Origin of the sequence: Klebsiella michiganensis (assembly GCF_002925905.1) — a bacterium.
Lineage (GTDB): Bacteria > Pseudomonadota > Gammaproteobacteria > Enterobacterales > Enterobacteriaceae > Klebsiella > Klebsiella michiganensis.
Genome location: NZ_PRDB01000021.1, coordinates 57,672 through 106,602, shown reverse-complemented (window position 1 = coordinate 106,602; position 48,931 = coordinate 57,672). Strand labels below are relative to the sequence as shown.

Genomic DNA, 48,931 nt, shown 5'->3' with positions numbered 1-48,931 from the left:
ACCGCCGGATCGCCGCCCCAGGCGTTAAACCACACCGTCTGGCCGCGGGCTTCTTGTTGTAGGGATTGCCAGCCGGCGCTGGCGGCCAGCGGGGAGAGCAACAGCAAAGCGAAGACCAGCACACTGCGCATAACCACTCCTTATGGTTTTGAATCGGTTGGGATCCGGCACAATCCCTGGGCGGGGATCGCCATGGCCGAATTAAAGCGCGCCGACAGGTTTTGTAAACCGATCAGCGCCGTGAGTTCGGTGAGCGCGCGGGCGTCAAACTGGCCTGCCAGCCTGTCGCGCAGCGCATCGTCGACCACCGGCGGCGTCATGCTGGCCGCCTCGGCATACTCCAGCGCCAGCCGCTCGCGGTCGCTGAATAGCGCGCTGTCCCGCCATTCGGCGACCGCCAGCAGCTTAGCGCTGCCGCCGCTGCGTTCCGCCAGCTTCATATTGGTGATATCAATGCAAAACTCGCACAGGCACAGCTGCGCGACGCGGGCGCTGACCAGCGATCTCAGCACCGGATCGAGGGGCGAACGCTTGCGTTCCAGATAGCCGACGAACATCGACACCAGGTAAAACACCAGCGGAATACGGCCCCACCAGCGGATAGGGCTGAGCACCTCGCCGTAGTGGCGACGATGCAGCCAGGCCTGCGGGCGAAGAATCAGCGGAATGGACTTCAGAGGGGGTAAGCTCATCGTGAACGCCTCTTTTGTTGTTCAAGATAGAGCGCTTTCGCGACGACCACCACAATCGCCAGCGCAAACAGGATCGATAAACCGGTCATCAGCCAGAATGTGCCGCCGGTCAGCAGGCTGCCGGTCCACGAATAGACTATCGTCGCGGGCAGCTGGCCTAGACCGGTGGCCAGCATAAAGTGGCGAAAGCGCATTGACGTCAGCCCGGCGGCGTAGCTCACCGGGTCGAAGGGAACGAAAGGGAGCAGACGGCAGATTAATATGGTGTGTTTGCCGTAGCGGGTAAAAAAGCCATCCGTACTCTGCAGTACGCTCTTGCCGGTGAGCTTTTCCACCGCGTCGCGGCCGAGCGCTCTGGCGATAAAAAAGCACAGCGCCGCGCCGGCCATCGCGCTCACCCACGACAGCGCGCCGCCCCAGAAGGCGCCGAACAGGGAAGCGTTAGCGAAGGTGATCAGGAAGGCGGGAAGCGGGGCGATAATCGCCTGCAAAATCATCAGGGCGAAGGAGACCAGCGCCGCCTGCGGGCCCCAGGAGTCGATAAAGCGTTCAATAGCCTGCTGATCGAGCGTGGCAAAAGCGGCGAGGCTGCGCTGCATAAACTCATTGACGCCGGGTATCAGCCACCATGCCAGCAGAAGCGCAAACAGCGTCATGCCGATGGCTATCCGGTAGCGCGCGTTGCTATTTTTCATCGTGAGCCTGTATCCGTGATGTCTCGATTCGCCGATAGCGGGCATATCTTTTCGCCGCCTGAATCAGGACAAATAAGGCCAGCCCCGCGAGGGTCAGCTTCAGTATAAACAGGGGGGTGATACCCTCGCGGATAAGCTCGCTGGCCATCAGCGTATAGATAAATATGCCGGGCAAGGTGGTGAGGGCGGAAATAAAGGTAAACGTCCAGAATGGAATCGCCGTCAGGCCATAGGCGTAGTTCTGTACATTATAGGGAAACAGCGGGATGAGCCGGGTCAGAATTAAAAAATCGGTGCCGCTACGGGCGATGCCTTTTTCAATGGCCTGAAAAATCGCCGTCTGCCCGACGTATTTAAGCAGCAGCTCGCGGCCCAGCCAGCGGGCGAACAGAAACGACGCGGAGGAGGCGAGCGTCGCCGCCAGCAGCGATAGCAAGGTTCCCGCCAGCGGACCGAAAATCACCCCGCCGGCAATCACTAAAAGAGTGCCCGGTAGCAAAAAAAGGGTGGCGACGATAAACAGCAGAATATAGAGCGTATAGCCGAAGGCGCCGCTCTGGCGGATCATTTCGCGCAGACGATCAAAATGGGTAACCAGCCCGGCAAAACCCGATTGCTGAATAATACAGGCGACAATGCTCAATATCACCACAACAAAAAGCAGCTTATATTCTGCTTTATGACGGCTTCTTTTGCATTGGGTTCTCCTGTATGGCGCGGGCGGTCTGAAGTGCGCGCGAAAGTATAATAGTTTGCCGCCGTTCACAATCTCTGACGGCGGCTTTTTTGATATGGCTCAGGCTCTCCGGACGGGAGAGCCTGACGGAGGGAATATTTAGACTTTAAAGGTCGCCCATACCGGCGCGTGGTCGGACGGCTTTTCCATTGCGCGAATTTCGTAGTCGATGCCGGTTTCGATGCAGCGCTGCGCCAGCGGGGTGCTTGCCAGCAGCAGATCGATACGCAGCCCGCGGTTATCGTCAAAGCCCTTAGAGCGATAGTCGAACCACGAGAAGTGTTCGTTATCCTGCGGATTCGCATGGCGGTAAGTATCCACCAGGCCCCAGCTCAGCAGGCGCTCCATCCATTCGCGCTCTTCCGGCAGGAAGGAACACTTGCCGGTACGCAGCCAGCGCTTGCGGTTCTCTTCACCGATGCCGATATCGAGATCGGTCGGGCTGATATTCATGTCGCCCATGATCAGTACCGGATTCTCTTTATTCAGTTCGGTATCAAGGTAGTTTTGCAGGTTCTGATAAAACGCCGCCTTCGCCGGGAATTTGGTTTCATGATCGCGACTTTCGCCCTGCGGGAAATAGCCGTTAATCACCGTCACGTTGCCAAACGGGGAAGGGATTTCCGCCATGATGATGCGGCGCTGGGCCTCTTCACCATCGTTTGGGAAACCGCGACGCACGGAGATCGGCGTCTCTTTGGTCAGCAGCGCGACGCCGTAATGGCCTTTCTGCCCGTGATAAAAGACGTTATAGCCCAGCTTTGCCACCTCTTCGAGAGGAAACATATCGTCGTGAACTTTGGTTTCCTGTAGGCCGATGACGTCGGGCTGGTGTTTATCGATGATGGCGGCCAGCTGATGCGGGCGGGCACGCAGGCCGTTGATATTAAAAGAGACAAATTTCATAGTCGCTGCCACTGTGCAAGGTGAATAGTGCAGGGATGGTAGCAGAAATTCGCCGGGCTGGCTGCGCAAAGGCGCTTTATTCTGCCGATTGCAGCGGTTGGTAGCCTGTTTGCACAAACTGTGCACCATTCTGGAACGCGCTGCGCCAAAAAAGGGCGATTATTGCCGATAAATTTCGTCAAGGATCACAATTACAGAATTATATCTTACTCCTGCATAATCTTTCTTTTTATTCCACTGCAAAAGCCTCTTTTAGTATTTTTATTCACTTTTTATGCATTTTATGTGAATAGCGGTCTTTCGTAACTTATTGATATTTCGTTGACGACCTCGATTTATGCATTTTTACCTCTGGCTGGCACGCACCGTGCAATCTACATTTACAGCGTAATAACCATATTCATTAACATTATTTAAACTTTTTATTTACCGGAAGAGGTCGATATGTCTCAGTCAATTACGCGTAGCAACTTTGATGAATGGATGATGCCTGTATACGCGCCAGCGGCTTTTATTCCGGTACGCGGCGAGGGGTCACGCCTGTGGGATCAGCAGGGAAAAGAGTATATCGATTTTGCCGGCGGCATTGCGGTGAACGCCCTCGGTCACGCTCATCCTCGGCTGGTTAAAGCGCTGACCGCGCAGGCGGAAAAGTTCTGGCATACCGGTAACGGCTATACCAATGAGCCGGTATTGCGTCTGGCTAAGCAGCTGATTGACGCCACTTTTGCCGACCGGGTCTTTTTCTGTAACTCCGGGGCCGAAGCCAACGAAGCGGCGCTAAAACTGGCGCGCAAATATGCCCACGATCGTTTCGGCAGTGAGAAAAGCGGCATCGTGGCGTTCAAGAATGCCTTCCACGGCCGCACGCTGTTTACCGTTTCCGCTGGCGGCCAGCCGGCCTATTCGCAGGATTTTGCGCCGCTGCCGCCGCAGATTCAGCACGCCATCTATAACGACCTCGACTCGGCAAAGGCGCTGATCGACGACAATACCTGCGCGGTGATCGTTGAACCGATGCAGGGTGAAGGCGGCGTCGTGCCTGCGGATGCGGACTTCCTGCGCGGCCTGCGTGAACTGTGCGATGCGCACAACGCGCTGCTGATTTTCGACGAAGTCCAGACCGGCGTCGGCCGTACCGGGGAGCTGTACGCCTATATGCACTACGGCGTGACGCCGGACGTGCTTTCCACCGCGAAAGCGCTGGGCGGCGGTTTCCCGATCGGCGCGCTGCTGGCATCGGAGCGCTGCGCCAGCGTGATGACCGTCGGCACCCACGGCACGACCTACGGCGGCAACCCGCTGGCCTGCGCGGTGGCGGGAGAAGTGTTTGCCATCGTCAACACCCGCGAAGTGCTCAGCGGCGTTAAGCAGCGCCATCAATGGTTCTGCGAACGGCTCAACGCGATTAACGCGCGTTACGGCCTGTTTAAAGAGATTCGCGGCCTGGGGCTGCTTATCGGCTGCGTGCTGAAGGATGAATATGCCGGCAAGGCGAAGACCATCAGTAATGAGGCGGCGGAAGAGGGGCTGATGATGCTGATCGCCGGCGCCAACGTGGTGCGTTTCGCTCCGGCGCTGATTATCAGCGAAGAAGAGATCAACGCCGGGCTGGATCGCTTCGAACTGGCCTGCAAACGCTTTCTCGCGGGGGTCTCATCATGATGGTGATCCGTCCTGTAGAAAAAGGCGATCTGCCGGGGCTAATGACCCTGGCGGGCGAGACCGGCGGCGGCCTGACGTCGCTGCCGGCCGATGAAGCCACGCTGGCCGCGCGCATTGAACGTTCGCAGATGACCTGGCGCGGCGAGCTGCCGAAAAGCGAGCAGGGTTATGTGTTCGTTCTTGAGGACTGCGCCAGCGGCGCGGTAGCGGGAATTTGCGCCATTGAGGTGGCCGTGGGGCTTAACGACCCCTGGTACAACTATCGCGTCGGTACCCAGGTGCACGCATCGAAAGAGCTTAACGTCTACAACGCCCTGCCGACGCTGTTTCTCAGTAACGACCATACCGGCAGCAGCGAACTGTGTACGCTGTTCCTGGATCCAAAATGGCGTAAAGAGGGCAACGGCTATCTGCTGTCGAAATCGCGTTTTCTGTTTATGGCCGCCTTTCGCGAACGCTTCAACGATAAGGTCGTGGCGGAAATGCGCGGCGTCATTGACGAACACGGCTACTCGCCGTTCTGGGAGAGTCTCGGGAAACGCTTCTTCGCGATGGAGTTCTCCCGCGCCGACTACCTGTGCGGCACCGGGCAGAAGGCGTTCATCGCCGCGCTGATGCCGAAGCACCCGCTGTATATCGACTTTTTAAGCGACGAAGCGCGAGCGGTCATCGGCGAGGTCCATCCGCAAACCGCGCCGGCACGCGCGGTGCTGGAGAAAGAGGGATTTCGCTATCTCAACTACGTCGATATCTTCGACGGCGGCCCGACGCTGGAGTGCGAAATTGACCGGGTGCGGGCCATTCGCAAAAGCCGGCTGGTCACCGTCGTCGAAGGCCAGCCCGCGCCGGGCGAGTGGCCGGCCTGTCTGGTTGCTAATGAGCAGTACCAGCAGTTTCGCGCCATGCTCGTTCACGCCGACCCGGAGAGCGACCGCCTGGTGCTAAGCGCGCGCGAGCTGGATGCCCTGAAATGCCACCCCGGCGACCAGATTCGCCTGGTTCGTCTGTGCCCTGAGGAGAAAAAATCATGAGTTTATGGATTAACGGCGACTGGCAAAGCGGTCGCGGCCCGGCCCGTAGTAAACATAACCCGGTAAGCCAGGCGCTGCTGTGGCAGGGCAACGATGCCGATGCCGGGCAGGTGGCGCTGGCGGTCACCGCGGCGCGCGCGGCGTTTCCCGCGTGGGCGCGTCAGCCGTTTGCCGCCCGGAAAGCGATAGCGGAAAAGTTTGCTTCGTTACTGGAAGCGAACAAAGGTGAATTAACCAGGATTATCGCCCAGGAGACCGGCAAACCGCGCTGGGAAGCGGCAACGGAAATTACCGCGATGATCAACAAAATCGCCATTTCGGTGAACGCGTATCATAGCCGTACGGGGGAAGCGCAGACCGCGATGGCGGACGGAGAGGCGACGCTTCGCCATCGGCCGCACGGCGTGCTGGCGGTCTTTGGCCCCTACAATTTTCCCGGACATTTGCCTAACGGGCATATCGTTCCGGCGCTGCTGGCGGGAAATACCGTGGTATTCAAACCCAGCGAGCTGACGCCTCAAAGCGGAGAGGCGGTGGTGAAGCTATGGGCCGAAGCCGGCCTGCCGCCGGGCGTGCTTAACCTGCTCCAGGGCGGGCGGGAAACCGGCGAAGCGCTGAGCGGCCAGGCGGACATCGACGGCCTGCTATTTACCGGCAGCTCTGCGACGGGTTTTCAACTTCATCGCCAGCTTGCCGGGCAGCCGGAAAAAATTCTCGCTCTTGAGATGGGCGGCAACAACCCGCTGATCGTCGATGACCCACAGGATATCGACGCCGCGGTCCATCTGACCATTCAGTCGGCGTTTATTACTGCCGGACAGCGCTGTACCTGCGCGCGCCGGCTGCTGGTAAAACGCGGCGAGGCCGGCGATGCGTTTCTTCAGCGGCTTGTGACGGTGTCACAAACGCTGATTCCCGACGCGTGGGACGCTGAACCTCAGCCGTTCCTCGGCGGGTTAATTTCAGCGCAGGCCGCGCAAAAGGTACATCAGGCCTGGCTGGCCCACGTGGCCAGCGGCGGAAAAACCCTGTTGGAGCCGCGCCTGCTGCAGGCCGGAACCTCGCTGCTGACGCCGGGTATTATCGAGATGAGCGCGGTGGCGCAGGTGGCCGACGAAGAGGTCTTCGGGCCGCTGCTCTGCGTCTGGCGCTATGACCATTTCGATGAGGCGATTGCCCTCGCTAACGCGACCCGTTTCGGGCTTTCCTGCGGGCTGATCTCCGCCGAACGCGACAAATTCGACCAGCTGCTGCTGGAGGCGCGGGCCGGGATCGTTAACTGGAACAAACCCTTAACCGGCGCCGCCAGCACCGCGCCGTTCGGCGGTACCGGCGCTTCCGGTAACCACCGGCCGGGGGCGTGGTACGCCGCAGACTATTGCGCCTGGCCGATGGCCAGTCTCGAATCACCGGAGCTGGCGCTGCCGGCAACCCTCAGCCCCGGGCTGAATTTCCGTAAGGAGACATCACAATGAAAGCCCGGGAAGTGAACTTTGACGGGCTGCCGGGCCTGACCCACCACTATGCGGGTTTATCTTTCGGCAACGAAGCCTCGACGAAGCACCGCTATCGGGTGTCGAACCCGCAGCTGGCGGCAAAGCAGGGGCTGAAAAAAATGAAAGCGCTGGCGGATGCGGGCTATCCGCAGGCGCTGATCCCGCCGCAGGAGCGGCCAAACATTCCGCTGTTGCGGCAGATCGGTTTTAGCGGTAGCGATGAGCAGGTGCTGGAAAAGGCGGCGCGCCAGGCGCCGGAACTGCTCTCGGCGGTCAGCTCCGCGTCATCGATGTGGGTGGCTAACGCCGCCACGGTCTCCCCCTCGGCCGATTCGCTGGATGGCCGGGTGCATCTGACCGTCGCCAACCTGAACGATAAATTCCATCGCGCCAGCGAAGCGCCGACCACCGAAGCGCTGCTGCGGGCGATTTTCCCCGATGAGCAGCGGTTTGCCGTACACGGCGCGCTGCCCCAGGTATCGCTGTTCGGCGATGAAGGGGCGGCAAACCACAACCGCCTCGGCGGCGACTACGGCGCGCCCGGCGTGCAGCTGTTTATTTACGGCCGCCAGCAGGGGGGCGAAGATAATCCGCTGCGCTACCCGGCGCGGCAGACGCTCGAGGCCAGCCAGGCCGTCGCCCGCCTGAATCAGGTCAATCCCCGGCAGGTGATTTTCGCCCGACAAAATCCGGCGGTGATTGATAAGGGCGTGTTTCATAACGATGTGATTGCGGTAAGCAATCAGCAGGTGCTGTTTTGCCACGAGCAGGCGTTTGTTGACCAGCCGCATCTCCTGCAGCAGCTGGCGCAGCAGGTCTCCGGCTTTACGCCGCTGGTGGTGCCGGCGAGTCAGGTTTCGGTGGAAGAGGCGGTGGCGACCTATCTGTTCAACAGCCAGCTGCTAAGCAAAGAAGAAGGCGGGATGCGGCTGATTTTGCCGCTGGAAGCGCAGGAACACCCGGGCGTCTGGCGCTACCTGAACCGGCTGGTGGAGGGCGATAACCCCATCGATGAGCTACAGGTTTACGATCTGCGCGAAAGCATGGCCAACGGCGGCGGCCCTGCCTGCCTGAGGCTGCGGGTGGTGCTGACGGAGGACGAGCGACAGGCGGTGAATCCGGCGGTCATGATGAACGATACGCTGTTCGCCACCCTTAATGACTGGGTAGAGCGCTACTATCGCGATCGCCTGACCCAGGTCGATCTCGCGGACCCGCAGCTGCTGCGCGAAGGCCGCGAGGCGCTCGACCGCTTAACGCAAATCCTGCGCCTGGGCTCAGTGTATCCGTTTCAGCAATAAGGAGGCGTCGTGGACGACTTTCTGGCACTTACTCTGGCGGGGCGTCTGCCCCACCATTTCCATGGTCAAACCGCGCATTTCCGCTGGCACTGGATTGACTGCGGTATTCTGCAGCTCATTCCTCATGAACCCTGCGATCGGTCATTGGTTTTGTCATCCGGGCTTCACGGCAATGAAACCGCGCCGGTCGAAATCACCGATTTACTGCTGCGGCAGCTGTTTCGTGGGGAAATACCGCTCCGCTGGCGGCTGCTGGCGATCTTTGGTAACCCTCCGGCGCTGCGGGCCAACAAGCGCTATATGCACAGCGATATCAACCGGATGTTCGGCGAGCGATGGCGCGCTTTTAGCGCCAGCGATGAAACCGTTCGCGCCCGGCAGCTGGAGCATGCGCTGGCGCGATTTTATGCCGGGACGCCCGGCGAGCGCTGGCACCTGGATTTACATACCGCCATACGCGGTTCGCTGCATACCCGCTTTGGTGTCCTGCCGGCGCGGGATACGCCGTGGGATGAAGCGTTTTTGCGCTGGTTAGGGGCGGCAGGGCTGGAGGCGCTGGTGTTTCATCAGCAGCCTGGCGGGACTTTTACCCATTTCAGCTGCGAACGCTTCGGCGCGCGCTCCTGCACGCTGGAGCTCGGCAAGGCGCTACCTTTTGGCGAAAACGATCTGCGCTTGTTCGCGGCGACTCAACGCGCGCTGTCGCTGCTGCTGGCGGGAGAAGTGGCGGCGGAAGAGGCGCACGCGCCGCTGCGCTACAGGGTGGTACAGCAAATTACCCGCAGCAGCGACAGTTTCCGGCTGCATATGTCGGCGCAGACGCTGAACTTTACGCCGTTTGCCGCCGGGACGCTGCTTGCTGAGGATGGCGATACCCGCTACATAGTGGAAAGGGAGCAAGAGTACGTTTTGTTTCCCAACCCCAGCGTCGCCTTCGGCCAGCGCGCCGGGCTCATGCTGGAGCGCTTCCGGTGAATCCGTCGCCCGTCCGGGCGGCGGCATTTATTTCAGCGTTTATTTTTCCGCAGCCATCTTATTTTTTCGTGCTCTGTCCATTGATTGCAGATTATTCCTGGTTAAATGCTTTGTTTTTAATCTCCGCTGATTTATAATCTTCATAATTTCCCATTAAAACAGTTGCTTATTTATTTTTTATTGCATTTGTCCCCTCATTTTCCTTATTTTCTCCATAATTGGCGAGAAAATGTTTTTTACACTTTCAATGTTTTACGCTTGCTCTGATTAATTGACGATAAACGTCGTAAAGTTAATCTCGTCAACACGGCAACGCGCCGTAAGAATAACGCAAAGTAAGGATTGAACTATGAAGAAGATTACTGCACTGTTTGTTGCCTCTACTCTGGCTCTGGGCGCGGCTAACCTGGCCCACGCGGCTGACGCTACTGCAACCCCAACCGATAACGCGCCGATGATGCATCATAAGCGCGGACCTGCGGGCCCACATGAAATGATGTTTAAAGGGCTGAACCTGACCGATGCGCAGAAAACGCAAATCCGCGACATTATGAAGAGCCAGCGCGACAACATGAAGCGTCCGTCCCTGGATGAGCGCCGCGCGATGCATGAGCTGGTAGCCAGCGATACCTTCGATAAGGCAAAAGCGGAAGCGCAGATTGATAAGATGGAAGCCCAGCATAAAGAGATGGCGCTGGCTCGTCTGGAAACCCAGAATAAGATTTACAACATTCTGACGCCGGAACAGAAAAAGCAGTTCAATGCCAATTTTGAGAAGCATCTGACAGATCGTAAAGCGCCGGAAGGTAAAATGCCTGCACCTGCTGAATAACTCAGCGCGCTGACTTAAGACCGCCGGTCTTGCCCAATAACGCCAACAGGCTTTGGGCAGGACCGGCGGTTTTTCTTTATCTGTAGCGACAAGCTGATTTACCCGGCAGGGACGAATGTGCCAGTATGAGTGCCATCGCCACGGACTCTGGTGTCCTGGTCTAAAGCCTACTCTGCTCATGGATCTTGCATATGGAAATGTATATCGGCCTCGCCGTCCTCGTTGTCGTCCTCATCTGGGTCGTGATGACCTATAACCGCTTTATCTCCCTGCGACGTTTCAAGGACGAAGCCTGGAGCGGCATTGCCGTACAGCTTAAGCGCCGCCACGACCTGGCGCCGAATCTACTGAGCCTGGTGAAACGCTATGCGCAGCATGAAAAAGAACTGCTGGAAGAGATCTCCCGCCAGCGCGGCGAACTGGTCGGTAGCACCCGACAGATCGCCGACAGCGAACGCCAGTACTCTGGTACGCTAGGGCGCGTTTTCGCGCTTGGCGAAGCGTACCCGGAACTTAAAGCCAGCGAAAACTACCTTGCCTTACAGCAATCTCTCAGCGAAATAGAAGAGCAGCTGCAGATGGCTCGCCGCTACTTCAACGGTACGGTGCGCGATTTCAATATCCTGGTCGAGTCTTTCCCCAGCCTGCTGCTGGCGCGACTGTTTAATTTTCAAACGGAAGTTTTCTTCGAGCTGGACTCACCAGAAGAAGCTAAATCACCGCGAATGGCGTGATTAAATGGCGAATTTACTTTTTCGGGGGCTGCGCACCCTCGTCCTGCTGCTGCTTCTGAACATCAGCGCGGCTTTTGCCGCCGGCGACATGATCATCATCAAGGATGCTTCCCAGCTTCCCGTTGGCGCTATTCCAGCGTATGAACATATCCTCTCTTTCGATGCCCGGGCGCGCTTTAACCCGGACGGTAGCATGGAGATGCGGGAAAATATCAAAGTACTTTCTCTGGGCAGGCAGATTCGGCGGGGGATTTTCCGTACGCTGCCCCTGACCTGGAACCGCCAGGACGGCAAGATCTTTCGCGTGTATTACGCGATCGAGTCGGTGTCGCGCGATGGCGTGCCTGAGCCGTTTAGCCTTGATGAAGCAGAAAAAAAACTGACGGTACGCATTGGCAGCGGCGAACGGGTCCTGAAACCAGGGATCTATAACTACGAGATTCGCTATCAAATCAGCAACCATTTCAGCCGCTTCCCCGAATGGGATGAGCTTTACTGGAACGTGACGGGCAATGACTGGGCGTGGCCTATCAGCAAGGCCAGCTTTCGTCTTGAACTGCCGGACGCCGCCGGAAATCTCAACGCCGACGCTAAGAACGCCAGAGTGCGATCGCTTGATGTTTATACCGGCGTCGCAGGGGCGAAAGAACACAACGCGCAGGTGCTTCCTGACGGTAGCGTACGCACCCTGCGGCCTCTGGCGCGGGGGGAGGGGCTGACCGTTGTCTATACCTGGCCTCGGTCGATCCTTGCCGACGCTCCGGCGCCGGAGGCCGCTTTGCCGCTGGTGCATCTCCTTATCCCCACCCTAAAAACCTGCGTGGTCTGGCTACCTCTGCTGCTGATGGCCGCTTATTACCTGATGTGGTGGCGAAAAAACGTCACCAAAGCCGGGCTAAAAATGCCGCCGGTCGTTGCGCTTTATTCGCCGCCTCCCGGCATGTCTCCTGGCTACCTGCGTTTTATCACCCGGCGTAAATATGATGATGTGGCTTTTAGTAGCGATTTATTAGCGCTGGTGGCTAAACGCGGAATGGCGGTCAGCGGGGACAGTCAACACACCCCTAACCCGTGGCTTGCGAACGCCGGCGTAAAACAGCGGCTGACCCGTTTGCCCGTCGAGGGAAACCGGCAATTAAACTATGATGACAGGCAGCTATTAAGTACGCTCTTTAAAGGTAAACAAAAAAATATCGATCTCAGCAAGGCCCATCAGCGATCGATGCAGACAGCGCGTGCAGAGCAGGAAAAGCGTTGTGAAGCGCAGCGGGATAAATTATTTCGCAAATGGGGGCAGCCGCTGCGGCGCTGCATCTACATTGCGCTGTTGGTGCCGGTGGCCTGCGGTCTTTGGGTTAATACGGAGGCCGCGCTGCTGACGATACCGGCCGCGGTTTTTATGCTGATTGGCGGAGCGATGCTCGCCTGTTTGCTGCGCTTTATATGCCGCCCGCGGGAAATGTGGCGTGCCTGGGGGCCGGTGCCGCTCTTTTTTTGGGCGATCTTCGGCCCCTTCGCGACGCTGGGAGGCGGGATTTTTCTCTTTGGTATACTGCCCATCACCCAGCTTCCGTCAGGATACATTGGCGCGCTTATTGCCGCGCTGGTGCTGTGCGTTTTCGTTGCCTGGAAAACGCCTCGCTATACGCAGCGCGGGCTTGATGAACTGGCTATCGCGAAAGGATTGATGCGCTATCTTGGCACCGCCGAAAAGCATCGTTATCAGATTATCTATCCGCCCGAGCAGATGATTTCCCATTTTGAAGCGCTGCTGCCGGTTGCCCTGGCGCTTGGCGTAGGGAAAACATGGGCAAATACCTTTGCCCACTACCTGAGTAGTACAGGCGCCGTGTCGCATGCGTTTGCCGGCGCCGACTGGGGAAGCGTCCACCACTTCAGCGAAGCCTGCCGAACCGCCTCTATGTCAACGCCGGATAGCGGTTCAGGGAGCGGTTCATCATCAGGTTCAGGTTACAGCGGCTCCGGTTCCTCCGGAGGCGGTTCATCCGGAGGCGGCTCGGGCGGCGGCGGCGGGGGCGGCTGGTAATTGCCCCGATAGCGCATCGGGGCTGACATTCGCCTCACAGAGGATGGAGCTTATAGCGGCCGCTGAGCAGCGGCTTACACAATATTTTATAACCGTCATGGTCAAATTTGGCCGACAGGCGCGTGAGTGATGACGCCTGCGACAGAGACTCTACCGCGCCAAGCCAAAGCCAGTTTTGAATAATGTGGTATTGGGTCATATCCTCGCTGCTCTCTTCCAGCGCGATCGCCCCGGCCCAGGGCCAGCATACCAGCTGCATCTTTTGCATATTGTTGACCAGACGCTGCTGGTGTGCTTCAACGCTCTCTTTTCCGCAACAGGCGCCCGCGCAGCGGCCGAGCGCCGAACGAAAGCAGGCCCGCCCGCGGTTGAGCGGCTCAAGGCCCATTAATCCGTAGCACAGGCGATGCTCGTCGGCAATTTTTTGCAGCGCCTGCAGCGCCGCGCGGCGGTTGGCAAAAAGACCATAGAGATCGCTTTGCAGGGAAAAATCCAGCTCGCTGGCGTACACCACCTGCGGACGGGCGTCAGCCAGGCGTAATGAACATAGCTGCCGGTTTTGCCGCAGACGCTTATTGAATAGCGGCTGCTGTTCTTTAATGAGCTGTGCCTCTAATAAGAGTGCGCCCAGCTCTCCCGCCGTTCGTTGCCAGGTAATGCGCCGGGACTGGCGCAGCATCGCTGCTTCGTCGGGCGTGCGCAGATGCGACAACACCCGGCTGCGGATATTCACGCTTTTCCCGATATAGAGCGGTAGGGTATCGCTTTCGCCGTGGAACAGATACACCCCCGGCTGCCTGGGCAAAGCCTCAAGCCACGGTCGCAGATGTTCGGGATACTCATAAATTGCCGCCGCTTCAAATTCGAGACGCGGGGCGGATTGCCTTCTTGCCACTTTTGCTCCTGGTGCTGGTTATTTATCCAGTATAGCAGTCGAAGGAAGAGGCGAAAAGGATAAAAAATCGCCCCGAACCGGGTCGGGGCGGAGGGGGAGAGGCGAATTACTTTTTCCAGAAGTCGTCGAAGACCGTAATCGGCGGTCGGCGTTTATGCTCGGTTTTCAAATACCAGCCTTCAATCGTTTTCGCAATTTTCTCATCCAGCGCTTTGCCTTCCAGATAATCATCGATATTTTCGTAGGTCACGCCCAGCGCCACTTCGTCCGGCAGGGAGGGGCGGTCGTCCTCAAGATCGGCGGTCGGCAGCTTTTTATACAGATGCTCCGGGCAGCCTAGCTGGGCCAGCAGCTGTTTGCCCTGGCGTTTGTTAAGGCGAAAGATAGGGTTAATATCCGTACCGCCATCACCGTATTTGGTGAAGAATCCGGTAATGGCTTCCGCCGCATGGTCGGTACCCACCACGACGCCGTGGGTCATTCCGGCGATGCTGTACTGCGCCTTCATGCGTTCGCGGGCTTTTTCGTTACCGCGAACAAAGTCGCTAAGTTCAATCCCGGCCTCGCGCAGCGCCTGTTCGCTGGCCAGCACGGCGCCTTTGATATTGACCGTTAATACGCGATCCGGCTGAATAAAAGCGATAGCGTCCTGGCAGTCCTGCTCATCCGCCTGCACGCCGTAGGGCAGGCGCACGGCAATAAACTGCAGGCTGCTGTCACCGGTTTCGGCACGCAGTTCGTTGATGGCTAACTGACACAATTTACCGGTTAGCGTTGAATCCTGGCCGCCGCTGATGCCGAGGACCAGTGATTTAATAAAAGGGTATCTCTGAAGATAGGCCTTCAAAAAGTCTACGCTGCGGCGTATCTCGGCTTCGACATCGATCTGGGGTTTTGCGCCCAGCGCCTGAATAATCTCTTGTTGTAGCGTCATTGCGCCCTCCGGGAAGTGAATCTGTTTGCCAATCAGCAGTGGTTTAACCTACCTCTTTGCCGGTAAAACGACAAGGATCACAATTTTGAGTGAAGCAAAAGCAGGCAACCTCAACAAGAGGGGATTTATTATTGGAAAGCTCTTAATTTCGCTTCATTTCCACCTTCGGCTTGAAAAATAACGATATTTATTCCAGGCTTATTAACACGCCAAAAAAAAGAGGATGGTATATGAACAAGCATTTTGCAGGATTTCTGGGCGCAGCAGCAGTATTGACCCTGCTGGCAGGGTGTACGGCCTACGACCGTACGAAAGATCAGTTTACTCAACCCGTGGTTAAAGACGTTAAGAAAGGCATGACCCGCGCGCAGGTTGCGCAAATTGCCGGTAAGCCTTCATCAGAAGTCACCATGATCCACGCGCGCGGTACCTGCCAGACATATATCCTGGGTCAACGCGATGGTAAAATTGAAACCTACTTCGTTGCGCTGGATGAAACCGGCCGCGTGATGAATTCTGGTTATCAGACCTGTGCCGAGTATGATACCGACCCGCGCAACAGTAAGTAACGCCCCGCCATAGTGCTGATTCCTACGAAAGCCCGACCATTGGTCGGGTTTTTTTATGAGTTCTGATGCTTATTTAATTGCGCGAATTATTTGAGGGAAATGTGAAGGCAGTCAAAACGCGAGGTCAATGAGAGACAATTCTGTTCAAGGAGGAATTATCCTGCTGTCGATCGATGCCGTATACTCAATGCATAAACAATACTAATTCAAAGAAACATCTCTTACCGCCTCTCAGGCATCAATGATGCAGAGAGGACCGGGTCACACAAATTGAGGAAGCGTTCATGGAAAAGAAACATATCTACCTGTTCTGTTCTGCTGGGATGTCGACATCACTGCTGGTATCGAAAATGCGTGCCCAGGCCGAGAAGTATGAAGTGCCGGTGATTATTGAAGCATTTCCGGAGACCTTAGCCGGTGAAAAAGGACCTGATGCGGATGTCGTATTATTAGGCCCACAAATTTCCTATATGCTGCCGGACATTCAGCGTTTACTGCCAAATAAACCCGTAGAAGTCATTGATTCTGTTCTGTACGGTAAGATCGATGGTTTAGGTGTTCTGAAAGCGGCCGTTGCGGCCATTAAGAAAGCTGCTGCACAATAATTTTATTTTAAAACTCGACATATTTCGGATAGCAGCGGTTAGAATTTCGTGAGGGTGTGTTTTAGCTGCTCGCTGTCCGAAATACCCAGAGTTTATTTTCCCGTCAAAGAGTAATTTCATCTATCATTGCCGCAGTGACTATATTGCGGCCTTAAAGGGTATTTATTATGAGTAAAGTGATTGACTCGCTTGAAAAGGTACTCCTGCCTTTTGCCGTCAAAATAGGAAGGCAGCCCCACGTCAATGCAATTAAAAACGGCTTTATTAAGTTAATGCCATTGACGCTAGCCGGGGCGATGTTTGTTTTAATTAACAACGTATTTTTGAGCTTTGGCGACGGCTCATTCTTTTATTCAATGGGCATCCGTCTGGATGCGTCTACAATAGAAACGCTTAACGGTTTTAAAGCTATCGGCGGTAACGTTTATAACGGTACGCTTGGCATTATGTCGCTCATGGCGCCTTTCTTTATTGGCTCCGCTTTAGCTGAGGAGCGGAGAGTAGACCCGATGGCCGCCGGTTTACTGGCCGTTGCGGCATTTATGACCGTCACGCCTTATAGCGTCGGTGAAGCCTACGCCGTGGGTGCGAACTGGTTAGGCGGCGCCAATATCATTTCTGGTATTGTCATCGGGCTGGTCGTTGCCGAGATGTTCACCTTTATCGTGCATCGCAACTGGGTGATTACGCTGCCGTCCAGCGTGCCGGCTTCGGTTTCCCGTTCATTCTCTGCGGTCATCCCGGCCTTTATCATCCTCTCGATTATGGGGATTATCTCCTGGGCGTTGACCCACTGGGGGACTAACTTCCACCAGATCATCATGGACACTATCTCCACGCCGCTGGCTTCAATGGGCGCCGTCGTAGGCTGGGCATACGTCATTTTCACCTCGCTGCTGTGGTTCTTCGGCGTACACGGGTCGCTGGCGCTGTCAGCGCTGGATAGCGGAATCATGACGCCGTGGGCGCTGGAAAACATTGCAACCTACCAGCAGTACGGTTCCGTCGAGGCCGCGCTGGCCGCGGGTAAGAGCTTCCATATGTGGGCCAAGCCGATGCTGGATTCCTACATCTTCCTTGGCGGTACCGGCGCGACTCTGGGCTTAATCATCGCCATCTTTATCGCTTCACGTCGTGAGGATCATCGTCAGGTGGCGAAACTGGCGCTGCCGTCAGGCATCTTCCAGATTAACGAGCCAATCCTGTTCGGTCTGCCGATCATTATGAACCCGGTGATGTTTATCCCCTTCATTCTGATTCAGCCTCTGCTGGCGGCTATCACCATGACGGCTTATACCCTGGGCATCATCCCGCCGATTACCAATATCGCGCCGTGGACCATGCCGACCGGTTTAGGCGCCTTCTTTAACACCAACGGTAGCGTAGCCGCTCTGCTGCTGGCCCTGTTCAACCTTGCCGTGTCCACCCTGGTCTACCTGCCGTTTGTGGTGATTTCCAACAAAGCGCAGGGCGTCATTGAGCAGGAAGAGAGCGAAGAAGATATCGCTAACGCACTGAAATTCTAACATTGAGCGGTACGGGAGATTTCCCGTACCGTCCTGGAAATAAGGGAGTCATTATGTTTGATCTGGATAACATCGCAGCAGAAGAGACCGCGGTAAACGACCTCGAAGAGGTGGTGATGGGGCTGATTATCAACTCCGGTCAAGCGCGCAGCCTGGCTTATGCCGCGCTGAAGCAGGCAAAGCAGGGAGATTTCGAGGCGGCGAAAACGATGATGGAACAGTCGCGCATGGCGCTGAGCGAAGCGCACCTTGTGCAGACGCAGCTGATTGAGAGCGATGAGGGTGAAGGCAAAATGAAGGTGAGCCTGGTGCTGGTTCATGCGCAGGATCATCTGATGACCTCAATGCTGGCTCGTGAGCTGGTTGCCGAATTGATTGAGCTGCACGAGAAGGTACAATAGGTCATCGACACGATGAGGCAGCCAAAGATGATGACCACTGAAATCAGTACCGCCCGGGAGCAACAACTCTTTAACGGCAAGAACTTTCATGTGGTCATCTATAACAAAACGGAGAGCGTAAGCGGGCTTCACCAGCATGATTACTACGAGTACACCATCGTTTTAACCGGGCGCTATTATCAGGTTATTAATGGCAAGCGGGTGCTGCTGGAGCGCGGGGATTTTGTCTTCATCCCAATGGGGTCGCATCACCAGAGTTTTTATGAATTTGGTGCGACGCGCATTCTTAACGTTGGCATCAGCAAAAGTTTCTTTGAGAAACACTATCTGCCGCTGCTGCCGTTTGGTCTGGTCGCCTCACAGGTCTATGCCGTTAAAAGTACTTTTCTCAGTTATATTGAGTCGGTTATTGCATCACTGAATTTTCGCGAAACTGAATTCGACGAATTTATCGAGCTGGTGTCTTTTTACACCCTGAATCGTTTGCGGCATTATCGTGAAGAACCTACGGAAGACGTTATTCCGCAATGGTTAAAAAATACCGTTGAGGGTATGCACGATAAGCTTAAATTTGGCGAGGGGGCGCTGGAAAATATGGTCGAGCTTTCCGGGAAAACTCAGGAATACTTAACCCGGGCCACCCAGCGTTATTATGCCAAAACGCCGATGCAGATGATTAACGATATTCGCATCAACTTCGCCAAAAAACAGCTGGAGATAACCAACTACTCGGTGACCGATATCGCCTATGAGTCGGGGTACAGTAGCCCAAGTCTGTTTATTAAAACATTCAAGAAGCTGACTTCTTTTACCCCCAGCAGCTATCGGAAACACCTCACCAGTATTAATTAACCGGGCGCGGAATAGTCCGCGCGGTCTAAATATTCAAATTAACTGTCCGTATTTAAACGGAGAGCGGGTGCCGCATACGCGCTATCCGCAAGGGAGAAAAAGATGAGCCAGAAATTGAAGGTAGTGACTATCGGCGGCGGCAGCAGCTATACCCCGGAATTACTGGAAGGATTCCTGAAGCGTTATCATGAACTGCCGATTAGCGAACTGTGGCTGGTGGACGTCGCGGAAGGGCAGGAAAAGCTCGATATTATCCATGCGCTGTGCCAGCGCATGGTGGAAAAAGCCGGCGTCCCGATGAAAGTCTACAAGACCCTCGATCGCCGCGCGGCGCTGGAAGGCGCAGATTTCGTCACCACCCAGCTGCGCGTCGGCCAGCTTAAGGCGCGCGAAAAGGATGAGCGTATTCCGCTGAGCCACGGCTATTTAGGCCAGGAAACCAACGGCGCGGGTGGACTGTTTAAAGGTCTGCGCACCATTCCGGTCATTTTTGACATTGTGAAAGATGTGCAGGAAGTCTGTCCGAACGCCTGGGTGATTAACTTTACCAACCCGGCGGGCATGGTGACCGAAGCGGTTTATCGTCATACCGGCTTTAAGCGCTTTATCGGCGTATGCAATATTCCTATCGGTATGAAGATGTTTATCACCGATGTGCTGAAGCTGAGCCCGAGCGATGAGCTCAATATCGATCTGTTTGGTCTGAATCATCTGGTGTTCGTGCGGGATGTGCTGGTCAACGGCGTTTCGCGCTTTGACGAGCTGCTTGATGGCGTGGCGTCGGGTCGATTGAGCGCAAACTCGGTGAAAAATATCTTTGATTTGCCGTTTAGCGAAGGACTGCTCCGTTCGCTGCGCCTGATCCCTTGTTCCTATCTGCTCTACTACTTTAAGCCAAAAGAGATGCTGGCGATTGAAATGGGCGAGTACTACAAAGGCGGCGCCCGCGCGCAGGTGGTGCAGAAGGTTGAGAAACAGCTGTTTGAGCTGTACAAAGATCCGGATCTGAACGTTAAACCAAAAGAGCTGGAACAGCGCGGCGGGGCGTATTACTCCGACGCGGCCTGTGAAGTGATTAACGCCATTTACAATGATAAGCAGGCCGAACATTACGTGAACGTGCCGCACCATGGCCACGTGGATAACATCCCGGCCGACTGGGCGGTCGAGATGACCTGTACGCTGGGTCGCGACGGTGCGAAACCGACGCCGCGCATCACGCATTTCGACGAAAAAGTGCTGGGGCTGATTTACACCATTAAAGGCTTTGAAGTCGCGGCCAGCGAAGCGGCAATCAGCGGTAAACTGGATGACGTGCTGCTGGCGCTTAACCTGAGCCCGCTGATCCACTCCGATCGTGACGCCGAACAGCTGGCGCGTGAGATGATCCTTGCGCACGAGCAGTGGCTGCCAAACTTTGCGGCGACTATCGAAAAACTGAAACAGTAACGGGAGCGGCTTATGGAACGCGTGTTAATCGTCAATGCCGATGATTTTGGCCTCAGCAAAGGGCAAAACTACGGCATTATCGAAGCCTGCAAGAACGGTCTGGTCACCTCCACGACGGCGCTGGTCAACGGCGCGGCGATCGGCCACGCTGCCCAGCTTAGCCGCTGCGTCCCTGAGCTGGCGGTGGGGATGCACTTTGTCCTGACGCTGGGCGAACCGCTGTCGGCGATGCCGGGCTTAACCCGCGAAGGTCGTCTCGGTAAGTGGATTTGGCAGATGGCGGAAGAGGATAGCCTGCCGCTGGATGAGATCGCGCACGAGCTGGAGTGCCAGTACCGGCGCTTTGTCGAGCTGTTTGGCCATGAGCCGACGCATATCGACAGCCATCACCATGTGCATATGATTGCGCAGATTTACCCCATCGTCGCGGCCTTTGCGCGCGAAAAGGGGGTGGCGCTGCGGATCGATCGGCAGCTGGCGACGCTGTCAGGTTTAGCGCAGGATGCGGCGCGCAGCAGCGACGGCTTTACCAGCGAGTTTTACGGGGAAGGGGTTTCGGAAGCGCTGTTTCTGCAAACCCTGGATGCCTCTATCCAGCGTGATGAGCGATCGCTGGAGGTGATGTGCCACCCGGCGTTCGTTGATAACACGATTATGGGTAGCGCCTATTGCTACCCGCGCCTGACCGAACTGGACGTGCTCACCGCCGAGTCGCTGAAGTATGCGATTGCCGAGCGCGGCTACCGGCTCGGCACCTATCGCGATGTGTAAGTAAAGAGAAGTGAGAAGCCCGGCAGAAATGCCGGGCTTTTTTTACGCCGGGATCGCGGAGATTTTGGCGCTTCTCGACCACACCCGATGCGCCGCCATCAGGGTAATCAGCGCATCCACCGACGCATTATCGATGGCGTCCGTCTCAACGATGCCTTCTTCCCCCTGACTGGCAACCTGCAGCGGCGCTTTGCACTGCCGGGCATCGCCTGCCAGCAGAATCGGCTTCAGGTGTTTATAGGCTTCCAGCAGGTAGTAGTGGAAATCACCATTGTTGCTCAGGCTTTGCAGATCGCCGCCGGGAACAATGACCGCGTCCACGGTAAGCGATGGCGACCCGGCAAAGGTCCCGGCCACCGACAGCTCGGTGCCGTCATCGGCCTGCACTTTCCCCATTCGGGAATAGAGTAATTTGGCATGCACCCCGTGCGCTTTGAGCGCCTTGAGCAGCGTCAGGAGCTCTTTGGCGACCGGACGATCGTTAAGCAGTACCGCTACCACCCGGCCTTTTACGTCACCGCTGGGAATAGCGTACAGGCTTAACGTAGGATCCTTTTTCAGACCGTTAACATCCGGCGGCGGCGTGATGCTGCGCTGTTCGTCGGTGAGCTCAATACCCAGATTTTTACCCACCGCCTGAGCCAGCTGCAGGTCGATATGCGCCAGCTGATCGACCACCCGCTCGCGGATCCACTCCCTGACGACCTTGCTCAGCTCGAAGCTGAATCCGTCGATAATATGCTGCTGCTCAATAGGCGTCTGGCTACGCCAGAACAGCAGGGGCTGCGAGTAATATTCGCCAAACGACGGACTGCGCTGGCGAATTTTTTCCCCGTCAACCCGCTCGGCACAGGATTCAAAGCCGCCGCGTTTCGCGGCCGGCGGCGTCTCCCGCGGCCAGTTATCGTTGATGGAGTTAGGTTCATAGTTTGCCGGGTTGGTATCAATATCCATCCGGTGCATGCCGTCGCGCTGGAAATTATGGTACGGGCAGGTGGGTTTATTGATCGGGATTTCATGGAAATTCGGCCCGCCGAGGCGGCTGATCTGCGTATCGGTATAGGAGAAGAGTCGGCCCTGCAGCAGCGGATCGTTGCTGAAGTCTATCCCCGGAACGATATGCCCTGGATGGAAGGCCGCCTGTTCGTTTTCGGCAAAGAAGTTGTCCGGGTTGCGATTGAGGACCATCTTACCGACGCGCTGCACCGGGACCAGCGCTTCCGGAATCAGCTTGGTGGGATCCAGCAGATCGAAATCAAAAGCAAACTCGTCCTCTTCCGGGATCAGCTGTAAGCCCAGCTCGTACTCAGGATAATCGCCGGCTTCAATCGCTTCCCATAAATCACGGCGGTGGAAATCGGGATCGCGACCGGTCAGCTTTTGCGACTCGTCCCATACCAGGGAGGCTTTGCCCGCGACCGGCTTCCAGTGAAAACGTACGAAGGTGGCTTTACCTTCCGCGTTAATCAGGCGGAAGGTGTGGATGCCGAACCCTTCCATCGTGCGGTAGCTGCGGGGCAGTCCGCGGTCGGACATCGCCCACATCACATTATGCAGCGTTTCGGGCTGCAGTGAGACGTAATCCCAGAACGTGTCGTGCGCGCTTTGCCCCTGCGGGACGGCCCAGTGCGGCTCGGGTTTGACCGCGTGGACGAAATCAGGGAACTTGATCGCGTCCTGAATAAAAAAGATCGGCGTGTTGTTGCCGACCAGGTCAAAGATGCCCTCGTCGGTATAAAACTTGGTGGCAAAGCCGCGGATGTCGCGCACCGTATCGGCGGAGCCTGCGCCGCCCTGAACGGTGGAAAACCGGACGAAGACCGGCGTTTTTTTCTGCGGATCGCAGAGGAAAGCCGCTTTGGTGATATCGCTTAAATCGCTGTACGCCTGGAAATAGCCGTGCGCAGCGGAGCCGCGGGCATGGACGATCCTCTCAGGAATGCGCTCGTGGTCAAAATGGGTGATTTTTTCGCGCAGGATAAAATCTTCCAGCAGCGTGGGGCCGCGTTTGCCCGCGCGCAGCGAGTTCTGGTCGTCTGCGATGCGTACGCCCTGATTGGTGGTGAGCGCAAAATCCTCGCCGCCTTTACGCTGTTTTTCAAGGGCATCGAGCTTTTCGCTGTGCGTATCCGGGGCTTTCATACTGCCCGGGGCGGTCGGCTCTTCACCTGGGGCGGTGGGATGCGGCGTGGGCCGCCAGTTCTGATCTTCGGGGGCTAAGGCATCCAGACCTGGTTTTGCTTCCCGGTCGTCGTGAACCGGTGATTGATGGGGTTGCGGGTTATGGTGTTTATCAGACATTGCTCGCTCCTGCTTTCATTGCTGAAAATGGTCGTTGCTAAACCAAAACCCTTCTAATTGTAGAACATCATTTCAAGAATATATTTTTATAAGAGTTTTACTACTAAAGGGCCGCAAGCTGGGGGCGACGAAAGGGGGCTTTTTCGGCTATGATAGGGGTTTCTGTTTCCCGCTGTGTTTAGTGAATCTATTTGTGATGAAACCACTTCGCCAACAAAATCGTCAGGTCATTAGCTACGTGCCGCGAGTCGAGCCTGCGCCGCCGGAACACGCCGTCAAAATGGATGGTTTTCGCGACGTCTGGGTTTTGCGGGGTAAATATGTTGCTTTTGTGCTAATAGACGAACATTTTCGTCGCTCCCCTCCGTTTAACGTGCCGGAAGCGGCGCAGCGCTGGGCGACGCAAATGAGGCAGGAAGGTGAAATCGACGCCTGAATGTGCCGGGCACAATAAAAAAACCGCTGAAAATCAGCGGTTTTTTGTTTTTAATAACCTGAAGTGCGGGCCCGCTTAGCGGTGCGCGAGCTCCGCGTCTTCTTCGCTATCGAGAATAGCTTTATCGGTTTGACGCAGCCACTGGCTGGTCAGGGTACCGGCGGTCATGGAACCGCTTACGTTCAGCGCGGTACGGCCCATATCAATCAGCGGCTCAACCGAGATCAGCAGCGCCACCAGCGTGACCGGCAGGCCCATCGCCGGCAGGACGATCAGGGCGGCAAAGGTCGCGCCGCCGCCCACGCCAGCGACCCCGGCGGAACTGACGGTCACGATGCCCACCAGCGTCGCAATCCACAGCGGATCGAGCGGGTTAATACCGACGGTAGGGGCGACCATCACGGCGAGCATCGCCGGATAGAGGCCCGCGCAGCCGTTCTGCCCGATCGTGGCGCCGAACGATGCGGAGAAGCTGGCGATAGACTCCGGCACGCCCAGGCGACGCGTTTGCGCTTCCACGTTCAGCGGAATAGACGCCGCGCTGGAGCGGCTGGTAAAGGCGAAGGTCAATACCGGCCAGACTTTACGGAAGTACTTCAGAGGACTCACGCCGTTGACCGCAAGCAGCAGACCGTGCACCACGAACATGATGCCCAGACCAATATAGGAGGCGATAACGAAGCTGCCGAGCTTGATGATGTCCTGCAGGTTAGAGCCCGCGACTACCTTGGTCATCAGCGCCAGCACGCCGTACGGCGTTAACTGCATCACCAGGCGCACCAGCTTCATTACCCAACTCTGCAGCGTGTCGATGGCGGTGAGTACGCGCTGGCCTTTGGCGACGTCATCTTTCAGCAATTTCAGCGCCGCGACGCCGAGGAACGCGGCGAAGATAACCACGCTGATAATCGACGTTGGGTTCGCGCCGGTCAGATCGGCAAACGGGTTTTTCGGTACGAAAGAGAGGATCAGCTGCGGGACGCTCAGGTCCGCGACTTTACCGGCGTAATTGCTCTGAATGGCGTTGAGGCGGGCGGTCTCCGCGCTGCCCTGAACCAGCCCTTCGGCGGTCAGGCCAAACATATTAGTGACCAGCACCCCGACCAGCGCCGCAATCAGCGTGGTGAACAGCAGGGTTCCAATACTGAGGAAGCTGATTTTACCCAGCTGCGAGGCATTATGCAGACGGGCGACCGCGCTCAGAATGGAGGCGAAAACCAGCGGCATGACGATCATTTGCAGCAGTTGAACATAGCCGTTACCGACGATATTGAACCACTGGATAGAATCCTTCAGCACCGGGCTGTCGGAACCATAGATAAGCTGTAGCGCCAGGCCGAAGACAACGCCGATCGCCAGACCGACCAGCACTTTTTTAGCGAGGCTCCACTGTTTATGGCGGGTTTGGGCCAGCGCCAACAGTAAAACCGCGAACACGACTACGTTCGCTATTAATGGAAAGTTCATCCCCGTTCTCCTGATATCTTTTATTACCGGGCTGGTCAATAACCAGCTCTTATGACGGCAAGGGTAGCAGAAGGCGTTATTCGTTACTTATATTCAAATGGAATTGATTATAACCAATTGAATAATTCGCTGGTTTATCGTCCAGCCTGGTGGCTAATTAAGCGATTAAAGGTGGTTTGCAAAGAATTAATCATGTCCGATGACCAGCGAATGGCGCTGTTTTCGGCAACGTTTTGCGGCATCCATACGGCATAGATAAACAGCGCCATACACAGCGCGCGCTCCAGCTGGTTACCCTTGCGCGGTGCAAGCAGGGGCAGGCGAAAACGCCAGCGGCAGGGCCAGAGCAGCGGAACGCCTGCCGGGGTGAGCATGTCGGCGAGAATATGGCTAAGGTAGCCAAGAACCAGGCCCTGAACCGCATCTGCCGGCACTATCCAGCTTTCCGGTACTTTCAATGAGAAAATCGCGACCGCGCCAAAGACTACCAGCAGGCTATGGGTGAAGCCGCGATGGCCAAAGGCGCGCGCTATCGGTTTTGATATCCAGCTTAATCGCTGACCGAGAAACGACTTAGGGTGATCGATATCCGGCAGCAGACAGGTCAGGATGGCGGAAGGAACGATGTGCCACCAGTCGCCCTGAGCCAGCACGGGGGTCAATTCCGCGTTTTTCGCAAATACCGCACAGGCGATAGAGAAGAGGAGGTGGCCTTCCGCCGTCATGATAAACACCCTAAACTGTCAATTCATACAGTATAGGGTTTTTATACAGTGTGCGGAAGAGGTGACGGTGTAACTCTTTGTCACAAAAACATCAGCGTGCCAGCCAGCCGCCATCTACCGCCAGCGTAAAGCCGCTAATGTAATCCGCCGCCCGGGAGGCGAGAAAAACGACCGGCCCCTGCAGGTCATCCGGCACGCCCCAGCGCCCGGCCGGAATACGATCGAGAATCGCTTTGCTGCGCTCGGCGTCTTCACGCAACTGCTGAGTATTGTTGGTAGCCATGTATCCCGGGGCAATGGCGTTAACGTTGATGCGATGCCCCGCCCATTCGTTGGCCATCAGGCGGGTAATGCCCAGTACGCCGCTTTTTGACGCGGTGTAGGAGGGTACCCGAATCCCCCCCTGAAAGGAGAGCATTGAGGCAATATTAACAATTTTCCCGCCGTCGCCCTGCGCGATGAACTGCCTGGCGACCGCCTGTGAAAGAAAGAACACCGACTTCAGATTCAGGTTAATCACCTCGTCCCAGTCTTTTTCGCTAAAGGAGAGCGCATCGGCGCGGCGGATGGTTCCCGCATTGTTGACCAGAATATCTACCCGGCCCATGGCGGCCACGGCCCGATCGACAATGGTTTCAATCTCATCCTGCCGGCTCAAATCGGCCTGAATAGCGGTAAAGCGTCGGCCCAGCGCCTGAACCTTCTCTGCGGTTTCATGGGGGATCCGGCGATTCACGCCGACGATATCGCACCCGGCCTGCGCAAGGCCCAACGTCATTCCCTGGCCCAGCCCGGTATCACAACCCGTCACGATAGCGACCTTGCCCGTAAGGTCAAAGGCGTTCAGTACCATATGCACCTCTGTATGCTGATTTCACGCGTTAAATAACGCCGTTGAGACAAGCATAGAGGGCGGGAGAAGAAAAAACAAATAAAAATGAAACGCTGTTTTAATTTTGTGATGATGAGACGGTGCCGCTATCTCATCATCAGCGGCAGGATTAACCGAGCAGGTCGCTCAGGGTGAGGGATTCAAGGGTGGCAAGCTTCACGTCCGCCAGCACGAAGCGCGGATCGCGGCTGTTTTCCGCTTCCGGTACGACGATAGATCGCATTCGGGCCGCTTTGCTGGCAATCATGCCGTTAACCGAGTCTTCCAGCGCCACGCAGTGCATCGGGCTGACGCCGAGTCTGGCGGCGCAGTCCAGATAGACCTGCGGGTGCGGTTTGCTGAACGGCAGCCCTTCGGCGGAAGCGAGGGCGTCAAATTGATCGCGCAGTTCAAACATGGTGAGGACTTTTTCCAGCATCCGCAGCGGCGAAGCCGACGCCAGGCCGATTTTCAACCCCTGGGCTTTGCACATCGCCACCGCTTCCCGCGCACCGGGGAGGAGCGGACGCGCTTCTTCCACCAGCTGGATGGCGCGGTTGATGATCCGCGCGGTGACTTCGGCACGATCCGGGCCTTTCCACGGCTGCTGGGCAAACCACAGATCGACGACTAAATCGATGCGCAGCCCCAGGATATCGGGCATTTCATGGCGGCGGCTGATATCCACCCCGAGGCTTGCCATCACCTCCAGCTCCGCTTTATCCCACAGCGGCTCAGAATCAATCAGTAAACCATCCATATCAAAAATCGCGGCGTGAATCTGGCGCCTGGCTGACATAAGTCCCTCTCCTGTAGCGTAAGTAGATAACGAATCGGCACTCATGGTATATCATACCGCGCATTATTGGGCGAAATTCGCCGACGAAGGTAGACTTAGGGTAGACAGGCGTCTTAACAAGGGGAACCCATGACGTATCAACAAGCTGGACGCGTTGCAGTACTTAAACGTATTTTGGGGTGGGTGGTATTTATCCCGGCGGTTATCTCGACGCTGATCTCCGTGCTGAAGTTTATGTACGAGCACAGTGAGAAAAAACCGGGCATTGACGCGGTGATGATGGACTTTGCTCATGTGATGATTGAGATGATGCGTTTCAATACGCCGTTCCTGAATTTCTTCTGGTACAACTCGCCGCTGCCGGACTTTAAGCACGGTATGAATATCGGCTTCTGGGTTATCTATATTCTGGTGTTCGTCGGCATGGCGCTACAGGCCTCCGGAGCGCGGATGGGGCGCCAGGCGAAGTTTCTGCGCGAGGGCGTTGAGGATCAGCTGATTCTGGAGCAGGCGAAAGGGGCCGAAGGGCTGACGCGCGAACAAATCTCTGAACGCGTTGTGGTGCCGCGCCATACCATCCTGGTGCAGTATTTTCCGCTATACGTCCTGCCGGTAATTATTATTGTGCTGGGCTACTTCTTCTTCTCTTTACTCGGCTTTCTGTAAAATACCGGCCCGGAAGCGCCGGGCCGGCAGAATCACTGGGTGGGAAGGGCGCGCGGTTTACCCTCATTATCTACCGCAACGTAGATAAACAGCGCTTCGGTTGCTTTGTAGCGCTGGCCGATGGGTTCAGACGACACCTTCTTGACCCACACTTCCATATTGATGGTTATCGACGTATTGCCGCGCTTCACGCAGCTGGCGTAGCAGCACACCACGTCGCCGACCGCGACCGGGCGTAAAAAAGTCATGCCGTCGACGCGCACGGTCACGACGCGACCGTGGGCAATCTCTTTGGCCATAATCGCCCCGCCAATATCCATCTGCGACATCAGCCAGCCGCCGAAAATATCGCCGTTAGCGTTGGTGTCCGCCGGCATCGCCAGGGTGCGTAATACCAATTCGCCCTTCGGCGTAAGATCTGTTGTTGTCATTCTATACTCTGTACTAGTCAAAGATGATCAGGCGGATGCTACTATGAAAATGACGCTGAGAGAATAGGGAATACGCCCGCGATAGCGGGCGTGAGGGGTTAGAAGGAGATCGTGACGCCAGCGTAATAGGCGCGACCCGGTTCGTTATAGGTCGAAGCCCCTTCGTTTTCACGATAAATTTGCTTATCGAACAGGTTACTGATCCCGGCGTTCAGGCGCAGGTCTTTCATTAGCTGATAGTTGCCGCCGATACCAACCACGGAATAGGAGCCCACTTCATTGGTGGCCAGTACGCCGTTTTCAGTACGAATTTCCGCATATTCCCGCGGTTTCTGCCGACCGTACAAAGTCCAGTTGACGTTCGCCGAAAACTTGCTGGTCACCTGCCAGTCGAGCAGGGTATTGATGGTGTATTTCGGAATAACGGACAGCGGGTTTCCGGTATCTTTGTTTTCCGATTTGATCATATAAGTGGCGTTGGTGTGCCAGCTGAGCGTATCGGCAATGACCGGAACCAGCAGCGTGCCTTCAAGGCCTTCGACGACCGCTTTCCCGCCGTTCTCCCACTGCAGGATATTCGCTCCGGTCGCGGTATTACCCAGAATCTCGGTGCCGGAGACGATCTTGTTTTTGTAGTCGTTGCGGAACCAGGTGACGCCGGCGTTGTAACCGTTCAGGTTAAACTCAAGGCCGATCTCCTTGTTGATGCTGATTTCCGGATCGAGGTCCGGGTTACCCAACAGATAGCAGTTGCCATCGGCAATACTTATCGGGCAGCCGTTACCCCGCGTAGAAAGCAGATAGCCTTCGCTCGACTGATACAGGTTCGGCGCTTTAAATACCCGGGCGATGCCCGCTTTGACCTTAAACATATCCCCCAGATCCTGCGCCAGGTTCAGGCTCGGGCTCCAGTTGCTGCCGAAGTCGTTATGATAGTCGAAGCGTAGACCCGGGATAATATTGGTGCCCGGCATCGCTTCAATATTGTCTTCCAGATAGATACCGGTCAGGGTGGCGCTGTTTTTAGGGCTGCGTTGTGAAGGATCGCCAGAAATCCCGGGGAGAGCATCCGTGGTGGTGGTGGCCTGCATGGATGCCGGATCGTTTAGCTCATCGCGATTCCATTCCATGCCCAAAGTCAGGGTCTGTTCAGCGAGCCAGTTGAAGGGGATATTAACCTCAGCGGTTGAGCGCCACGACTCCAGGCGGCTGGTGTCATAGACATCGCTATTGATCATCCCTTCAACGCGGCCGGTGGTGCCCTCCTGCAGGCGGGTATTGTTGGTTTTTTCGTAGTAGACGCCCGCCTTCGACTGGCCCCAGTCCCAGATCCCGTTGTAGGTCAGGCCCCAGGTCTGCCGATATAGCCGGTTGGTTTCCTGACCGTACAGCGTATCCACCAGGCCATTTGGGCTCATATTGCTGTTGCTGTACTGCGTATCGCCGGCATAAATATTGCCCTGGCGGCTATAGGCGTAGCTAAAATCCAGGATCTGCTGCGGCGTAACTTTCCACGACAGCAGGGCGTTAATATCTTTGTTGCGTACCCCTTCGCGGCCCGCCGCGTAAGAGCCATTTTGCGCGCGGTTAATATCCCAGGCATCGGGCTCCGTTTTGTTGATGTTGCCGTACAAACGCATGGTCAGGGCATCTCCCGCCAGCGGTCCGTTGAGGCTGAAGTTAGCCCGGTTGGTGGCGCCTTCTTTATTATTTTCCGGCTGATTGGTATACAGCGAAAGCGAGCCGTGCCAGTCGTTGGTGGGGCGTTTGGTGATGATATTGACAACGCCGCCCGCGGCGCCTGAGCCGTAGCGCGCTGCGGCAGGGCCGCGCAGAACTTCAATGCGTTCCACCATTTCCGGCGGTACCCAGTTGCTGTCGCCGCGGGTATCGCGCTCGCCGCGCCAGCTATAGCGCACTGAATTGCGGGAGGTGACGGGCACGCCGTCGATAAGAATCAGCGTGTTTTCCGGTCCCATTCCGCGAATGTCGATCTGACGGTTGTTGCCGCGGCTGCCGCTGGCGCTGTTGCCGGTCAGGTTGACGCCGGGCATTTTACGGATGATTTCTGAGAGATCGTTAACCGGGGGATCTTTAGCAATATCTTCCGCAGTGATGATCGAGACGCCCGGCTGCTGCTTCAGCGCCTCTTCGGCGGTGCCATGAACCACCATGGTCTCCGTATCCTGTTCCACCTCTTCGGCGAAGACCCCTGGGCTGAGTAAGCCTGCAATGGCCAGGGCCAGGGGCGTTGCTATGTGATTTTTCTGCGTTCTCATTATAAATATCCATATCAAATCATGAAAAATTGAGATCGAGAATATCAATGATAATCATTATCGTTTCAATAAAGCGACGCTAATCTCCATTAAATCCTCACAATTGCCGCAACTTTCCGGCATGTGGTAGATATCATGAAGAAACCGGCGAGCCTGAACCCTCCGGTTTCCGGGCGCGTTCGTCAGGAGGTGGGGGTTTCGTTGTCGGTTTTTTGACGGCGTGTTTGCGATTGGTACCACGCCGGGAGCTCAGCCAGTCTGATGCCGGTCGGGACATAGCTTTGTTTCAGGCAGGCTATGCGCTGGGAACGATAAATACCGGTATAGCCCGAGACCAGCCATGCCACCACGCAGGCCAGCGCCGCGTAAACACCGATTTCCGCGCCAAATAGCTCAATCGCCATCAGCGTCGAGGCGATGGGGGTATTCGCCGCGCCGGCAAAGACGGCGACAAAACCTATCCCGGCCAGAAAACCTGGCGGCATATGCAGCAGCGGCGCCAGCGCATTGCCCAGCGTCGCGCCGACGTAAAACAGCGGGGTGACTTCGCCACCTTTAAATCCGCTTCCTAAAGAGACAACGGTGAAGATCAGTTTGCCGAAGCAGTCCCACGGCGCCAGCGGATGCTGGAAAGCGTCTACTATCACCGGTATGCCCAGGCCAATATAGCGCTCTCCGTGCAGCAGCCAGACGGCGCCGGCAATCGCCAGTCCGCCAATAAACGGCCGCAGCGGCGCGTAGTGAATCCGTTTTTTCATCAAGGCGCCGACCGCATGCGTGCTGTCGGCGAAAATGCGCGCCGCGAGGCCAAAGCAGCAGCCGGCGATAATGATGGCCAGCAGCGTCCAGAGCGTCAGCGTGGGAAAGCCGGTAATAAAGTAGTGCGTATGCTGCACGCCCCACATGATGCCGACCCGATCGGCGATAATCGCGGCAAACAGACAGGGAAGAATGGCGCTGTAGTCCATCCGTCCGATAGCCAGGACCTCGAGCCCGAATAGCGCTCCGGCGAGCGGGGTACCGAAAACCGAAGAGAAACCGGCGCTGATCCCGGCCATCAGTATCATTCGCCGGGCATCGTCGTTAAGGCGGAAAAGGGCCGTAAAACGGTCGGCAATCGAGGCACCCATCTGCACTGCCGTGCCTTCACGACCGACGGAGGCGCCAAACAGATGAGAAACAACGGTGCCGAAAAAGACCAGCGGCGCCATGCGCAAGGGAATGACGCGCTGAGGGTCGTGAATCTCTTCCAGAATCAGGTTATTGCCGGCCTCCACGCGGGTGCCGTAGCGCAGGTAGATCCAGCCGACGGCAAAACCGGCCAACGGCAGGAGCCCGATAAGCCAGCGGTGAGCTTCACGCGTTGCCGTGGCCCACTGCAGTGAGAAAAGAAAAAACGCCGATGCCGTACCCGCCAGCACCGCGATGATAAAGGCGAGGAGCAGCCATTTTCCGAGGAAGAAAAGCAGAGAGAGTGATGAAAAGCGGTTTGCACGCATCGTCAGTTCCTTAGAAGATTAACCTTCCCGGACGCGGTGCCTGCAATTCAGATATGCCTGCCCATTCCCGGTCCGGGAATAAAAAGCAGGCATCATTAGCCACATGGCGGTTCAAGGAGGAATGCCATCTCCTGTGAGAAATAGCTTACATTACGAATCGTTTCAGCTGAAGCGATTTATGCGGAGAGGGGAAAAGCGAAGAACTCGGCACGCCGTCCGGCGTGCCGTGGGAAAGCCAGCTTAGTGGTTGTCGTCCTGCGGCATATGGCGATAGATATACACGCCGCTCAGCAGGGTGAATACCAGCGTCAGGGCGGTCAAACCAAAGACCTTGAAGTTGACCCAGATATTCTGCGGCAGCCAGAAAGCGATATAGATATTCGCCAGTCCGCAAAGGATGAAAAACACCGCCCAGGCCAGATTCAGACGCGACCACACCTGCTGCGGCAGCGTCAGCTCTTTACCCAGCATGCGCTGGATCAGCGGCTTCTTCATCACCCACTGGCTAAACAGCAGCGCGCTGGCAAACAGCACGTAGATAACCGTCACCTTCCATTTAATAAACTCATCGTTATGGAAGAAGATGGTTAAGCCGCCAAATACGGCCACCAGCACAAAGGTAATCAGCGCCATTTTCTCGACTTTACGATAGCGCACCCAGCTGTAAATCAGCACGATGGCGGTAGCGATAATCAGCGCGGTCGTCGCGGCGTAGATATCATAAAGCTTGTAGAATGCGAAGAAGACTACCAGCGGTAAAAAATCCAGAAACTGCTTCATACATCGATTCCGTCGTTCAGGTTGGGGCAGGGAGCACCCGCCCCGGATTAGGTTAGTTACGAATGAGCATATACAAGCGAAATAAATAGATCAGCAACAATGCGGAGATAAGATTGCTGAGGGTATTTATTACCACCGCGCCAACGTTTGGCGTCAGGACCGCGAAGCTGGAGGCAAACAGCAGCAGCAGCGTTTTCGCCAGCAGCCAGCCGATAATGGCCGGCGCCACCAGACGTACGTTGGCCCAGGCCAGACGCATACTGCTACGCATGGCGCTGAAAATCCCCATTTTATCCTGCACCAGCATAACCGGTGCGAAAGAGAGCACGATAGCCAGCAGGACGCCCGGCACCACCACCAGCATCATTCCCATCTGCACGATAAACGTCGTCAGCAGGATCAGCAGCAGCAGCTTTGGCAGCACCGGCGCAGAAGCGCCGATCGCACGCAGGGCGCTGACTCGCTGGCCGGCGGAGACCATCTGAATCATGAGCAGAACGCCGCCGGCAAGAATGGCGTTACCTACCAGCCCTGAGAAGGTGGAGGCCGCAGACGCGCGCAGCAGGATTTGCTGCTGCTCCGGCGTCATGCTCTGGACCAGTTCGAACAGCCCGCCGCTACCCGCCAGGCTATCGCCCTGGCTCAGTATTGACAGCTGCTCTTCACTGGGTGAAAAGGCATGGCCAAGTACTACCGTAATGAACGCGCATAGCAGCGCAATCAGCAGGATAGTAACGAACTGATTGCGGAAAAAGTTCCCGGTGTCACGGTAGACGGACTTCGCCGTGATAGACATGCATTCTCCTTGAGTATTGCAGGTGTTAACTAGCCGGCGATTGTACCGCAAATCGCGGCTGGGTAGCAGTCTCTGCTCCTGCACGCTAAGTATATCTTTGTAAATAGAAGAGGAAATCAGCGACGCGCTGCCTTGAGTGTCATAAAGCAAGAAATTTGATACGACACGCTTCTCACTGATTGTATTGAGAAAGTGAAAATTAATCTGGATCAATAAATGTTAAATTTGCCCACTTAATGTGATCTATGTTGGATCAAACATACTTCAATGTAGGTATATTCTGGCGCTGAATAACCATAATGAGGAAGTGGGTATGAAAAAGTTAGCAGCGGCGGTTGTTATTCTGAGCAGTCTTTCCGGCAGCAGCGTCTGGGCGCATGAAGCCGGTGAATTTTTTATTCGCGCGGGTTCGGCAACGGTCAGACCGACCGAAGGCGCGGGCGGCACGTTAGGCAGCCTGGGGGGCTTTAACGTCAGCAATAATACGCAACTGGGTTTGACGTTCACCTATATGGCAACGGATAACATCGGCGTTGAACTGCTGGCCGCCACGCCGTTCCGCCATAAAGTCGGGACCGCGGCAACCGGCAATATTGCGACCGTTCACCATTTACCGCCGACGCTCATGGCGCAGTGGTATTTTGGCGACTCCAGCAGCAAGCTGCGTCCATACATTGGCGCGGGTATCAACTACACGACCTTCTTCGATGAGAGCGTGAACGATACGGGTAAAAAGACCGGCATATCCGATCTGAGCCTGAAAGACTCCTGGGGGGCGGCAGGACAGGTGGGGATGGACTATCTGATTAACCGCGACTGGCTGATTAACATGTCGGTGTGGTACATGGATATCGACACCACCGCCAACTATAAGCTGGCGGGCGCGCAGCAGCACGACAGTATCCGTCTGGATCCGTGGGTGTTTATGTTCTCTGCCGGATACCGGTTCTAAAGTCTCAGGTAAAGCTGGTCGCAATGACCAGCTTTATTGCACGTCCCGACGCGAAGTCCGCTGCCGCGATTGCCGATGCGTCATTTGCCGCAAGCACTCCGCGGAACGTCCGCGTCAACCGCTACTCATTACCCCATTTATTCAGGAATTCCGCGATATCATCGATGCGCTGCCGATCGATGCCCGCTTGTATGGCCATCTCTCCCTGCGCCTCCTCGCTGATTTCTTCGTTATTCATCAGCCGCGTAATCAGCAGTTGAAAATAGCGCGCCAGGGGCTCACGTTCTGACTCGCTGACGGGCTCGGCGGACTCCGTCGAATACTCATCCGCAATGTCGTAATATTTCAGTGGTACTTCCTCGTGCATAAATCGCTCCCGGTTGACGTTGTGCCTGTATTTTCTGGCTTGAATAATATCACCCCTGCCTGGCTTTAGCTCAGGAACGCCCAGAAAAACGTATGACTAGCCCACGCCATGCGCAACGGGTCCAGAAACTCTCCATTCTCGGGGTGTAATAGTGTAAATAGCGAAAATTGACTGCCATGAACCCGTCTGCAGGCCATTAATACGCATAGACTTATCACCACGGCACGCGACATCCGCGATAATCCAGATACTCTAATCCGGGACGATTTTGTTTTTCCAGCAGCACGTTCACCAGCGAGGGGATGGTCTCCGCCATGGTGAGCGGGGCGTTCTCGCCGCCAAGGGCCGTGCGGATCCATCCCGGCGCCATGACCACCATCGGATGCGATACGCTGGCAGGGCGGGCGGCAAAGCTGCGCATAAACATATTCAGCGCGGCTTTGCTCCCGCGATACAGCTCGCGCTGCCCGCCGGTATTATTGCTCAAACTGCCTTGTCCTGAAGACATAACGCCAATCAGCCCCTGCGGCAACACCAGCGCCTGCAGATTTTCTATGACCCGCATCGGCGCGAGCGCGTTAGTCAGCATGACGTGAATAAACTCTTCCGTCGCGATCTCGCCGATGGTTTGTGTGGGATCGCGGTTGGTGGTGCCCGCGTTGACGAACAGCATATCCAGCGCGCTATCGGCAAGCGCATTGCGCAGCGCCGCGATCCCGTCGCTATCACAAATATCCAGCGCCTCAATGCGCACCCGTCCAGGATAAGCCTCGGCCAGGTGGTGCAGCGGCGTCGTTTGTGAGAGATCGCGTACGGTGCCGATGACCTGCCAGCCATGCAGCAGAAACTGTTCAGCCATGGCGTGCCCAAGCCCGCGTGACGCGCCTGCGATCAATACTGTTTTAGGGGAAGTGACCATGGGCATAACTCCTGAGCAAATACATGATGGGGTAAATATAGGCTGGTGCTGTAGCAGGCGGAAGGCGCAGCATTTGCAATAATAAAGTGCATCAGACGCCTTATCCTGGAGTGGAGAAAAGATGACCGATCCTGATTTCAATTTACTGGCGGCGCTGGATGTACTGTTGAGCGAGAAAAGCGTTGCCGGGGCGGCTAAACGGCTTAAGCTCAGCGCTTCGGCGATGAGCCGCACGCTGACGCGCCTACGGCAGGCCACCGGCGACCCGCTACTGGTCAGAGCCGGGCGAAACATGGTGCTGACTCCGCACGCAGAAAGTCTGCAGGCGCGGGCAAAAAACGTTGTCTCCGAGATGCGCGCGGTGCTCAACGCTTCGCCTGCGCCGCTGAGTTTATCGACCCTCGAGAAGCGATTTACTTTGCGTACCAATGAGGGATTTATAGACGCTTTTGGCCCGGCGCTGGTGAACGCCGCCGCGCGGGAAGCACCGGGCGTGATGCTGGAGTTTGTCGCTAAGCCGGAGAAAGATGCCCGATTTTTACGCGAGGGGCGGGTGGACCTGGAAATTGGCGTACTGAAAAATATGGGGCCGGAGATCCGCCTGCAGGCGCTGTTTCGCGATCGTTTTGTCGTCGCGCTGGCCAAAAACCATCCGCTGGCCGCCTTTGCCGACATGTCGCGGGAACAATTTGTTTCCGTGGGGCACGTCATTACCTCCCGTCGCGGGTTGATACGCGGGCCGGTTGATGACGCGCTGGCGGCGTGTGGCATGCGCCGCAGGATTGCCGCGGTGGTGCCTGGTTTTTCCGCCGCGCTGGCCGTGGCCCGGGATTCTCAGCTCATCGCCGTTGTCCCGGCCTCCTGCCTGCAGAGCGCGGCGGGAAAAGCGATGGTCGCTTTTCCTCTCCCGGTGAGTACGCCGGAGATAACGGTGTCACAAATGTGGCATCCTCGCCACGAGCATGAATTGGCACATCGCTGGCTAAGGCAGCTGGTGCGCAGAGTGTGTCGACAACCATAAAAAAAGCCCGCACAAGTGCGGGCAAAAATACTGGAAGCAATGTGAGCAATGTCGTACCGAATACCTGAGCTGTTTGCTCAACTATTCAGTAATGAGAAAGATAATATTTCTCATTTAAGATATCAACCCCAACTTTTGTGCAGAAGCGATTTTTTTAATCGACGACAAAGACGGTGCGTTTCTGGCTGTCGTCCTGCGGCCACGCCGTGGCGACCTCGCGAAGCGGCCGGGGAGTCGTGGCGATAGTCAATCCGCCGGCGACGGCGGCCTGCAGCATCTCCCCGGTGGCGGCCAGCAGCTGGGGCACAGAAAGGCTGCCAATTCCGCTGCCCATCAGCTGCAGCGGCGAGGAGCGTAGCACCGCGCCATTGAGAGAGATATCGGCGGCGGAAAGGGAACCGACCTGAATAAAACGTACCGGCGCATTTCCTGGGCTGTGTTTTGCCAGCGCTGGCAGCAAAAGTTCGGCGCTACGTCCCCACAGATAATCGACGACGACATCAATCTGCTGCGCCGCCAGCCCGGCAAACTGCGTCCGTAAGTCCGCCTCATCCTGACTTAAGTTAACGGTTTCATCAGCGCCGAGGGCGGCCAGCTTCTCCACGTTTCGCCCGCAGGCGATCACTTTTCTGGCGCCGAGAAAACGGGCGATTTGTACCGCCAGCTGCCCGGCGCTGCCGGTGGCGCCGTTGATCAGTACCGTTTCCCCGGCTTTCATCCCGGCGCGTTTGACCAGCGCCGCCCAGGCCGACATCCCCGGATTAGCCATTGCCGCGGCGGTGATATCGTCCAGCGCATCCGGCAGCGGCAGACAGTGGTTTAAGGCGACGGGAGCCCGTTGCGCCATGCTGCCCCAGGGCGCGACGGGGAAGGCGAAATAGACGCGCTCTCCGCCGGGTAAGATACCGGTGCCGTCAATACCCGGGACAAAAGGCAGGCGGCCATCGAAACTATAATGCTTACCGGAGGCCCTGCCTTTCACTACATGACTGATGGCGGCTGCCCGAACCTCGACTAACGCCTGATGCTCACCGGGCTGCGGATCGCGAAAATCGGACCACACCGGCCCCTGCTGCAGGTCAAAAACCACGGCTGCTTTCATCGTCTTCTCCCCCTGTGGGATAGTTATGTGTAAAATGCACGTATCTGATAACAGCACTATACCCGGTTAACCAATATATGCAAGATGCACATAATAATTACGACATCAGCGGCTTTCACGGCGCGCTGCTCGATATCATCAGCGTGATGAACCAGCCGATGCGCGACGAGCAGATACTGCAGGCGGCTGGGGTCCAGCTCGATCGGATCCTCTTCCCGCTGCTGGTGGCAATAGGGCGCAGGGGACCCGTTGGGGTCGTTGAACTGGCGGATAGCCTCGGTCGCGATTACACCACCGTCAGCAGGCAGGTGAAGAAGCTGGAAGCGCAGCAGCTGGTACTCAAGCAGCCCAATGCAAAAGATCGCCGGATTAGCGAGGTGACGCTCAGCGAAGCGGGGCAGGCGATGATCGATCGTATCGCGGGAGCAAGAACGCGGCTGATGAATGAGGTGCTGGCCGGATGGACGCAAGAAGAGGTGATGGCGCTGTTTCGCCTGACGCGTAAATACGCCGACAGCTTACAGCTGAAATAACCGCCCGGCCCGGGGCCGGACGGCAGGCACGTTAAGCCGCTTTAGTGGCGGCTTTCAGGCTTCGGGCGAAAGCCTTGAGTTCCGCCAGCATGGCCTGCGGGTCGTTCACGTTCCGCTCGATGATTTTGACGATGGCGGAGCCGGAAATCGCGCCGGCCGCGCCGGCCTCAATCGCGGAGGTAACCTGCTCCGGCGCCGAGATGCCAAAGCCCTGCAGCGGCGGTGCGGCGTGGTACTCGGCCAGCTTTTCAATCAGATGATGCAGCGGCAGCGCGGCGCGGTTTTCCGCGCCGGTCACGCCCGCCCGCGACAGCAGGTAGGTATAACCGCGACCGTAAGAGGCTATCTGGCGCAGCAGATCGTCATCGGCATTGGGCGGGCAGATGAAAATCGGCGCGATATTGTGGCGCAGCGCGGCCTGGCGGAACGGCGCGGACTCTTCCACGGGGACATCGGCAACCAGCACGGAATCGACGCCCGCGCGTTCGCACGCGGCGTAGAATTCATCGATGCCGGGGCTGAACACCAGGTTGGCGTACATCAGCAGGCCGATAGGAATGGTAGGGTGTTTCTGGCGAATCGCCGTCAGCATTTCGAAGCACTGCGCGGGGGTCACCCCGGCGGCAAAAGCGCGCAGGGTGGCGTCCTGAATGGTCGGGCCATCCGCCAGCGGGTCGGAGAAAGGAATACCCAGCTCCAGCGCGTCGGCACCGGCTTCAATCAGCGTATCGATAATTTTCAGCGACTGTTCCGGATTCGGATCGCCGAGGGTGACGAAGGGAACAAACGCGCCTTCCCGGCGATCTTTCAGTTGTGCAAACAGCGTCTCATAACGTTCCATCAGATTTCCCCTCGCGCTTTTAAAATATCATGTACGGTGAAGATGTCTTTATCGCCGCGGCCGGAGAGGTTAACCACCAGCAGCTGCTCTTTTTCCGGGTTTTCACGCATCATTTTCAGCGCGTGCGCCAGGGCGTGGGAGGATTCCAGCGCCGGGATAATCCCTTCATGGCGTGATAGCTCTTTAAAGGCCTCCAGCGCTTCGTCATCGGTAATCGACACGTAATCGGCGCGGCCAATGCTGTTTAAATAAGCATGCTGCGGGCCCACTGACGGGAAATCCAGCCCTGCGGAGATGGAGTAGGACTCCTCTATCTGGCCTTCTTCGGTTTGCATCATCGGCGATTTCATACCGAAGTAGATGCCCACACGACCGTGCTTAAGCGGCGCGCCGTGCTCGCCGGACTCAATACCGTGACCTGCCGGCTCCACGCCAATCAGGCCAACAGCGGTTTCGTCGATAAAATCGGCGAACATGCCGATGGCGTTCGATCCGCCGCCGACGCAGGCGATAACCGCATCCGGCAGGCGACCTTCTTTCTCGAGGATCTGCGCTTTGGTCTCTTCGCCAATCATGCGCTGGAATTCACGCACGATGGTCGGGAACGGGTGCGGACCCGCGGCGGTGCCGAGCATATAGTGGGCTTTTTCGTAGCTGCCGGACCAGTCGCGCAGGGCCTCGTTGCAGGCATCTTTCAGCGTAGAAGAGCCGCTATGAACCGGGATCACTTCCGCTCCCATCAGGCGCATGCGGAAAACGTTCGGCGACTGGCGTTCGATATCCTTCGCGCCCATGTAGATGCGGCACTTCAGGCCGAGCAGGGCGCTGGCGAGGGCTGAGGCCACGCCGTGCTGACCGGCGCCGGTTTCGGCGATAATTTCCGTTTTGCCCATCCGTTTCGCCAGCAGAGCCTGGCCGAGCACCTGGTTAGTTTTATGCGCGCCGCCGTGCAGCAGGTCTTCACGTTTCAGATACAGCGTCGTGCGGGTGCCTTCAGTGAGGTTGCGGCATTTGGTCAGCGCCGTCGGACGACCGGCGTAGTTTTTCAGCAGGTCGGTAAATTCGGCCTGGAATGCCGGATCTTTTTGCGCGCTGACGAACGCGTCTTCCAGCTGGCGCAGGGCGGGCATCAGGATCTGCGGAACGTACATTCCGCCGAATTCGCCAAAGTAGGGGTTCAGTAAAGTACTCATTATTGCTCCTTAATATGCGCGCAGCGTTTGAAACACAGAGGACAGCTTGTCGGCATCTTTAATACCCGGCTGCGACTCTACGCCTGAATTAAAATCGAGTCCGGCACAGCCGCTTTTGGCGGCTTCTACGCAGTTATCGGCGCCGAGGCCGCCTGCCAGCATGACGTTATGCAGGTCCTGACCCTGCAGCAGGGACCAGTCGAAACGCTGGCCGGTGCCGCCCTGACCGTTGTCGAGAACGTATTTATCGACATGGCGCAGATCGCGCGGCGGTAGCGTTTCACCTACGCTGAGGGCTTTCCAGATTTGCACCTTCGGTGGAAGTTCGGCGCGCAGGGTATCAATATAGGTCTGGTCTTCGCTGCCGTGCAGCTGTACGGCGGCTAAGTCGAGGTTTTCCGCCCGGGCGATCACTTCCGCCACCGGGGTATTGCGGAATACGCCGACATAGCTCAGAGGCGCGCTGGCGATCACCGCTTGCGCCTGCGCCTCGTTCACCGCGCGCGGCGACGTCGGGACAAAAATCAGGCCGCCGTAGACCGCGCCGGATTCATACGCCACCTGGGCATCCTGGGGGCGGGTCAGGCCGCAGACCTTATTCTCGCCGAGCAGCACGCGCTTCACGGCGGCGTTCAGATCGGCGTGCTCCATCAGCGCTGAGCCAATCAGGAAACCGTTGGCGAAGTGGCTCAGTTCGCGCACTTCCGCGTAGGTATGGATGCCGGACTCGCTGATCACCGTGACATCGTGACCGAGCTTAGGCGCCAGGGTACGGGTACGGTTGAGATCAATCGACATATCGCGCAGATCGCGGTTGTTGATGCCGACCACTTTCGCCTTCAGCGCAATCGCGCGCTCCAGCTCCTCTTCATTACTCACTTCGGTCAGCACGCCCATGTTCAGGCTGTGCGCGACGGCGGAGAGCTGGCGATACTGCTCATCATCCAGCACTGAAAGCATCAGCAGACAGGCGTCGGCCTGGTAGTAGCGCGCCAGGTAAATCTGATAAGGATCGATGGTGAAGTCCTTACAGAGAATCGGCTGCGGCGCGACCTTACTGACCATCGGCAGGAAATCGAAGCTGCCCTGGAAATATTTCTCATCGCACAGCACCGAGATAGCCGAGGCGTAGTGCTTGTAGACGCCGGCGATGGCAGCCGGGTCAAAATCTTCGCGAATCAGGCCTTTTGATGGTGAGGCCTTTTTGCACTCGAGAATAAACGCGGTGCGGGTTCCGGCGAGGGCATCGTAAAAATTGCGCTGCGTCGGTACCACTTCATTTTGAAAACTGGCTAACGGTTGTTGTTGTTTGCGGGCTTCTACCCAAATCGCTTTGTCGGCCACGATTTTTGCTAAAACGGTCTGCATTTTTTACCCTCTTGCCGCTAATGCGGTCACTCTGTCATAGGCCGCTCCGCTATGCAGCACATCGATGACTTGCTGCGCGTTGGCCTTCAGGTCTTCGTGTCCATGTAAACGCATCAACATGGCGACGTTGGCGGCAACGGCGGCTTCGTGAGCGGCTTCACCTTTACCTTGTAGCAAGCGCGTAAGAATGTCACGGTTTTCTTCCGGCGTGCCGCCTGCCAGCTGCTCCTGATGGTAAGGCGTCAGGCCAAAGTCGGCGGCGGTGAGCTGGTAGCTCTTGATTTCGCCATGGTTCAGTTCCGCGACCACCGTCGGCGCGTGCAGCGACACTTCATCCATACCGCCGCTATGCACCACCGCAGCGCGCTGGTAGCCCAGCACGCGCAGGGTTTCCGCAATCGGCAGCACCAGTTCTGGGCTATAGACGCCAATCAGCGCCAGCGGCGGATGAGCCGGGTTGATCAGCGGCCCAAGCACGTTAAACAGGGTGCGGGTTTTAAGCTGCTGACGGACCGGCATCGCGTGGCGGAAACCGGTGTGGTACTTCGGTGCGAACAGGAAGCAAACGCCCAGTTCATCCAGCGCCTGGCGAGATTTATCGGCATTCATATCCAGGTTGATACCGAACGCCGCCAGCAGGTCGGAGGAACCGGATTTACTCGATACGCTGCGGTTACCGTGCTTCGCGACCTTCAGGCCGCAGGCGGCGGCTACAAACGCGCTGGCGGTCGAAATATTGATACTGTTGCTGCCGTCGCCGCCGGTACCGACGATATCGGCAAACGGATAATCCGGACGCGGGAACGGCGCGGCGTTTTCCAGCAGCGCGGTGGCGGCGCCGGCGATTTCCTGCGGATGCTCACCGCGTACTTTCATACTCACCAGCGCGGCGGCCAGCTGCTCGGGTTTGACTTCACCGCGAACCACCGCAGAGAACAGCTGATGGCTCTCCTGCTGGCTCAGGGTTTCGGCCTGGTACAGTTTTTCCAGAATCGGCTGGAGGGTGTTGGTCTGCTCCAGCTTCTGCAGCGCCCAGGCCAGGGTTTGCTCCAGCAGGCGTGCCCCCTGGGTGGTCAGAATTGACTCAGGGTGGAACTGGAAGCCGCAAACGCGATCCGCGTCGTGACGCACCGCCATCACCATACCGTTGAAGTGGGCGTTGATGGTGAGTCCGGCCGGGATATTGCTGCCCACCAGCGAGTGATAGCGGGCGACCGGCAGCGGATTGCTCAGTCCGGCAAACATCGCCTGGCCATCGTGCTCAATGCTTGATGCCTTCCCGTGAAGAATTTCACCGGCCTGACCGACGTAGCCGCCATAGGCTTCGACAATCGCCTGATGGCCGAGGCAGATACCGATAATCGGCAGCTTGCCGCGCATGCGGGTCAGCAACTCCGGCATGCAGCCCGCTTCGCTCGGCGTCCCCGGCCCCGGAGAAAGCATCAGTACCGGGTTTTTCATGGTGCCGATGCGCTCAATCAGCGCCTGCGCCGGGACGGAGTTGCGGTAAATCACCACGTTATGGCCGTTCGAACGCAGCTGGTCTGCCAGGTTATAGGTAAAAGAGTCGATATTATCGAGCAGCAGGATGTCGGCCATTAGAAAATCTCCTTCGCGTGGTGGGCCTGGGCGATAGCGCGCAGCACCGCGCGAGCTTTATTACGGGTTTCATCCGCTTCTGACTGGGGAACGGAGTCGAGCACGATACCGGCGCCGGCCTGCACCGTGGCGACGCCATCCTGCACGTAGGCGGAACGGATCACGATGCAGGTATCGAGGTCGCCGTGGGCGGTAAAGTAGCCCACCGCGCCGCCGTAGCTGCCGCGGCGTTTGCCTTCAGCGGCGGCGATTAGCTGCATGGCGCGCACTTTCGGCGCCCCGCTGAGGGTGCCCATATTCATACAGGCACGGTAGGCATGCAGCACGTCAAGATCGCGGCGCAGCTCGCCAACCACGCGGGAGACGAGGTGCATCACAAAGGAGTAGCGGTCGACTTTGGTCAGGTCGGCGACGTAGCGGCTACCCGACGTACAGATGCGCGCGAGGTCGTTACGCGCAAGGTCGACCAGCATCAGATGCTCGGAGAGCTCTTTATGGTCGGTGCGCATCTCCAGCTCAATGCGGCTGTCGAGATCGCGATCCAGCGAACCATCCGCGCGGCGGCCGCGCGGACGGGTACCGGCAATGGGATAGATTTCAATCTGGCGATTGGTGGCATCGTACTTGAGAGAACTCTCCGGCGACGCGCCGAAGAGGGTGAAATCGTTGTCCTGCATAAAGAACATGTACGGGCTCGGGTTGCTCTTCTTCAGCACATCATAAGCGGCCAGCGGCGACGGGCAGGGCAGCGAGAAGCGGCGTGACGGCACGACCTGAAAAATCTCGCCCGCGCGGATGGCGCGCTGCATTTTACGCACGACGGCGCCGTACTCTTCGTCGCTCTGATCGCAGTCGCAGCTCATTTCGGCAACCGTGGTCACCGGCAGCGGCGCCGGCGGCTCGTTTAGCTGCTGACGAAGCTGAGCGAGCCGCTGTAGCAGACGCTGTTTTTCGCTTTCCAGCGGCGTGAACAGGCTCGCCTGGATACGGGTATTTTTGGTCTGATGGTCGATAACCAGCAGCGTTTCCGCCAGATAGAAGCAGTAATCCGGGCAGGCGGTGTCGCTCTCCAGCGGCGGCAGGTCTTCAAAGCCAGCGACCAGGTCATAGGCGAACAGGCCGCCGAAGAACATCGCTTCGCGCTCCTGCTGCGGGACGGTTATCAGATCCTGCAGCAGGCGAAAAGCGTCGAATACCGAGAGTGAACACAGGCGGGCATCTTCATCCAACAGCGCGCTGACCGGCGGGAAGGTTAATACCCGGCTATTTGGCTGACGCTGGTTATCGATGCCGGATGGCAGCGCGCTATCCAGCAGTTCGAGTAACGCCGTACCGTTGGCGGAAAATGCGTGAATAGTGACAGTGTCACCTAGCGCGGTAATGCGCAGCGCGCTATCCACCAGCAGCAGGCTCTTTAAATCATCCTTACTGTCGATATCCGCGGATTCCAGCAGCAGGGTGGCTGGACGCGCGCCGCATAGCTGGTGGAACAGCGCCGTGGGGTTTTCCCGATAGATGGCGTCGCTGGTGAGAAGCTCGAGTGCCGGTTTTGATGTTTGCATTATTTTGTCGCCTGTTCGCTATAATAATTTGTCCAATAAAAAGCCCGCTCATTGGCGGGCCGGGTATCTGTATGCTGAGTGCAAAACGCGATCACGCCGCCCGATAACAGGAGGTGCGCCACCAGCCGTGCAGAGTGATGAATTGCGTTTTCATTGTTGATACCCCTTCATGTGAACTTGCGTACTAGTTAACTAGTCCGAGAGATTAAAGTCAACCCCTGTTTGCAGATTTTCTCTATCAGTCGGTATGATGATGCGCTTATTACTATCCTTAATCACTTAAGCTGCAGAACCACAATCAATCTGCCTGTGACTTAAAGTATGACGGGTACCGGTTCATGTCCAGCAGGAGTCATCTTGAGCAACACCAATTACGCAGTGATTTACGACCTGCACAGCCATACCATCGCCTCTGACGGGCGTCTGACTCCAGAAGAACTTGTCCATCGCGCCCACCAGATGCGCGTCGGCACCCTGGCGATTACCGACCACGATACCGTGGCGGCAATTCCCGCGGCTCAGCGTGAAATTGAACGTGCCGGTTTACCGTTGGCGCTGATTACCGGGGTGGAAATTTCCACTCTGTGGGAAAATCATGAAATTCATATTGTCGGGCTGAATATCGATATCGACCATCCGGCGATGACCGCGCTGCTCGATGAACAGAAAGCGCGTCGCCAGATGCGGGGTCAGCAGATCGCCGAGCGGCTGGAAAAAGCGCGGATCCCGGGCGCCTGGGAAGGGGCGCTGAAGCTGGCGGACGGCGGTGCGGTGACGCGCGGCCATTTTGCCCGTTTTCTGGTGGAGGCCGGCTATGCCAACAATATGGCTGACGTATTTAAGAAGTATCTGGCGCGCGGGAAAACCGGTTACGTTCCGCCTCAGTGGTGTACAATAAAACAAGCGATTGATGTCATTCATCATTCTGGCGGTAAAGCGGTCATTGCCCATCCCGGGCGCTACGATCTCTCCGCCAAGTGGTTAAAACGGCTGTTGGCCCATTTTAGCGAGCAGGGGGGCGATGCGATGGAGGTGGCGCAGTGTCAGCAGGCGCCTCACGAGCGCGCACAGCTTGCCGCTTACGCCGTGCAGTATGGCCTGGATGCCTCGCAGGGGTCTGATTTTCATCAGCCCTGCCCGTGGATCGAACTGGGCCGCAAACTTTGGCTACCCGCGGGCGTGGAAGGGATCTGGCGCAGTTGGGAAGTGGCCGTAGAACAAAATTGAGAGGGAAGTATGAGCCAGTTTTTTTATATCCATCCGGAAAATCCACAGGCGCGGTTAATTAACCAGGCGGTGGACATTGTGCGTAAAGGCGGGGTCATCGTCTATCCGACCGACTCCGGCTACGCGTTAGGCTGCAAAATTGAAGATAAGGGCGCGATGGAGCGGATTTGCCGGATCCGTAATCTGCCAAACGGCCACAACTTCACCCTGATGTGCCGCGATTTGTCCGAACTGTCGACCTATTCATTCGTTGATAACGTGGCCTTTCGTCTGATTAAAAACAATACCCCGGGTAACTACACGTTTATCCTCAAGGGCACCAAAGAAGTTCCGCGCCGTCTGCTGCAGGATAAGCGTAAGACCATCGGTATGCGCGTGCCGTCCAACCCGATTGCGCAAATGCTGCTGGAAACGTTGGGCGAGCCGATGCTCTCCACTTCGTTGATGCTGCCGGGAAGCGACTTTACCGAATCCGACCCGGAAGAGATCAAAGATCGTCTTGAGAAGCAGGTTGACCTGATTATTCACGGCGGCTATCTGGGCCAGCAGCCGACCACGGTTATCGACCTCACTGAAGATGCGCCGGTTGTGGTGCGTGAAGGCGTGGGGGACGTAACGCCATTCCTGTAATGACGTCTGTTTCCATGGAAGGAATCGTCATGTAATGAATACCCGCTCGCCGCTTTTATTTGCCGCCGTTCAACGCGGCGCAATGCCGCGCGCCTTTTGATGGTTCATCCTCTGCAAAAGACCCTATTGTGCTACCTGGCTTCCATCAGCGCGCCATGCGCCCGGACGGAGGTGCGCGGTAAGTTGTGCTATGCTCGTAACGCAAAGAAGCATTCATCTTAAAGTTCGTGTACCATGTTCGCCCACGCGAGAAGGCGTGTCTCTGTTATGTCTGCTGTAGCAACATAGATAACGGCACGCGCTGATGCAAAAAAATTTTACAGAACAGGGTGTTAGGTTTCATTTTGCCTCGCGCCCTGTTTTTCGAAGTATACCAGACGCCTGGGAAGGCGACACCTTAAGGAAGCTCAATGAGCGAGAAATTACAAAAAGTGCTGGCCCGCGCTGGCCACGGCTCCCGCCGTGAAATCGAAGCCAAAATCGAAGCTGGCCGCGTCAGCGTCGATGGCAAAATCGCCACCCTTGGCGATCGCGTTGAAATTGTCCCGGGTTTAAAAATTCGCATCGACGGTCATCTGATTTCGGTGAAAGAGTCTGCGGAACAGATTTGTCGCGTGCTGGCTTACTACAAGCCGGAAGGCGAACTCTGTACCCGTAACGACCCGGAAGGGCGACCGACGGTGTTCGATCGTCTGCCAAAGCTGCGCGGCGCGCGCTGGATTGCCGTCGGTCGTCTTGACGTCAACACCTGCGGCCTGCTGCTGTTTACCACCGACGGTGAACTGGCGAACCGCCTGATGCACCCGAGCCGCGAAGTGGAACGTGAATACGCGGTGCGCGTATTTGGCCAGATAGATGATGACAAGCTGCGCCAGCTCTCGCGCGGCGTCCAGCTGGAAGACGGCCCGGCGGCGTTCAAAACCATCAAGTTTACCGGTGGCGAAGGGATTAACCAGTGGTACAACGTCACGCTGACCGAAGGCCGTAACCGCGAAGTTCGCCGCCTGTGGGAAGCCGTTGGCGTACAGGTCAGCCGCCTGATCCGCGTGCGCTACGGCGATATTCTGCTGCCGAAAGGCCTGCCGCGCGGCGGCTACACCGAGCTGGACCTGGCGCAAACCAACTACCTGCGCGAACTGGTTGAGCTTACGCCGGAAACCACCTCTAAGGTCGCCGTCGAAAAGGATCGCCGTCGCATGAAGGCGAATCAGATTCGCCGCGCGGTTAAGCGCCACAGCCAGGTGAGCAATAATAATAACAACCGTCGTTCCAGCAGCCGTAATAACGGTAACGGTTAATTATTCCAGTTCCGGCGGTCACCGCCGGAATTCTCCCTCCTGTGACTCCTTTCACACTTCTGCATAAAGACAAAAAACAGGAAATGCCCGGACAAATAACGCAAAGCGGTGCGCCAGGCGACGCCATATACTGAGGCCACTGATTACATTAACAGGT

At 56.9% G+C, this 48,931-nt stretch carries 47 protein-coding genes, 1 pseudogene, 1 riboswitch and 1 other annotated feature; of the genes and pseudogenes, 23 read left to right on the top strand and 25 right to left on the bottom strand.

The window, feature by feature from the left end; genetic code table 11:
• The 5 genes and pseudogenes from CDA56_RS27275 to xthA form a co-directional block, all read right to left on the bottom strand.
• Positions 1–131 (bottom strand): annotated as a pseudogene (locus CDA56_RS27275) (ABC transporter substrate-binding protein); the annotation flags it as partial.
• A gap of 9 nt (positions 132–140) precedes the next feature.
• On the bottom strand, positions 141–692 hold the full coding sequence (locus tag CDA56_RS27270; RefSeq protein ID WP_014228973.1) for a carboxymuconolactone decarboxylase family protein: 552 nt from the start codon (positions 690–692) through the stop codon (positions 141–143).
• On the bottom strand, positions 689–1,387 hold the full coding sequence (locus CDA56_RS27265; RefSeq protein WP_049070246.1) for a TVP38/TMEM64 family protein: 699 nt from the start codon (positions 1,385–1,387) through the stop codon (positions 689–691). The genes CDA56_RS27270 and CDA56_RS27265 overlap by 4 nt, the downstream gene beginning before the upstream one ends.
• On the bottom strand, positions 1,377–2,012 hold the full coding sequence (locus CDA56_RS27260; RefSeq protein WP_369815896.1) for a TVP38/TMEM64 family protein: 636 nt from the start codon (positions 2,010–2,012) through the stop codon (positions 1,377–1,379). Before CDA56_RS27260 ends, CDA56_RS27265 begins: the two co-directional genes overlap by 11 nt.
• 210 nt (positions 2,013–2,222) lie before the next feature.
• Entirely contained in the window at positions 2,223–3,029 is an 807-nt protein-coding gene (gene xthA / locus CDA56_RS27255) for an exodeoxyribonuclease III (RefSeq protein ID WP_014228976.1), read from the bottom strand.
• Positions 3,030–3,473: 444 nt separating this feature from the next.
• Here xthA and astC point away from each other — a divergent pair, with 444 nt between their 5' ends.
• From astC to CDA56_RS27215, 8 genes are all read left to right on the top strand, one after another.
• Complete coding sequence (astC, locus tag CDA56_RS27250; RefSeq protein WP_064358733.1) at positions 3,474–4,694, top strand: succinylornithine/acetylornithine transaminase; 1,221 nt, start codon at positions 3,474–3,476, stop codon at positions 4,692–4,694.
• Positions 4,691–5,725, top strand: coding sequence for an arginine N-succinyltransferase (gene astA, locus CDA56_RS27245; protein WP_014228978.1), 1,035 nt, complete (start codon positions 4,691–4,693; stop codon positions 5,723–5,725). The genes astC and astA overlap by 4 nt, the downstream gene beginning before the upstream one ends.
• Positions 5,722–7,200, top strand: a complete 1,479-nt coding sequence (gene astD / locus CDA56_RS27240) for a succinylglutamate-semialdehyde dehydrogenase (RefSeq protein ID WP_047724036.1) — start codon at positions 5,722–5,724, stop codon at positions 7,198–7,200. Before astA ends, astD begins: the two co-directional genes overlap by 4 nt.
• Entirely contained in the window at positions 7,197–8,522 is a 1,326-nt protein-coding gene (gene astB, locus CDA56_RS27235; RefSeq protein ID WP_102802806.1) for an N-succinylarginine dihydrolase, read from the top strand. The genes astD and astB overlap by 4 nt, the downstream gene beginning before the upstream one ends.
• Before the next feature lie 9 nt (positions 8,523–8,531).
• The gene (gene astE / locus CDA56_RS27230) at positions 8,532–9,497 is read left to right on the top strand and encodes a succinylglutamate desuccinylase (RefSeq protein ID WP_047724034.1); all 966 of its coding nucleotides are present in this window, start codon (positions 8,532–8,534) and stop codon (positions 9,495–9,497) included.
• Between the two features lie 349 nt (positions 9,498–9,846).
• Positions 9,847–10,329 (top strand): ATP-independent periplasmic protein-refolding chaperone Spy, encoded by a 483-nt coding sequence (gene spy, locus CDA56_RS27225; protein ID WP_014228981.1) that lies wholly within the window; start codon positions 9,847–9,849, stop codon positions 10,327–10,329.
• Between the two features lie 191 nt (positions 10,330–10,520).
• A complete protein-coding gene (locus tag CDA56_RS27220; RefSeq protein WP_014228982.1) occupies positions 10,521–11,063 on the top strand; it encodes a LemA family protein in 543 nt (180 codons plus the stop codon).
• A 4-nt stretch (positions 11,064–11,067) separates the two neighbouring features.
• Positions 11,068–13,110 (top strand): DUF2207 domain-containing protein, encoded by a 2,043-nt coding sequence (locus CDA56_RS27215; protein ID WP_103814043.1) that lies wholly within the window; start codon positions 11,068–11,070, stop codon positions 13,108–13,110.
• Positions 13,111–13,144: 34 nt separating this feature from the next.
• Here the strand turns inward: CDA56_RS27215 and cho are convergent, their stop codons facing one another.
• Together cho and nadE are read right to left on the bottom strand one after the other, a co-directional pair.
• Positions 13,145–14,005 carry an excinuclease Cho gene (gene cho, locus CDA56_RS27210; protein WP_103814045.1) on the bottom strand — a complete coding sequence of 287 codons (861 nt, stop codon included), beginning with the start codon at positions 14,003–14,005 and terminating at the stop codon, positions 13,145–13,147.
• Positions 14,006–14,111: 106 nt separating this feature from the next.
• Complete coding sequence (gene nadE, locus CDA56_RS27205; protein WP_004850083.1) at positions 14,112–14,939, bottom strand: ammonia-dependent NAD(+) synthetase; 828 nt, start codon at positions 14,937–14,939, stop codon at positions 14,112–14,114.
• Between the two features lie 230 nt (positions 14,940–15,169).
• Here nadE and osmE point away from each other — a divergent pair, with 230 nt between their 5' ends.
• From osmE to chbG, 7 genes are all read left to right on the top strand, one after another.
• The gene (gene osmE, locus CDA56_RS27200; RefSeq protein ID WP_004850085.1) at positions 15,170–15,508 is read left to right on the top strand and encodes an osmotically-inducible lipoprotein OsmE; all 339 of its coding nucleotides are present in this window, start codon (positions 15,170–15,172) and stop codon (positions 15,506–15,508) included.
• Positions 15,509–15,792: 284 nt separating this feature from the next.
• Positions 15,793–16,113 carry a PTS N,N'-diacetylchitobiose transporter subunit IIB gene (gene chbB / locus CDA56_RS27195; RefSeq protein WP_004101340.1) on the top strand — a complete coding sequence of 107 codons (321 nt, stop codon included), beginning with the start codon at positions 15,793–15,795 and terminating at the stop codon, positions 16,111–16,113.
• Positions 16,114–16,280: 167 nt separating this feature from the next.
• The gene (gene chbC, locus CDA56_RS27190; RefSeq protein WP_004850089.1) at positions 16,281–17,639 is read left to right on the top strand and encodes a PTS N,N'-diacetylchitobiose transporter subunit IIC; all 1,359 of its coding nucleotides are present in this window, start codon (positions 16,281–16,283) and stop codon (positions 17,637–17,639) included.
• 53 nt (positions 17,640–17,692) lie between these two features.
• Positions 17,693–18,040: a PTS N,N'-diacetylchitobiose transporter subunit IIA gene (gene chbA, locus CDA56_RS27185; RefSeq protein ID WP_004850090.1), complete on the top strand. Its 348-nt coding sequence runs from the start codon at positions 17,693–17,695 to the stop codon at positions 18,038–18,040.
• A gap of 12 nt (positions 18,041–18,052) precedes the next feature.
• Entirely contained in the window at positions 18,053–18,892 is an 840-nt protein-coding gene (gene chbR / locus CDA56_RS27180; protein ID WP_071532282.1) for a transcriptional regulator ChbR, read from the top strand.
• A 102-nt stretch (positions 18,893–18,994) separates the two neighbouring features.
• A complete protein-coding gene (locus CDA56_RS27175) occupies positions 18,995–20,341 on the top strand; it encodes a 6-phospho-beta-glucosidase (RefSeq protein WP_009653470.1) in 1,347 nt (448 codons plus the stop codon).
• A gap of 12 nt (positions 20,342–20,353) precedes the next feature.
• Positions 20,354–21,112: a chitin disaccharide deacetylase gene (gene chbG / locus CDA56_RS27170; RefSeq protein WP_014228984.1), complete on the top strand. Its 759-nt coding sequence runs from the start codon at positions 20,354–20,356 to the stop codon at positions 21,110–21,112.
• Positions 21,113–21,154: 42 nt separating this feature from the next.
• Here chbG and katE read toward each other — a convergent pair whose 3' ends face one another.
• Entirely contained in the window at positions 21,155–23,413 is a 2,259-nt protein-coding gene (gene katE / locus CDA56_RS27165) for a catalase HPII (protein ID WP_102802804.1), read from the bottom strand.
• Positions 23,414–23,594: 181 nt separating this feature from the next.
• On the opposite strand from katE, the gene cedA reads away from it, so the two are divergent.
• Complete coding sequence (cedA, locus tag CDA56_RS27160; RefSeq protein ID WP_071532283.1) at positions 23,595–23,849, top strand: cell division activator CedA; 255 nt, start codon at positions 23,595–23,597, stop codon at positions 23,847–23,849.
• A 75-nt stretch (positions 23,850–23,924) separates the two neighbouring features.
• On the opposite strand, the gene CDA56_RS27155 is transcribed toward cedA, so the two are convergent.
• From CDA56_RS27155 to hxpB, 4 genes are all read right to left on the bottom strand, one after another.
• Positions 23,925–25,316 (bottom strand): L-cystine transporter, encoded by a 1,392-nt coding sequence (locus CDA56_RS27155; protein WP_014228987.1) that lies wholly within the window; start codon positions 25,314–25,316, stop codon positions 23,925–23,927.
• A gap of 134 nt (positions 25,317–25,450) precedes the next feature.
• Positions 25,451–26,041 (bottom strand): metal-dependent hydrolase, encoded by a 591-nt coding sequence (locus CDA56_RS27150; protein ID WP_004850102.1) that lies wholly within the window; start codon positions 26,039–26,041, stop codon positions 25,451–25,453.
• A 91-nt stretch (positions 26,042–26,132) separates the two neighbouring features.
• Positions 26,133–26,894, bottom strand: coding sequence for a 2-dehydro-3-deoxy-D-gluconate 5-dehydrogenase KduD (kduD, locus tag CDA56_RS27145; protein WP_102802803.1), 762 nt, complete (start codon positions 26,892–26,894; stop codon positions 26,133–26,135).
• 148 nt (positions 26,895–27,042) lie between these two features.
• A complete protein-coding gene (gene hxpB / locus CDA56_RS27140) occupies positions 27,043–27,711 on the bottom strand; it encodes a hexitol phosphatase HxpB (protein WP_025106974.1) in 669 nt (222 codons plus the stop codon).
• Between the two features lie 129 nt (positions 27,712–27,840).
• On the opposite strand from hxpB, the gene CDA56_RS27135 reads away from it, so the two are divergent.
• Positions 27,841–28,377 carry a YniB family protein gene (locus tag CDA56_RS27135; RefSeq protein WP_009653426.1) on the top strand — a complete coding sequence of 179 codons (537 nt, stop codon included), beginning with the start codon at positions 27,841–27,843 and terminating at the stop codon, positions 28,375–28,377.
• 32 nt (positions 28,378–28,409) lie between these two features.
• Here CDA56_RS27135 and yciA read toward each other — a convergent pair whose 3' ends face one another.
• The 5 genes from yciA to CDA56_RS27110 all read right to left on the bottom strand — a co-directional run bounded on the left by yciA (position 28,410) and on the right by CDA56_RS27110 (position 34,162).
• A complete protein-coding gene (yciA, locus tag CDA56_RS27130; protein WP_025106975.1) occupies positions 28,410–28,808 on the bottom strand; it encodes an acyl-CoA thioester hydrolase YciA in 399 nt (132 codons plus the stop codon).
• A 98-nt stretch (positions 28,809–28,906) separates the two neighbouring features.
• Positions 28,907–31,087 carry a TonB-dependent siderophore receptor gene (locus tag CDA56_RS27125; protein ID WP_102802802.1) on the bottom strand — a complete coding sequence of 727 codons (2,181 nt, stop codon included), beginning with the start codon at positions 31,085–31,087 and terminating at the stop codon, positions 28,907–28,909.
• A 182-nt stretch (positions 31,088–31,269) separates the two neighbouring features.
• Positions 31,270–32,586, bottom strand: a complete 1,317-nt coding sequence (locus CDA56_RS27120) for a voltage-gated chloride channel family protein (protein WP_102802801.1) — start codon at positions 32,584–32,586, stop codon at positions 31,270–31,272.
• 79 nt (positions 32,587–32,665) lie between these two features.
• Positions 32,666–32,727, bottom strand: a riboswitch (Fluoride riboswitch).
• A gap of 99 nt (positions 32,728–32,826) precedes the next feature.
• Positions 32,827–33,366: a septation protein A gene (locus tag CDA56_RS27115; RefSeq protein ID WP_004101360.1), complete on the bottom strand. Its 540-nt coding sequence runs from the start codon at positions 33,364–33,366 to the stop codon at positions 32,827–32,829.
• Between the two features lie 52 nt (positions 33,367–33,418).
• On the bottom strand, positions 33,419–34,162 hold the full coding sequence (locus CDA56_RS27110) for a YciC family protein (RefSeq protein ID WP_004850117.1): 744 nt from the start codon (positions 34,160–34,162) through the stop codon (positions 33,419–33,421).
• A 313-nt stretch (positions 34,163–34,475) separates the two neighbouring features.
• On the opposite strand from CDA56_RS27110, the gene ompW reads away from it, so the two are divergent.
• Positions 34,476–35,114, top strand: a complete 639-nt coding sequence (gene ompW / locus CDA56_RS27105; protein WP_004121296.1) for an outer membrane protein OmpW — start codon at positions 34,476–34,478, stop codon at positions 35,112–35,114.
• A 121-nt stretch (positions 35,115–35,235) separates the two neighbouring features.
• Here the strand turns inward: ompW and CDA56_RS27100 are convergent, their stop codons facing one another.
• Both CDA56_RS27100 and CDA56_RS27095 read right to left on the bottom strand, forming a co-directional pair.
• Complete coding sequence (locus CDA56_RS27100) at positions 35,236–35,481, bottom strand: YmjA family protein (RefSeq protein WP_032692737.1); 246 nt, start codon at positions 35,479–35,481, stop codon at positions 35,236–35,238.
• 214 nt (positions 35,482–35,695) lie between these two features.
• The gene (locus tag CDA56_RS27095; protein WP_102802800.1) at positions 35,696–36,400 is read right to left on the bottom strand and encodes an SDR family NAD(P)-dependent oxidoreductase; all 705 of its coding nucleotides are present in this window, start codon (positions 36,398–36,400) and stop codon (positions 35,696–35,698) included.
• Positions 36,401–36,521: 121 nt separating this feature from the next.
• Here CDA56_RS27095 and CDA56_RS27090 point away from each other — a divergent pair, with 121 nt between their 5' ends.
• The gene (locus CDA56_RS27090) at positions 36,522–37,421 is read left to right on the top strand and encodes a LysR family transcriptional regulator (protein WP_102802799.1); all 900 of its coding nucleotides are present in this window, start codon (positions 36,522–36,524) and stop codon (positions 37,419–37,421) included.
• A 154-nt stretch (positions 37,422–37,575) separates the two neighbouring features.
• Here CDA56_RS27090 and CDA56_RS27085 read toward each other — a convergent pair whose 3' ends face one another.
• The gene (locus CDA56_RS27085; RefSeq protein ID WP_046878277.1) at positions 37,576–38,523 is read right to left on the bottom strand and encodes a quinone oxidoreductase family protein; all 948 of its coding nucleotides are present in this window, start codon (positions 38,521–38,523) and stop codon (positions 37,576–37,578) included.
• A gap of 77 nt (positions 38,524–38,600) precedes the next feature.
• Between CDA56_RS27085 and CDA56_RS27080 the strand changes: the two genes are divergently transcribed.
• The gene (locus CDA56_RS27080; RefSeq protein ID WP_046878276.1) at positions 38,601–39,056 is read left to right on the top strand and encodes a MarR family winged helix-turn-helix transcriptional regulator; all 456 of its coding nucleotides are present in this window, start codon (positions 38,601–38,603) and stop codon (positions 39,054–39,056) included.
• 31 nt (positions 39,057–39,087) lie between these two features.
• On the opposite strand, the gene trpA is transcribed toward CDA56_RS27080, so the two are convergent.
• Genes trpA through CDA56_RS27055 form a run of 5 tightly spaced genes read right to left on the bottom strand, consistent with a single transcriptional unit; the run spans position 39,088 to position 45,619 of the window.
• Positions 39,088–39,897 carry a tryptophan synthase subunit alpha gene (gene trpA, locus CDA56_RS27075; protein WP_064380548.1) on the bottom strand — a complete coding sequence of 270 codons (810 nt, stop codon included), beginning with the start codon at positions 39,895–39,897 and terminating at the stop codon, positions 39,088–39,090.
• Positions 39,897–41,090 carry a tryptophan synthase subunit beta gene (trpB, locus tag CDA56_RS27070; RefSeq protein WP_004850131.1) on the bottom strand — a complete coding sequence of 398 codons (1,194 nt, stop codon included), beginning with the start codon at positions 41,088–41,090 and terminating at the stop codon, positions 39,897–39,899. The genes trpA and trpB overlap by 1 nt, the downstream gene beginning before the upstream one ends.
• A gap of 9 nt (positions 41,091–41,099) precedes the next feature.
• Positions 41,100–42,458 (bottom strand): bifunctional indole-3-glycerol-phosphate synthase TrpC/phosphoribosylanthranilate isomerase TrpF, encoded by a 1,359-nt coding sequence (trpCF, locus tag CDA56_RS27065; protein ID WP_025106981.1) that lies wholly within the window; start codon positions 42,456–42,458, stop codon positions 41,100–41,102.
• A 3-nt stretch (positions 42,459–42,461) separates the two neighbouring features.
• Positions 42,462–44,057: a bifunctional anthranilate synthase glutamate amidotransferase component TrpG/anthranilate phosphoribosyltransferase TrpD gene (trpD, locus tag CDA56_RS27060; RefSeq protein ID WP_004850135.1), complete on the bottom strand. Its 1,596-nt coding sequence runs from the start codon at positions 44,055–44,057 to the stop codon at positions 42,462–42,464.
• Positions 44,057–45,619 carry an anthranilate synthase component 1 gene (locus CDA56_RS27055; RefSeq protein WP_102802798.1) on the bottom strand — a complete coding sequence of 521 codons (1,563 nt, stop codon included), beginning with the start codon at positions 45,617–45,619 and terminating at the stop codon, positions 44,057–44,059. The genes trpD and CDA56_RS27055 overlap by 1 nt, the downstream gene beginning before the upstream one ends.
• A gap of 34 nt (positions 45,620–45,653) precedes the next feature.
• Positions 45,654–45,749, bottom strand: a sequence feature (Trp leader region).
• 227 nt (positions 45,750–45,976) lie between these two features.
• On the opposite strand from CDA56_RS27055, the gene rnm reads away from it, so the two are divergent.
• From rnm to rluB, 3 genes are all read left to right on the top strand, one after another.
• The gene (gene rnm, locus CDA56_RS27050; RefSeq protein ID WP_032749459.1) at positions 45,977–46,846 is read left to right on the top strand and encodes an RNase RNM; all 870 of its coding nucleotides are present in this window, start codon (positions 45,977–45,979) and stop codon (positions 46,844–46,846) included.
• A 9-nt stretch (positions 46,847–46,855) separates the two neighbouring features.
• Positions 46,856–47,476 carry an L-threonylcarbamoyladenylate synthase gene (locus CDA56_RS27045; protein WP_004850139.1) on the top strand — a complete coding sequence of 207 codons (621 nt, stop codon included), beginning with the start codon at positions 46,856–46,858 and terminating at the stop codon, positions 47,474–47,476.
• 410 nt (positions 47,477–47,886) lie between these two features.
• Positions 47,887–48,774: a 23S rRNA pseudouridine(2605) synthase RluB gene (rluB, locus tag CDA56_RS27040; RefSeq protein ID WP_004121268.1), complete on the top strand. Its 888-nt coding sequence runs from the start codon at positions 47,887–47,889 to the stop codon at positions 48,772–48,774.
• The last annotated feature ends 157 nt before the right edge of the window (positions 48,775–48,931 follow it).

Bases quoted from the DNA above. Each gene is read 5' to 3' on its own strand.
- CDA56_RS27270 (WP_014228973.1), bottom strand. From the start codon at position 692: ATGAGCTTACCCCCTCTGAAGTCCATTCCGCTGATTCTTCGCCCGCAG.
- CDA56_RS27265 (WP_049070246.1), bottom strand. From the start codon at position 1,387: ATGAAAAATAGCAACGCGCGCTACCGGATAGCCATCGGCATGACGCTG.
- xthA (WP_014228976.1), bottom strand. From the start codon at position 3,029: ATGAAATTTGTCTCTTTTAATATCAACGGCCTGCGTGCCCGCCCGCAT.
- astC (WP_064358733.1), top strand. From the start codon at position 3,474: ATGTCTCAGTCAATTACGCGTAGCAACTTTGATGAATGGATGATGCCT.
- astA (WP_014228978.1), top strand. From the start codon at position 4,691: ATGATGGTGATCCGTCCTGTAGAAAAAGGCGATCTGCCGGGGCTAATG.
- astD (WP_047724036.1), top strand. From the start codon at position 5,722: ATGAGTTTATGGATTAACGGCGACTGGCAAAGCGGTCGCGGCCCGGCC.
- astB (WP_102802806.1), top strand. From the start codon at position 7,197: ATGAAAGCCCGGGAAGTGAACTTTGACGGGCTGCCGGGCCTGACCCAC.
- spy (WP_014228981.1), top strand. From the start codon at position 9,847: ATGAAGAAGATTACTGCACTGTTTGTTGCCTCTACTCTGGCTCTGGGC.
- CDA56_RS27220 (WP_014228982.1), top strand. From the start codon at position 10,521: ATGGAAATGTATATCGGCCTCGCCGTCCTCGTTGTCGTCCTCATCTGG.
- CDA56_RS27215 (WP_103814043.1), top strand. From the start codon at position 11,068: ATGGCGAATTTACTTTTTCGGGGGCTGCGCACCCTCGTCCTGCTGCTG.
- nadE (WP_004850083.1), bottom strand. From the start codon at position 14,939: ATGACGCTACAACAAGAGATTATTCAGGCGCTGGGCGCAAAACCCCAG.
- osmE (WP_004850085.1), top strand. From the start codon at position 15,170: ATGAACAAGCATTTTGCAGGATTTCTGGGCGCAGCAGCAGTATTGACC.
- chbB (WP_004101340.1), top strand. From the start codon at position 15,793: ATGGAAAAGAAACATATCTACCTGTTCTGTTCTGCTGGGATGTCGACA.
- chbC (WP_004850089.1), top strand. From the start codon at position 16,281: ATGAGTAAAGTGATTGACTCGCTTGAAAAGGTACTCCTGCCTTTTGCC.
- chbA (WP_004850090.1), top strand. From the start codon at position 17,693: ATGTTTGATCTGGATAACATCGCAGCAGAAGAGACCGCGGTAAACGAC.
- chbR (WP_071532282.1), top strand. From the start codon at position 18,053: ATGAGGCAGCCAAAGATGATGACCACTGAAATCAGTACCGCCCGGGAG.
- CDA56_RS27175 (WP_009653470.1), top strand. From the start codon at position 18,995: ATGAGCCAGAAATTGAAGGTAGTGACTATCGGCGGCGGCAGCAGCTAT.
- chbG (WP_014228984.1), top strand. From the start codon at position 20,354: ATGGAACGCGTGTTAATCGTCAATGCCGATGATTTTGGCCTCAGCAAA.
- katE (WP_102802804.1), bottom strand. From the start codon at position 23,413: ATGTCTGATAAACACCATAACCCGCAACCCCATCAATCACCGGTTCAC.
- CDA56_RS27155 (WP_014228987.1), bottom strand. From the start codon at position 25,316: ATGAACTTTCCATTAATAGCGAACGTAGTCGTGTTCGCGGTTTTACTG.
- CDA56_RS27150 (WP_004850102.1), bottom strand. From the start codon at position 26,041: ATGACGGCGGAAGGCCACCTCCTCTTCTCTATCGCCTGTGCGGTATTT.
- kduD (WP_102802803.1), bottom strand. From the start codon at position 26,894: ATGGTACTGAACGCCTTTGACCTTACGGGCAAGGTCGCTATCGTGACG.
- hxpB (WP_025106974.1), bottom strand. From the start codon at position 27,711: ATGTCAGCCAGGCGCCAGATTCACGCCGCGATTTTTGATATGGATGGT.
- CDA56_RS27135 (WP_009653426.1), top strand. From the start codon at position 27,841: ATGACGTATCAACAAGCTGGACGCGTTGCAGTACTTAAACGTATTTTG.
- yciA (WP_025106975.1), bottom strand. From the start codon at position 28,808: ATGACAACAACAGATCTTACGCCGAAGGGCGAATTGGTATTACGCACC.
- CDA56_RS27125 (WP_102802802.1), bottom strand. From the start codon at position 31,087: ATGAGAACGCAGAAAAATCACATAGCAACGCCCCTGGCCCTGGCCATT.
- CDA56_RS27120 (WP_102802801.1), bottom strand. From the start codon at position 32,586: ATGCGTGCAAACCGCTTTTCATCACTCTCTCTGCTTTTCTTCCTCGGA.
- CDA56_RS27115 (WP_004101360.1), bottom strand. From the start codon at position 33,366: ATGAAGCAGTTTCTGGATTTTTTACCGCTGGTAGTCTTCTTCGCATTC.
- CDA56_RS27110 (WP_004850117.1), bottom strand. From the start codon at position 34,162: ATGTCTATCACGGCGAAGTCCGTCTACCGTGACACCGGGAACTTTTTC.
- ompW (WP_004121296.1), top strand. From the start codon at position 34,476: ATGAAAAAGTTAGCAGCGGCGGTTGTTATTCTGAGCAGTCTTTCCGGC.
- CDA56_RS27100 (WP_032692737.1), bottom strand. From the start codon at position 35,481: ATGCACGAGGAAGTACCACTGAAATATTACGACATTGCGGATGAGTAT.
- CDA56_RS27095 (WP_102802800.1), bottom strand. From the start codon at position 36,400: ATGGTCACTTCCCCTAAAACAGTATTGATCGCAGGCGCGTCACGCGGG.
- CDA56_RS27090 (WP_102802799.1), top strand. From the start codon at position 36,522: ATGACCGATCCTGATTTCAATTTACTGGCGGCGCTGGATGTACTGTTG.
- CDA56_RS27085 (WP_046878277.1), bottom strand. From the start codon at position 38,523: ATGAAAGCAGCCGTGGTTTTTGACCTGCAGCAGGGGCCGGTGTGGTCC.
- CDA56_RS27080 (WP_046878276.1), top strand. From the start codon at position 38,601: ATGCAAGATGCACATAATAATTACGACATCAGCGGCTTTCACGGCGCG.
- trpA (WP_064380548.1), bottom strand. From the start codon at position 39,897: ATGGAACGTTATGAGACGCTGTTTGCACAACTGAAAGATCGCCGGGAA.
- trpB (WP_004850131.1), bottom strand. From the start codon at position 41,090: ATGAGTACTTTACTGAACCCCTACTTTGGCGAATTCGGCGGAATGTAC.
- trpCF (WP_025106981.1), bottom strand. From the start codon at position 42,458: ATGCAGACCGTTTTAGCAAAAATCGTGGCCGACAAAGCGATTTGGGTA.
- trpD (WP_004850135.1), bottom strand. From the start codon at position 44,057: ATGGCCGACATCCTGCTGCTCGATAATATCGACTCTTTTACCTATAAC.
- CDA56_RS27055 (WP_102802798.1), bottom strand. From the start codon at position 45,619: ATGCAAACATCAAAACCGGCACTCGAGCTTCTCACCAGCGACGCCATC.
- CDA56_RS27045 (WP_004850139.1), top strand. From the start codon at position 46,856: ATGAGCCAGTTTTTTTATATCCATCCGGAAAATCCACAGGCGCGGTTA.
- rluB (WP_004121268.1), top strand. From the start codon at position 47,887: ATGAGCGAGAAATTACAAAAAGTGCTGGCCCGCGCTGGCCACGGCTCC.